Below are 57,671 nucleotides of genomic sequence, written 5' to 3' on the forward strand. Positions count from 1 at the left end.
CCCCCGGCTCCCCCGTAGGAGCCGGCTTGCCGGCGAAACTTGCCGGCGAGCCTTCCACAGGCAAAAAAAAGCCCCGATCAAGCCGTGACAGGATCGAGGCAGGGACTACTTCTGAGGAGCAGCGGTGAGAAGGTGACCAAACCCACACGACGCCAGCTGCTTGCAGTCTGCCCACTCTGCCTTGCTGCGAGTTAGCCGAAAACGACCTGCCCATAGGTATTAAGGCCACTGGTACGCCTTCAAATCTCCTCGGTGTACAGCACCACCGTCACATAGAAATAGCCGATCTTGTCCCACTCCAGCCGCTGGTTATAGGGCGTCTCTTCAGAGCCCATGCCGAACTGATACTGACGGCCGGTGGCTTTGTCTCTATAGGAGATGAACCCCGCCGTTTCCCAGCCACAGCAGACAAACTTCAGCTCGCCCTCCAAGCCCATTTCCTGCTGCAGATACCGCTCGACCTCGTGGGCATCCTTACCTTTGACTCTGTAGCTGGCGGTCAGCGGTGCCCCCTGATGCTTCGGCTCCGACTCACAGCGGAAAAACTCCAGGGACTTCGGGGGATCGGCCATGGCCCGCAGGAAATCGGCGCACTCGGGGGATGCCGAAACCGCGCTGGAAAACATCCAGAACCAACAGGCCAAACACACTCTGAACATCACTTTCATCGACTACAGCTCCATGTTTTCCGCCCCAGCGGCCATCCTGCCAAACATCCACCGCGTGCGCAGTGTGTCCTTGAGCGACAGGACCGCTCATTGCCTACCCTTATGCAAGCCCGAGCCATCACAAGCAAGCCCCGCGAGACTGAATAGCACAGCCTTTTCCAAGCGCGCTGGCAACCGGCTATTTACCATCGAGTTAGCCGAAAACGACCTGTTCATAGGTAAACAGGCCATCGCGACAATCTACCCTTGCCGCCGCCGGGATGGCCTACCAGAATCGACTGACGACCACGCTCCCTGAATAAGGATAAGAGTCATGATGCATGCGGATTTGATTGATCAGGACGACCTGCTGGGACAACTCCGGGCCCTGGGTTTCGAGATGCCCGCAGGCGCCAGTGCCGAGCAGGCCTGTGAATGTGCGGTACGCGGCTTGAGTGATGCGCGGGCCAAGGCGCTCAAGGGCATGGTGGAGCAGATGCTCACCGGCAACGCGACGATTCTTCCGGCAGTGCGCCAGGCTATAGACCGCCAGTTGCTACCGGCCCTGGCCGAGCACCTGCAGCAAAAACGCGCGTGAATTTCCCTGGATCCTGAACGGATTGCTAGAGTGCGCCGATCTCCGGCAAACACAGGCAAGCGCTCATGATCCGCATTCAAACCGGCTTATCCGCCGAACCATCCGGCTGGCTGCAATTGCGCCAGGGCCTGTGGCCCGACTGTCCGCCAGACGAGCACCGGGCCGAAATCCAGCAGATGCTGGCCGAGCCCCAGCGCTACGGCTGCTGGCTGGCCTTTGCCGAGAGCGGTGAGGTCATCGGCCTGGCCGAGGCGGCGTTGCGTCACGACTATGTCAACGGAACCGACAGCTCGCCGGTGGTATTTCTCGAAGGGATCTATGTAGCACCCGAGCACCGGCGCCGGGGCGTTGCCCAGCAACTGATCGAGCAGGTCAGCCAGTGGGGACGACAGTCGGGATGTGTGGAGATCGCGTCAGACACCGGCCTGGATAATCTGCTCAGCCAGAATCTGCACCACGCGCTGGGCTTCGAAGAAACCGAACGCGTGGTGTATTTCAAAAAACGTCTTTGACTACAGACGCACGCTGGCGAAGGTCGACTCGTTGCGCGCCTGGCTCAGGGCCGACAGCGGGCCGGACAACGGCGCCAGGACCATGGCCTGCGGCAGCGGCATCATCGCCACCTGCTGGGTGGTGTTGGAGCCGATACGCTCATCCCGCGGCGGAATGCCGAAGTACTCGCGGTAGCACTTGGAAAAGTGCGGTGTAGAGACGAAACCACAGACCGAAGCCACTTCGATGATCGACATCGGTGTCTGCTTGAGCAGTTGCCGGGCGCGGATCAAGCGCAGTTTGAGGTAGTAGCGCGATGGCGAGCAATGCAGGTACTTCTGGAACAGGCGCTCCAGTTGACGACGCGACACTGCGACATACACCGCCAGTTCGTCGAGATCGATCGGCTCTTCGAGGTTGGCCTCCATCAGCGCAACGATCTCTTGCAGCTTGGGCTGGTTGGTACCGAGCATGTGCTTGAGCGGAACACGCTGGTGATCCTGCTCATTGCGGATGCGCTCGTAGACGAACATTTCCGAGATCGCCGCCGACAGTTCACGGCCGTGATCACGGCTGATCAGGTGCAGCATCATGTCCAGCGGCGCAGTGCCGCCGGAGCTGGTGAAACGGTTGCGATCGAGGGTGAACAGGCGGGTGCTCATGGCCACCCGAGGAAAAGCTTCCTGCATCGACGCCAGGCATTCCCAGTGCACGCTGCAATCGAAACCGTCCAGCAGGCCGGCACAGGCCAGGGCCCAGCTGCCGGTGCACACGGCGCCCAGGCGCCGGGACTGGCGGGCCTGACTCTGCAGCCATGAGACATGTTCACGGGTCACGGTGCGCTGGATGCCGATGCCACCGCAGACGATCACGGTGTCCAGGCTAGGGGCTTTGTGCATGGCGGCGTCGGGGGTGATTTGCAGACCGTCACTGGCCCAGACCTGCCCGCCATCGACGCTGAGGGTAGTCCAGCGATACAGCTCGCGGCCGGACAGTTGGTTGGCCATGCGCAGGGGTTCGACTGCGGAGGCCAGGGAAATCAGCGTGAAATTGTCCAGCAGCAGAAAGCCGATGGATTGAGGCGCACGGTTCTGGGGTTGGGCCCCGGAGTTGAACGACGTCATCGCGATATCTCCTCACACAAAGCGGGTGATGGCCTCAGGCGGAGGCTCTTTTTATGTGCCCTGCTGCTCAACAGAGGCGGGCTTGAGATTCACAGAGCAATTGCCATGCCTAAAGTTGAATGGGCATTCAATAACTCCTGAAAACGACGTCGCGACGTGTCTACATAGCCCTTGTCAATGTGCGGATTAGAAGCGCTCGAGAAACCTGGCCACCGGCGGGGGTTGCAGCTGTGAGCAGTTAGGTAGCACTTGCGCGAGCGCTGTATCGCGCCTTGCATGGCAAGTGTCACTCCAAGCACAGCCGGCCGACGAACGCGAACGCTCGTCGGCCGCCATAACAACTTGTCTATTCACGACGCGCTAAAAGGTGGCGCGCCCTCGATTCGTGAACAATTTGAGCGCGTGCGCCTCTGTCGAAGCCAACTCGTCGGCACCCGGTGCCTATCCCCTGCGCGCACTCAACACTCGACGGCACTCACCGCCAACCCGCCGCGAGAGGTCTCTTTGTACTTGTCGTGCATATCCGCCCCGGTATCACGCATGGTGCGTATGACCCGGTCCAGGGAAATGAAGTGCTGGCCATCACCGCGCAAGGCCATCTGTGCGGCATTGATCGCCTTGACCGCGGCAATCGCGTTGCGCTCGATGCAGGGCACCTGGACCAGCCCGCCCACCGGATCACAGGTCAGGCCGAGGTTATGTTCCAGGCCGATTTCCGCCGCGTTGCACAACTGCGCAGGCGTCGCCCCCAGAATCTCCGCCAACCCGGCCGCCGCCATGGCGCAGGCCGAGCCCACCTCCCCCTGGCAGCCCACTTCGGCGCCGGAGATCGAAGCGTTCTTCTTGCACAAGATGCCGATCGCTGCCGCACCCAGGAAAAAGTCCACCACGTTGGCGTCGGTCACTTCCTCGCTGAACTTCATGAAGTAATGCAGCACCGCCGGAATGATCCCGGCCGCGCCATTGGTGGGGGCAGTTACCATGCGGCCGCCGGCGGCGTTTTCCTCGTTCACCGCCAGGGCGAACAGGTTGACCCACTCCATGGCGCTCAAGGTCGAGCCGATCACATTGGGCTTGTTCAACTCCTGCAGGCTGCGGTGCAGCTTGGCCGCACGCCGCCGCACATTGAGCCCGCCGGGCAGGATGCCTTCGTGCTTGAGCCCCTGTTCGACGCAATCCTGCATGGCCCGCCAGAGCGTCATCAGCGTGTCGCGGATTTCCTCCTCAGGGCGCCAGACCTTCTCGTTGGCCAGCATCAGTTCGGCGACCCGCAGGTTGTGCTCCTGACACAGGCTGAGCAATTGCGCCGCACTGGAAAAGTCGTAAGGCAGTTCGCTGCGATCCAGGTCCGCCACGCCACTGCTGGCCTGGGCCTGGTCGACGACAAAACCGCCGCCCACCGAATAGTAGGTATCGCGGTGCAACTCACCGCCCTCGCCTTCCACTACCAGGGTCATGGCGTTGGGGTGAAAGGGCAGGTTTTCATCCACCAGGCGCATGTCCCGGGACCAGATGAAAGCCACCGGCAGGCGACCGTCCAGCAACAGAGTGTCGGTTTCCCGCAGCCGCTCGATGCGGGTGCCGATCAACGAAGGATCGATCGCGTCCGGCCACTCCCCCATCAACCCCATGATCACCGCGTTGTCGCTGCCGTGGCCGATGCCGGTGGCGGACAGCGAACCGAAGAGTTGCACCTCGACCCGCCGTACCTGTTCCAGCAGGTGTTTTTCCTTCAATGCCTGGACGAACAACGCCGCTGCGCGCATGGGCCCGACGGTGTGGGAACTGGAGGGACCGATGCCGATCTTGAACAAGTCGAAAACACTGATAGCCATTACTGCAAAACCCCTCGTTGAGCACAGTCCAGACGCCAAAAACGCCCGCTGACGGAGCTGCTACGCTCAAGCTGCAATCCGCCGAGAAGGGCGCATCATCAGGCTTTTAACGAGTCCCACGACGTCTGACACCGACCCACTCATGCCCACTAACGCCGCCAGGCGCAACGCTCGAGTTTTGGGCGCTTTTGCGGCTCAGATGCAGGAAAAATTGCAGAAAAACACTGTAAGCGACCTCACCGACACTGGATGCGACCCTCCCTGTACTGGATACGACGCACCCTGTAGGCGACAGATTTTCACTGGTACATGATCAGTCTCGACTCGATTGCAAGGCACGGTGGTAGAGCTGTTCCCGACACACCAACCGCCACACTTATAAGCGCGGTCCAAACGCCGCCAGAAAAACATCCAGGAGTCTCCCCGATGAAAGGTTCCCCGTCGTTGTTGTTGGCCGCCACGCTGAGTCTGCCGCTTCTGGCACAAGCTGCAGAACCGGCGCAATGCAGCACCGTAAACTTCTCCGATGTCGGCTGGACCGACATCACCGTGACCACCGCCACCACCAGCGTCGTGCTCAACGCCCTGGGCTACAAGACCAAGACCACGATGATTTCCGTGCCGGTGACCTACAAGTCCCTGGCCGACGGCAAGAACATGGACATCTTCCTCGGCAACTGGATGCCGACCATGGAAAACGACATCAAGCAGTACCGTGATGCCGGCACCGTGGAAACCGTGCGCGCCAACCTGGAGAACGCCAAGTACACCCTGGCAGTGCCTGAGGCGCTGTACGACAAGGGCCTGAAAGACTTCTCCGACCTGGTCAAGTTCAAGAAGGAACTGGACGGCAAGATCTATGGCATCGAGCCGGGCAACGACGGCAACCGCACCATCCAGACGATGATCGACAAGAACGCCTTCGGCCTCAAGGACGCCGGCTTCAAGGTAGTGGAATCCAGTGAGGCGGGCATGCTTTCGCAAGTCGAACGCGCCCAGCGCCGCGACACCGCGGTGGTGTTCCTGGGCTGGGAACCGCACCCGATGAACACCCGTTTCAAGATGAAGTACCTGACCGGGGGTGACGAGTTCTTCGGCCCCAACTTCGGCCAGGCGACCATCTACACCAACACCCGCAAGGGCTACACCAGCGAATGCAGCAACGTCGGCCAGTTGCTGAAGAACCTGTCGTTCACCCTGAACATGGAAAGCTCCCTGATGGGTAACGTTCTGGACGACAAGATGAAGCCTGACGCGGCCGCCAAGGCCTGGCTGAAGAACAACCCACAGGTGCTCGATACATGGCTCGCTGGCGTGACCACCATTGACGGTAAACCCGGCCTTGCAGCCGTGAAAGCCAAGCTTGAGCAGGCCTCTAATTAATAAGTAGCGCGCTTACGCCGGGTGGGTTCGCCCGCCCGGGCTGTTTTTTCCTTGCATGCGGACGTTCAATACCATGCTGACTGATCAGAAAATCCCCTTGGGCCAGTACATCGCAGCTTTCGTAGAGTGGTTGACGAAGCACGGCGCCTACATCTTCGACGCGATCGCTACCACCCTGGAAACCATGATCCACGGCGTGACGTTCGCGCTGACCTGGTTCAACCCCCTGGCCCTGATCGGCCTGATCGCCCTGCTCGCGCACTTGATCCAGCGCAAATGGGGCCTGACTGTATTTGTCGTGCTGTCGTTCCTGCTGATCCTCAACCTGGGGTACTGGCAGGAAACCATGGAAACCCTGGCCCAGGTCCTGTTCGCCACCCTGGTCTGCGTGGTCATCGGCGTGCCCCTGGGGATCGTCGCCGCCCACAAGCCGCTGTTCTATACGATGATGCGTCCAGTGCTCGACCTGATGCAGACCGTACCCACTTTCGTCTACCTGATCCCGACCCTGACCCTGTTCGGCCTGGGCGTGGTGCCCGGGTTGATTTCCACCGTAGTGTTCGCCATCGCGGCACCGATTCGCCTGACCTACCTGGGCATTCGCGATGTTCCACAAGAGTTGATGGATGCCGGCAAAGCCTTTGGCTGCTCGCGCCGTCAGTTGTTGTCGCGCATTGAACTGCCCCACGCCATGCCGAGCATCGCCGCCGGTATCACCCAGTGCATCATGCTGTCGCTGTCGATGGTGGTGATCGCCGCCCTGGTGGGCGCCGATGGCCTGGGCAAGCCGGTGGTCAACGCACTCAACACTGCCGATATTGCATTGGGTTTTGAAGCCGGCCTGGCGATCGTCCTGCTGGCGATCATGCTCGACCGCATCTGCAAGCAACCTGAAGCCAAAGTAGGAGGTGACGCATGAGCATTATCCGCTTCGACAAGGTCGACGTGATTTTCTCCAAGGACCCGCGCGAGGCGCTCAAGCTGCTGGACCAGGGCATGACCCGCAACGAGATCCTGAAGAAGACCGGGCAGATCGTTGGCGTGGAAAACGCCAGCCTGGATGTCGAGAAGGGCGAGATCTGCGTGCTGATGGGCCTCTCAGGCTCCGGCAAGTCGAGCTTGCTGCGCTGCATCAACGGCCTCAACACCGTGAGCCGCGGCAAGCTGTTCGTCGAGCACGAAGGCAAGCAGATCGACATTGCCTCTTGCAGCCCCGCCGAACTGAAAATGATGCGCACCCAGCGCATCGCCATGGTGTTCCAGAAGTTCGCCCTGATGCCCTGGCTGACGGTGCGGGAAAACATCAGCTTCGGCCTGGAGATGCAGGGCCGGCCGGAAAAGGAACGGCGCAAGCTGGTGGATGAGAAGCTTGAGCTGGTGGGCCTGACCCAGTGGCGCAACAAGAAACCCGACGAGCTTTCCGGCGGCATGCAGCAACGTGTGGGCCTGGCCCGCGCCCTGGCGATGGACGCAGATATCCTGCTGATGGACGAACCCTTCTCGGCCCTCGACCCACTGATCCGCCAAGGCCTGCAGGACGAGTTGCTGGAGCTGCAACGCAAGCTGAGCAAGACCATCGTGTTCGTCAGCCACGACCTGGACGAGGCCCTGAAGCTCGGCAGCCGCATCGCCATCATGAAAGACGGCAGGATCATCCAGTACAGCAAACCGGAAGAGATCGTCCTCAACCCGGCCGACGACTATGTACGCACCTTCGTCGCCCACACCAACCCGTTGAACGTGCTCTGCGGGCGCAGCCTGATGCGCACCCTGGACAACTGCAAGCGGGTCAACGGTTCGGTATGCCTGGACCCGGGCGGCGACTCCTGGCTGGACCTGGCGGAAGGCAACACCATCAAGGGCGCGCGGCGCAATGGCTCGCAGATGGACCTGCAGAACTGGATTCCGGGGCAAGCGGTGGAGGAGCTGGGACGGCGCCCGACCCTGGTGGATTCCAACATCGGCATGCGCGACGCCCTGCAGATCCGCTACCAGACCGGCAACAAACTGGTGCTCCACGACAACCAGAAGGTGGTGGGAATTCTCGGCGACAGCGAGCTCTACCACGCCCTGCTCGGCAAGAACCTGGGTTAAGCAGCAGACACAAAAACGCCGCGAGCAATCGCGGCGTTTTGCTTTAACGACACACCACCTTCTGTAGGAGCTGGCTTGCCAGCGAAGAGGCCCTGAAGCCTTGCAGCACCCTTGAGGGCGCCGTCGCCGGCAAGCCGGCTCCTACATCCGGTGGAGCCGCTCCATCGGGAGCGGCCCGTGACTTCACTCAGCTATAGACACGGCCAAGGAGCTGCCGATGGCTTTCGAACTGATCGAGCACATCTCGGGTGATCTGCTCCTGGGTGAAGCCCATCAGGTCGTATTCCTGGCTGCCGTTGTGCAGGTACACCTCGGCGCGGTAATAGCGCGTACGCTCTTCCTCAGCCTCGGTCGACTCGCTCGGCGTGGCCAGGTAGCCGTCCAGGCTCACTTCGTAGACAAAAGGGTTGCCCTCTTCCATCTCGATCCGCACGCCCATGCAGTGCTTGGACTTGCCGAGCAAGGTCTGCACGTCCAGGCCTTGGGTACGCAGCAGCACTGCAGCTTCTTCCAGGGCCGGAGTGACCTTTTTATCCATGAAGCGCTGGACCACCGACTGCGTCGGTTGCAGATCGAGGGCGGTCAGGCGCTCGCTGAAACCACGACGCCCGCGTTCAGCCAGTTGCGCCTGCTCCTGTTCGATCTGCACGTCCTGGCGCATGGCCTTGTGCAAGCCGAACATAAAGAACACCAGCACCACCGAGAACGGCAGCCCCGCCAGCACCACCATGGTTTGCATGGCTTCGAAGTTGCCGGCAAAGAGCAGACCGATGGTCACCAGGGTGATCACCACCGACCAGAAGATCCGCAGCCAGTGCGGCGCGTCTTCGTCAACGTTGCCGCCCTTGCAGGACAGGTTGGCCATCATCACCGCGCCAGAGTCGGCCGGGGTCAGGAACAGCACGAAGCCGACGAAAATCGACACACCGATCACAATCTTCGACGCTGGGTAATGCTCAAGCAGTTGGTAGATGGCCATGGACGGCTGCTCGAGTGCCGTCTTGCCAAGTTCCACCGCCCCATGGTTCATCACCAGGTCCAGTGCCGAGTTACCGAAGATCGACAGCCAGGCCAACGTGAAGCCCAGGGGAATCAGCAGCACGCCCGCCACCAGTTCGCGCACGGTGCGGCCACGGGAAATACGCGCGATGAACATGCCCACGAATGGTGCCCAGGAAATCCACCAGGCCCAGTAGAACAGGGTCCACAGGCCCAACCAGCGGTCAGACTTGGCGCTGTCGCCTTCGTACACATAAAGGTCGAAGGTCTTCAGCACTACACCGTTGAGGTAGTCGCCGATGTTCTGCACAAAGCCGTTAAGCAGGTGCAAGGTCGGGCCAAACAGCAGCACGAAAATCAGCAGGCCGCTGAACAGCACGATGTTCAGGTTGGACAGGCGGCGAATGCCGTTCTCCACGCCGGAAACCGCAGCGATGGTCGCCACCGTGCTCATGACGATGATCACGATCAGCAGGTTGGTGTTGCTGTGTTCCATGCCGAACAGGTTTTCCAGACCGGAAGACACCTGCATCGAGCCGATGCCCAGGTTGGTCACCAGGCCCAGCAGGGTCACGAACATGCCAAAGCCATCCACCGCGTGACCGGCCGCGCCTTTCACCCAACGCTCGCCCACCAGCGGGTACAGCGCCGAACGCAGGGCCAGTGGCTGGTTATGCCGATAGGCAAAGTAGGCTACCGCCAGGCCGACCAAGGCATAAATCGCCCAGCCGTGCAGACCCCAGTGCAGGAATGTCAGCTGCACCGCCTGACGCGCCGCCAGGTTGCTGCCGGCCACGCCTTCGGGCGGGTTGAAGTAGTGGTCCAGGGGCTCGGACGCGCCGAAGTACAGCAGCGAGATACCGATACCGGAGGAAAACAGCATGCCGGCCCAAGCGCCGTAGCTGAAGTCCGGGGTGTCATCCTTGCTGCCCAGCTTGAGCTTGCCGTAGGAAGAGAATGCCAGGCCCACCACGAACACCAGGTAGGCGGCGATCACCACCATGTAGTACCAGCCGAAGCTGCGGGACAACCAGGCCTGGGCGATACCCAGCAATCTGCCGGCCTCTTGCGGGGCGATGATCAGAATGCTGGTCAACAACAGGATCAGCGCGGTCGAGGTGTAGAACACCCAACCGTTGACCCGCACCTTTTCCGGTGGGGTCTTTATAAGAGAGGCAGAACTCATTGCACAGATGCTCCAGGCAGTGCGAGAGAAGGACACAAGGCAACACGGCACTCGACCAATCGGTTAGTTGGCAGCCGATCGTCGGGTGATATAAAGACACCCCGAAAAAACCCGAAACCGCAAAACTCGCGTGGCGTAGCCGCATCGAAGGTTGGTCGCGAAACTGCAGCTCATCGCCTGGCCCCCAGAGCATCCTGCCCCTTCAACACGTCCGTTCTCTTGCCGGTCCACGCCATGCCACATGTAAGCTTTGGGATTATTTCGGAGGTCGTTTTCCCGCCATCTACGGGTAGGGAAAACTTCCCAGGTAGCGACGATTTGTCGCAGATCTTATTCTTTGTTGATTGAACGTTCAATCAAAACAAAATAGACTGGCCCACAAGTCGACAGGCGTATGACGCCCATCGACAGGCCTAAGGAGAGGTAGCAGATGCCCAAGGTCGGTATGCAACCCATACGCCGCCAGCAATTGATCGAAGCCACGCTGCAAGCGGTCGATCAGGTCGGAATGGGGGACGCCAGCATTGCGCTGATCGCCCGTTTGGCCGGTGTCTCGAACGGCATCATCAGTCACTACTTTCAGGACAAGAACGGCCTGATTGCCGCGACCATGCGGTACCTGATGAATGTCCTGATAGAGAACGTCACCGAGCGCCGTCAGGCGCTGACAGATGACAGCCCGCGGGCACATCTGCAGGTGATCATCGAAGGCAACTTCGACGCCAGCCAGGTCAATGGACCGGCAATGAAAACCTGGCTGGCCTTCTGGGCCACCAGCATGCACCACCCGTCATTGCACAGGTTGCAGCGGATCAACGATCACCGCCTTTATTCCAACCTGTGTTGCCAGTTCCGCCGCGTCTTGGCGCTGGATGAAGCACGCAGCGCAGCCCGCGGTCTGGCAGCCCTGATCGACGGTTTGTGGTTGCGCGGCGCGCTGTCGGGAGACGCTTTCGACACCGAGCAGGCGCAACAGATCGCTTACGAATACATGGATTTCCAACTGGCTAAGCAGGAGCGCTAGAGCACAACTAAAGACGCTCGGCCCCTGACGCCACTGATCAGTGCGCCCCGAACTTCAGGGCGCCTGCAGTGGTCAAGCCAACTACTTAATGCACTTGCGAGGACACTATGGCCCGTTTCGAACTGCAAAAACTCTACATCGATGGCGGCTACACCGACGCCGGCAGCGACGTCACTTTCGATGCCATCAACCCGGCCAATGGTGAAGTTCTCGCACAAGTGCAACGTGCGACCAAGGAAGACGTTGAACGCGCCGTGGTCAGCGCTGAAAAAGGCCAGAAGATCTGGGCCGCGATGACCGCCATGGAGCGTTCGCGCATCCTGCGTCGCGCTGTGGAAATCCTCCGCGAGCGCAACGACGAGCTGGCCGCCCTGGAGACTCTGGACACCGGCAAGTCGTACTCCGAGACGCGCTATGTCGACATCGTTACCGGCGCCGACGTGCTGGAATACTACGCTGGCCTGGTCCCGGCCATCGAAGGCGAGCAGATCCCGCTGCGCACCACTTCCTTCGTCTACACCCGTCGCGAGCCGCTGGGCGTGGTTGCCGGTATCGGCGCGTGGAACTACCCGATCCAGATCGCCCTGTGGAAATCCGCACCGGCCCTGGCCGCTGGCAACGCAATGATCTTCAAACCGAGTGAAGTGACTTCGCTGACCACCCTGAAACTGGCCGAGATCTACACCGAAGCCGGCCTGCCGGACGGCGTGTTCAACGTCCTGACCGGCAGCGGCCGTGAAGTCGGCACCTGGCTGACCGAACACCCGCGCATCGAGAAGATCTCCTTCACCGGCGGCACCGATACCGGCAAGAAAGTCATGGCCAGCGCCTCCAGCTCTTCGCTGAAAGACGTGACCATGGAACTGGGTGGCAAGTCGCCGCTGATCATTTTCGACGACGCCGACCTCGATCGCGCCGCCGACACCGCGATGATGGCCAACTTCTACAGCTCCGGTCAGGTCTGCACCAACGGTACTCGGGTGTTCGTACCGAGCCACCTGAAAGCCGCTTTCGAAGCCAAGATCGCCGAGCGCGTTGCCCGCATCCGCATCGGCAACCCGGAAGACGAAAACACCAACTTCGGCCCATTGGTGAGCTTCGCCCACATGGAAAGCGTGCTGGGCTACATCGCCAAGGGTAAAGAAGAAGGTGCCCGCGTCCTCTGCGGCGGCGAGCGCCTGACCGACGGCGAATTCGCCAAAGGCGCTTTCGTGGCACCAACCGTGTTCACTGACTGCACCGACGAGATGACCATCGTTCGTGAAGAAATCTTCGGCCCGGTGATGGCGATCCTCACCTACGAGACCGAAGAAGAAGTGATCCGTCGCGCCAACGACACCGACTTCGGCCTGGCTGCCGGCCTGGTCACCAAGGACCTGAACCGCGCCCACCGCGTCATCCATCAACTGGAAGCCGGTATCTGCTGGATCAACGCCTGGGGCGAGTCCGACGCCAAGATGCCGGTCGGCGGCTACAAGCAATCGGGCGTGGGCCGTGAGAACGGCATCAGCTCGCTGAACAACTTCACCCGCATCAAGTCGGTGCAAGTTGAACTGGGCGACTACGCCTCGGTGTTCTAAGCAGCTGTAAGCGGCAAGCAAAGGCCAAGGCTTTGCTTGCCGCCCTGCTCCCCCCATTCACGCCAAGCCCGCTTCGCTGCTTCCTGCAGCTTGAAGCTTGAGGCTTGCAGCTCTCCACGGAGGCTCTAATGGCCCAAGAATTCGATTACATCATCATCGGTGCCGGCTCCGCCGGTAACACCCTGGCGACCCGTCTGACTGAAGACGCTGGCGTCACCGTCCTGCTGCTGGAAGCCGGCGGCCCGGACTACCGCTTCGACTTCCGTACCCAGATGCCGGCGGCACTGGCGTACCCGCTGCAAGGCCGTCGCTACAACTGGGCCTATGAAACCGATGCCGAGCCACACATGGACGGCCGCCGTATGGAATGCGGTCGCGGCAAGGGCCTGGGTGGTTCGTCGCTGATCAACGGCATGTGCTACATCCGCGGCAACGCCATGGACTACGACGGCTGGGCCAAGCTGCCTGGCCTGGAAGACTGGACCTACCTGGATTGCCTGCCGTATTTCCGCAAGGCGGAAACCCGCGACATCGGCGCCAACGACTACCACGGTGGCGACGGCCCGGTCAGCGTGACCACGCCTAAAGCTGGCAACAACCCGTTGTTCCACGCCATGGTCGAAGCCGGCGTGCAAGCCGGTTACCCGCGTACCGAAGACCTCAACGGCTACCAGCAGGAAGGCTTCGGTCCGATGGACCGTACCGTCACCCCTAAAGGTCGTCGCGCCAGCACCGCCCGCGGTTACCTGGACGTGGCCAAGCAGCGCTCGACCCTGACCATCGTCACCCACGCGCTGAGCGACAAGATTCTCTTTGAAGGCAAGCGCGCCGTCGGCGTCAGCTACCTGCAAGGCAGCACCGAAGAGCGCGTGGAAGCTCGTGCCCGCAAGGAAGTCCTGGTGTGCAGCGGCGCGATCGCTTCGCCACAACTGCTGCAACGCTCCGGCGTCGGCCCGGCCAAACTCCTGGAAAGCCTCGAAATCCCGGTGGTCCACGACCTGCCGGGCGTCGGCGAGAACCTCCAGGACCACCTGGAGCTGTACCTGCAATACGCCTGCACCCAGCCTGTCTCGCTGTACCCATCGCTGCTGTGGTGGAACCAGCCGGCCATTGGTGCCGAGTGGCTGCTCAAGGGCACCGGCATCGGCGCCAGCAACCAGTTCGAAGCGGGCGGTTTCATCCGTACTCGCGAAGAATTCGAATGGCCGAACATCCAGTACCACTTCCTGCCGGTAGCGATTAACTACAACGGCAGCAACGGAGTGAAAGAGCACGGTTTCCAGGCACACATGGGCTCCATGCGTTCGCCAAGCCGTGGCCGCGTGCAGGCCAAGTCCAAGGACCCACGCCAGCACCCGAGCATCCTCTTCAACTACATGGCCACCGAGCAGGACTGGCAGGAATTCCGCGACGGCATCCGCCTGACCCGTGAAATCATGCAGCAGCCGGCCCTGGACGCCTACCGTGGTCGCGAGATCAGCCCGGGCATCGAGATGCAGACCGATGAACAACTGGACACGTTCATCCGCGAGCACGCCGAGACCGCGTTCCACCCATCCTGCTCGTGCAAGATGGGCACCGACGACATGGCCGTAGTGGATGGCCAGGGTCGCGTGCACGGCATGCAAGGCCTGCGTGTGGTGGATGCCTCGATCATGCCGATCATCACCACCGGCAACCTCAACGCGCCGACGATCATGATGGCCGAGAAAATCGCCGACAAGATCCGTGGCCGTCAGCCGCTGCCTCGCAGCAAGGCCGACTACTACGTAGCGGGCGACGCCCCGGTGCGTGGCAAGCCGATGCGTGAAGTGGGTCCGACCGCGCAGTAAGCGATGTTGGCGCCGACCGCAACGGTCGGCGCCATTTACCCACCTGTATTCTTATTCTGCTGCACTGGCGCCACTGCCTTTTCTCCCGCTCCTCAGCGCATCATCCCGTTTCAGGGATTGCGTCCTTGATCGCAGCCTTCGGCAGCGGCTACAGTTCTGCAACCTGCCCCACCCCCTTTGCATCACGGACTTTATCCCGAGCCCACCGCCGCCTATACCTGTAGGAGCCGGTTTGCTGGCGATAAGGCCCGCGAGCCGCCCGCTTTTCACAAGGAGGTCCTCCATGTTCGACTTTCACCCCCAGCTCAAGCAGCGCTTCGCTGCCTTGCGCACGGGCGCCGAATTCTTTTCCCTGCGCTATGTACGCGAGTCGGACCAGTACCTGTCGGTGCGCAAGAATATCGCCGAACCGCCGAGCCTGGGCCGTGACGAAGGCGCGATGCTGACAGTACGGGTGCGCGGCGTGGAAGCCTACGCGGCCACCAACGACCTGTCGCAAAGCGGCCTGCAAGCGGCCCTGGATCGGGCCGAACAACAGGCCCGGGTGATTGCCGCCCACGCCCTGCTGGACCTGCGCGAACAGCCGGTGTCCAGCCATCGTGCAGACTATCTTTCGCCAAACCTGGACCAGCCCTTCCCGTCCCTCAGCGACTGCTATCAACTGCTGGGCGACGAGTCGGCCTCGGTGCCCAAGGACGAGCGCCTGGTGAACTGGCAGGTAGGCATCGGCGTCACCCAGGTCGAGCAGATCTACCTCAACAGCGCCGGCGCCGAGCTGCGCCAGGCACAACGCTTCGTCTACCCGGGCCTGGACGTCACCGCCTACGACGGCAACGACAGCCAGACCCGCAGCCTGGGCCGGGAGAACTTCGGTCAACAGGGCGCTGGCGACGTGATCAACCGCTGCGGCTTGCTGGGAGCAGCACCACGAGTTGCCGATCAGGCCCTGCAATTGCTCTTGGCACCGAACACCCCGCAAGGCCCCCGGGACCTGCTGTTGACCCCGGACCAGATGATGCTGCAGATCCACGAGTCCATCGGCCACCCCCTGGAGCTGGATCGGATTCTCGGTGACGAGCGCAACTACGCCGGTACCAGCTTCGTCAAACAGGAAGACTTCGGCCACCTGCAATACGGCTCGTCCCTGCTCAACGTGACCTTCGACCCGGAAATCCCCGAGGAGCTGGCCAGCTATGGCCATGACGACGACGGCACGGCCGCGCGCAAGCAGTTCCTGATTCGCGAGGGCCTGTTGGTACGCCCCCTGGGTGGCGCCCTGTCGCAATACCGCAGTGGCCTCGACGGCGTTGCCAACAGCCGCGCCAGCAGCTGGAATCGCGCACCGATCGACCGCATGGCCAACCTCAATATCGAACCCGGCGATCAGCCCCTGGAACAACTGATCGGCCAGATCGAGCACGGCATCCTGATGTCCACCAACCGCTCCTGGTCCATCGACGATGCCCGCAACAAGTTCCAGTTTGGTTGCGAGTGGGGCCAGTTGATCGAGAACGGCGAACTCAAGGGCGTGGTCAAGAACCCCAACTACCGGGGGATTTCCGCACAGTTCTGGCGCAACCTCAGCGCCGTCGGCGATCGCAGCACCTTCCAGGTGCTGGGCACGCCCAACTGTGGCAAGGGCGAACCCAACCAGGTGATCCGCGTCGGCCATGCTTCGCCGGCCTGCGTGTTCAGCAAGATTGACGTATTTGGAGGAGACGCCTGATGACCAGGACAATGAATCAGGCCGAGCAGTTCAAGGTGCTGGTGCAGTGGCTGAAGGACGCGCTCAAGGAGTCGGAGCAGTTCACCCTGAGCTATGCCGCCGAGTCCTCGGAGTTCATCCGCTTCAACCACGCCAAGGTGCGCCAGGCCGGCCAGGTGCAACAGGCCAGCCTGCACTTCAAGCTGATCGAAGACGGTCGCCATGCCGATCTGAGCATCACGTTGAGCAACGACCCCGACGTTGATCGCCAGCGCCTGGCCGAAGGCCTGCAACAACTGCGCGAGACCCTGCCACTGCTGCCGGCGGACCCGTACCTGATGCTCAACCACACCGGCTGGCATTCCCATCACGTGCAGGAACACCCGCTGCCGGGTAGCGAGCAGGTGGTGGAGGAAATCGGCCGCGCCGGTGCCGGCCTGGATCTGGTAGGCATCTACGCTGCCGGCCCCATCAGCCGTGGTTTTGCCAGCTCCGACGGGGCCTTCGGCTGGCATCAGGCCAATAGCTTCAACTTCGACTTCAGCCTGTTCCACGCCAACGGCGAGGCGGTGAAAGCCAGCTACGCCGGACACGCCTGGAACAGCGAGCAATTCGCCCAGCGCTTCGACCAGGCGCGCCAGCAACTGGAGTTCCTCGGACGGCCGCTGCGCACCCTGGCGCCAGGGCAGTATCGCGCCTACCTGGCACCGGCGGCCCTGGAAGAGATCATGGGCATGCTGGCCTGGGGCGGCTTCTCGGCCCAGTCCATCGCCAGCAAGCACAGCCCGCTGCAGAAGCTCTATGCCGGCGATAGCAGCCTCAGCCCGCTGGTGTCCCTGGACGAGCAGGTCAGCGGCTCCCTGAGCCCGGCGTTCTCCGATGAAGGCTACCCGCGCAGCGATCTGGCGCTGATCAGCCAGGGCGCCGCCAATGCCCAGTTGATCAACTCCCGCAGCGCCGTCGAATATGGCCTGACCACCAACGGCGCTGGCAGCGGCGAATACCCCAGCGCGCTGAACATGCTGGCGGGCCAGCTGTCCCAACAGGAGATTCTCAAGCAGTTGGGCACCGGCCTGTACATCAGCAACCTGTGGTACCTGAACTACTCGGACCTGCCGGCGGCGCGCCTGACCGGCATGACCCGCTTCGCCACCTTCTGGGTGGAGAACGGCGAGATCCAGGCACCGGTGAGCACCATGCGCTTCGACGACAGCGTCTACAGCTTGCTGGGTTCACAACTGGAGGCCCTGACCGAACAGCGAGAGCTTCTGCTGTCGGCCAGTACCTACGGCCAGCGCCAGACCGCTTCGATGCATCTGCCCGGAGCACTGGTCAGCCGCCTGACCCTGACCCTGTAGGAACTGCCCGCAAAGCTGTAGGAGCTGGCTTGCCAGCGAACGATGCAACGCCCCGGCCCGAATGCAGCGCGTCCTTCGCCGGCAAGCCGGCTCCTACCTGAACTGACATCGAGGTCCCATGCCCGAACGCCCGCCTCTTGACGCCACCACCGCCCGCTGGGTGCCCTGGGTAGTGGCCATCGCCTTCTTCATGCAATCCCTGGACGGCACCATCCTCAATACGGCGTTGCCGGCCATGGCCAAGGACCTTGCGGAAGATCCGCTGCGCATGCAGGGGGTGATCATCGCCTACATGCTCACCGTAGCCCTGCTGATCCCCGCCTCGGGCTGGATCGCCGACCGCTTCGGCACCAAGAAGATCTTCTTTGGCGCCATCTTGCTGTTCAGCATCGGCTCCTTGCTGTGCGCCCTCTCCAATTCCCTGGGCATGCTCAACGGCGCACGGGTGATCCAGGGCCTGGGCGGGGCCCTGATGCTGCCGGTGGGCCGGCTGGTTGTGCTGCGCGCCTACCCGCGCTCGGAACTGGTGCGGATCATGGGATTCATCACCATCCCCGGGCTGCTGGGTCCGCTGATCGGCCCGACCATGGGCGGCTGGATGGTGCAGTACCTGACCTGGCACTGGATCTTCCTGATCAACCTGCCAGTGGGCGCCGTTGGCTGCTACGCGGTGTGGCGCTTTATTCCCGACCTGCGCGGCAGCGAGCGCACACGCTTCGATAGCCTGGGCTTTTTGCTGTTCGGCGCAGCGATGGTGCTGATCACCATCGCCATGGAAGGCCTGGGCGAGTTGCACCTGCCCCACCTGCGGGTGATGCTGCTGCTGTTCGGCGGGATGGCGTGCCTGGCGGCCTACTGGCTGCGCGCCGGGCATATCGACAACCCGCTGTTCGCGCCGTCGCTGTTCAAGGTGCGAACCTTTGCCGTGGGCATCCTCGGCAACCTGTTCGCCCGTTTGGGCAGCGGCGCCTTGCCGTTCCTGGTGCCCTTGCTGCTGCAGGTGGCCCTGGGTTATTCGCCGTCCCAGGCCGGCATGAGCATGCTGCCCCTGGCCGCCGCGGCGATGCTGGCCAAATCCATTGCCCGGCCGCTGATCGAGCGCCTGGGCTATCGCATTGTGCTCACCGGCAACACCCTGGCCCTGGGCCTGATGCTGGCAAGCATGGGGCTGGTCAGCGAACAGACGCCCTACCCGCTGCTGCTGTGCATGCTGGCGGTGCTGGGGGCGATCAACTCGCTGCAGTTCACGGCGATGAATACCGTGACCCTGATCGACCTCGACGATGCCGCCGCCAGCAGCGGCAACAGCCTGCTGTCGGTGGTAGCGCAGTTGTCCCTGAGCCTGGGGGTGGCCTGTGCCGGTGCGTTGCTCGGCGGCTTTACCGCGGGAGTGGGTAACGACGGGGTGGATACGGTGCTGGGCGCCTTCCAGCTGACCTTCCTCACCGTGGGCATCATGGCGATGCTGGCGGCGGCGATCTTCCTCCAGCTATCACCCACCGACGGCCGCCGAGCGCGCAAGGTCGAGGAACACATCGAACACTGAACCCACACACCTCCCCCGTAGGAGCCGGCTTGCCGGCGAAGAGACCCTTGAGCCCTGTGCAAACCTTGCGGCCGCCTTCGCTGGCAAGCCAGCGCCTATCCAGAACCGCCCCTGTGCGGTTGCTCGTCCAGAATTTGCAGGTTGAGGGAGCGGGACTGATACACTGCGCGACATTTTGTTTTGCAGGCCAGTCCCGTGACCACCATTGCCACCGCTTTTAATACTTTGCCCCTGTCTCCCGCCATGCTGGCTAACCTCGACTCCCTCGGTTATGCCCAGATGACGCCGATCCAGGCGCAGAGCTTGCCGGTGATCCTCAAGGGCATGGACCTGATCGCCCAGGCCAAGACCGGCAGCGGCAAGACCGCCGCCTTCGGCATCGGCCTGCTGAACCCGATCAACCCGCGCTACTTCGGTTGCCAGGCGCTGGTGATCTGCCCGACCCGCGAGCTTGCCGACCAGGTGGCCAAGGAAATCCGTCGCCTGGCCCGCGCCGAAGACAACATCAAGGTCCTGACCCTGTGCGGCGGCGTGTCCTTCGGCCCGCAGATCGCCTCCCTGGAGCACGGCGCGCACATTATCGTCGGCACCCCGGGGCGCCTGTCCCAGCACCTGCGCAAGGGTTCGCTGAAACTCGACGGCCTCAACACGCTGATCCTCGACGAAGCCGACCGCATGCTCGACATGGGTTTCTACGACCCGATCGAGGAAATCATCGCCTACACCCCGGAACGCCGGCAGACCCTGCTGTTCTCCGCCACCTACCCGGTGGGCATCAAGCAGTTGGCGTCGAAGTTCATGCGCGACCCGCAGCAGGTCAAGGCCGAAGCCTTCCATGCTGACAGCCAGATCGAGCAGCGCTTCTACGAGATCTCGCCGGAAGAGCGGATGGACGCCGTGACCAAGGTCCTGGCGCATTTCCGCCCACAATCCTGCGTGGCTTTTTGCTTCACCAAGCAGCAGGTACAGGAAACCGTCGACCACCTGACCGGCAAAGGCATTTCCGCTGTCGGCCTGCACGGCGACCTGGAGCAGCGTGACCGTGACCAGGTCCTGGCGATGTTCGCCAACCGCAGCACCTCGGTGCTGGTGGCTACTGACGTTGCCGCCCGCGGCCTGGACATCGACGCCCTGGACATGGTGATCAACGTCGAGCTGGCACGGGATTCGGAAATCCACATCCACCGCGTCGGCCGTACCGGTCGTGCCGGTGAGAAAGGCATCGCCATCAGCCTGGTCTCGCCGTCCGAGGCCCATCGCGCCCAGGCCATCGAGCAGCTGCAGAAAGCCCCGTTGAACTGGGAACAGATCGACAGCCTGAAAGCCCAGGGCGGCGGTCCGCTGCTGCCAGCCATGAGCACCCTGTGCATTGGCGCCGGACGCAAGGACAAGGTGCGTCCAGGGGACATCCTCGGCGCCCTGACCGGCGAAGCCGGCATTCCCGGCACCCAGGTTGGCAAGATCGCGATCTTCGACTTCCAGGCCTACGTGGCCGTGGACCGCAGCATCGCCAAGCAGGCCCTGCAACGCCTCAACGACGGCAAGATCAAGGGCCGCTCCCTGCGCGTGCGGATTCTCTGATCCTCTGTAGCTGCGGCCGGGCGGCTTTCCGCTCGCCAGCGAACAACCATGCTGCGGTCTGCCAGACAGACCGCGGCGCTCCCTTTGCTGGCAAGCCAGCTCCTGCAGTTTCCTGAGAGGACAACGTTTTGCGCTCTACCGAAGTCGTGATCATTGGCGCTGGCGCCGCAGGCCTGATGTGCGCCCTGACCGCCGCTGGTCGTGGGCGCCAGGTGCTGCTGCTGGACCACGCCAACAAGGCCGGCAAGAAGATCCTCATGTCCGGCGGCGGCCGCTGCAACTTCACCAATATGTACACCGAGCCGAGCAACTTCCTCTCGCAAAACCCACACTTCTGCAAGTCGGCCCTGGCCCGCTATACCCAGTGGGACTTCATTGGCATGGTGGCCAAGCACGGCGTGCCCTACCACGAGAAGAAACTCGGCCAGCTGTTCTGCGATAACAAATCCAGCGACATCCTCGGCATGCTGCTCGACGAATGCGACCAGGTGGGCGTCGAGTTGCGCCTGGACACCTCGATCCAGCAGATCGAGAAACTCGAGTCCGGCTACCTGCTGCAAACCACCCTTGGCCAGGTGCAGTGCCAATCCCTGGTGATCGCCACCGGCGGCCTGTCGATCCCGACCCTGGGCGCCACCGGCTTCGGCTACCAGGTGGCCAGGCAGTTCGGCCATGAACTGCTGCCGACCCGCGCCGGCCTGGTGCCCTTCACCATCACCGACCAGCTCAAAGAGCTGTGCGGCGAGTTGTCGGGAACCTCGGTGGACTGCCTGGTGAGCTGCAACGAGCAGAGTTTCCGCGAGAACATCCTGTTTACCCACCGCGGCCTCAGCGGCCCGGCGATCCTGCAGATTTCCTCCTACTGGCAGCCCGGCGACAGCGTCGAGATCAACCTGCTGCCGGACCACGACGCCCTGGACTGGCTGCAACAGCAGCAAGCCGAGCGCCCCAACAGCGAACTCAAGACCCTGCTGGGTGAGATCTTTACCAAGAAGATGGCCGGGCTCCTGGCCGACCATTGGTTCGTCTCCAAGCCGATGAAGCAGTACACCCCGGCAGAGCTGGCGGACGTGGCAGGCAAACTCGGCAGTTGGCAACTGGTGCCGGCGGGCACTGAGGGTTACCGCACCGCCGAAGTGACCCTGGGCGGCGTCGATACCCGTGAAGTCTCCTCCAAGACCATGGAATCGCTGAAAAGCCCGGGGCTGTACTTCATTGGTGAAGTGCTGGACGTCAGCGGCCACCTGGGCGGTTTCAACTTCCAGTGGGCCTGGGCCTCGGGTTACGCGGCGGCGCAGTACGCCTGAGACCTTTTCTGAGCTGTCGCTGTAGCCACGGCCAAAGGCAGCAATAGGCCCACAGAATCTCCGGTCGCTGCGCGCTTCGGCTCGATCGCAACCGGCGCCAGCGACGACAGGGAAACCTCGGCAGCAGGCTTGGTTTCAGGCCGGCGGGAACGAATTTTGCTCAAGGATGTGACGGCGGCATTGCGCCGTCGTCAATACTGGCTCAATTTAGCTGCATTGCCCCGGAAGGCCTGCCCCACTCCATGTCATCGACCTCTCTTCGCCATTCCCTGCGCCGTCTCTGGGCACTGGATAAATTCAGCTACAGCGTACGGGTGTTCATCGCTCTGACCGGCAGCATGGCGCTGTGCTGGTACCAGGATGAAATGGCCCTGCTGATCCCGCTGTTCCTCGGCATCATCGCCAGCGCCCTGGCGGAAACCGACGACAGCTGGCAAGGCCGGCTGAACTCCCTGGCGGTGACCCTGGTGTGTTTCAGCATCGCCGCGCTGTCGGTGGAACTGCTGTTCCCCTACCCCTGGATCTTCGCCATCGCCCTGGCCCTGGCCAGTTTTGGCCTGACCATGCTCGGAGCCCTGGGCGAACGCTACGGCGCCATCGCCTCGGCGACCCTGATTCTTTCGGTCTACACCATGATCGGCGTCGACCAGCGCGGCGGCGCGGTGATCGACTTCTGGCATGAACCGCTGCTGCTGGTAGCCGGCGCCGCCTGGTACGGCCTGCTGTCGGTGCTGTGGCAGGCGCTGTTCTCCAACCAGCCGGTGCAACAGAGCCTGGCCCGGCTGTTCCGCGAACTGGGCTACTACCTCAAGCTCAAGTCGTCGCTGTTCGAACCGATCCGCCAGTTGGATGTGGAAGCCCGACGCCTGGAACTGGCCCAGCAAAATGGCAAGGTGGTGGCGGCTCTCAACGCGGCCAAGGAAATAATCCTGCACCGGGTCGGCAACGGGCGACCGGGGTCGAAGGTCAGCCGCTACCTGAAGCTGTACTTCCTCGCTCAGGACATCCACGAACGCGCCAGTTCGTCCCACTACCCGTACAACGCCCTGGCCGATGCCTTCTTCCACAGCGACGTGCTGTTCCGCTGCCAGCGCCTGCTGCGCCAGCAGGGCAAGGCCTGCCGCGCCCTGGCAGAATCCATCCAGCTGCGCCAACCATTCGTCTATGACGCCAGCTTCGCCGAAGCCCTGAGCGACCTGCATGCCTCCCTGGAACACCTGCGCATCCAGAGCAACCCGGCCTGGCGCGGACTGCTGCGCTCGCTGCGCGCCCTGGCCGCCAACCTCGGCACCCTCGACCGGCTGCTCAGCGACGCCAGCAACCCCGACGCCCTGGCCGACGCCACCGACAGCAGCCTGCTGGACCGCTCGCCACGCAACCTCAAGGATGTCTGGACGCGCCTGCGCACCCAGCTGACGCCGACCTCGTTGCTGTTCCGTCACGCACTGCGCCTGCCCCTGGCACTGAGCATCGGCTACGGCATGGTGCACTTGATCCACCCGTCCCAGGGCTATTGGATCATCCTCACCACGCTGTTCGTCTGCCAGCCCAACTACGGTGCTACCCGGCGCAAACTGGGACAGCGGATCATCGGCACCGCCATTGGCCTGACCATCGCCTGGGCGCTGTTCGACCTGTTCCCCAGCCCGCTGGTGCAGTCGCTGTTCGCCATTGCCGCCGGGGTGGTGTTCTTTACCAACCGCACCACCCGCTACACCCTGGCCACCGCCGCCATCACCCTGATGGTGCTGTTCTGCTTCAACCAGGTGGGCGATGGTTACGGACTGTTCCTGCCACGGCTGTTCGATACCTTGCTGGGCAGCCTGATCGCCGGGCTCGCGGTGTTCCTGTTCCTGCCGGATTGGCAAGGCCGGCGCCTGAACAAGGTGCTGGCCAACACCCTGACCTGCAACAGCATCTACCTGCGCCAGATCATGCAGCAGTACGCCGCCGGCAAGAGCGACGACCTGGCCTACCGCCTGGCCCGGCGCAACGCCCACAACGCCGATGCCGCACTGTCCACCACCCTGGCCAACATGCTCATGGAGCCGGGGCACTTCCGTAAGGAGGCAGACGTGGGCTTCCGCTTCCTGGTGCTGTCCCACACCCTGCTCAGCTATCTTTCGGGACTCGGCGCACACCGGGAAACCCAACTGCCGAGCGAGGTCCGCGAGCAACTGATCGAGGGGGCCGGGGGCAGCCTGGCGGCGAGTATCGACGAGATCGCCCAGGGCCTGGCCAACAAGACCCCGATTGCGATCCAGAGCGATGCCGAGGAGGCGCTGGCCAATGAACTGGAGCAGATGCCCGACGAGATCGACGAAGGCCAGCGCCTGGTGCAAACCCAATTGGGGCTGATCTGCCGCCAGCTGGGCCCGCTACGGACCCTGGCGGCGCATTTGATCAAGGACACCAGCAGCGCTGAATAACCGTAGGAGCCGGCTTGCCGGCGAAAGGGGCCGCGGGAGCTGCGTGAAATCCGGGGGCCTCTTCGCTGGCAAGCCAGCTCCTACACAAGCCAGCGCCTGCACCAGCCTACTGCCCGGTTACATGCCGTGCTCGCGCAACAGGCGGTCGTAGCTGCCATCCGCTTTCATCGCGGCAATTTCCTGATCGAACCTGGCAACGATCTGCGCATGCTCGGGATTCTTCAGGCTCACCAGGATATGCAGGCTGTTTTCGCTCAGGGGCTTGGGCAGGAACTCCACCGCGTTGCGTACCCGCGGTGACTCCCGGGCCAGGTAGTAACGGGCAACGTATTCATCTTCCAGGGTCAGCTTGACCCGGTCCGCCGCCAGCATGCGCACGGCCATGGCGAAGTTGTGCACCGGAACCTTCTGCAGGTCCGGGTCATTGTCGAACTCCGGGGAATAGGCATAGCCACGCACCACCGCCACCGGATAAGCGTGCAGTTGCTTGAGATTGTTGTATTCCAGCGGGGCGTCCTTGCGCTTGATGAAGCGCACCCGGTTGAGCATGTACTCCGAAGAGAATTGCCCCAACTGAGTGCGCTCCTCGTTGTACCAGGCATTGACCAGCACGTCGTAGCGCCCCTCGCCAATACCCAACAGGGCCCGAGCCCAGGGCACCTGTTCAAACTCGCTGGAGTAGCCGGCGCGGGCCAGGGCAGTACTGACAATATCGGTGGCCACGCCGCCGTTGACCAAGGTCGCGTCAGTAAAGGGAGGCCAGGTGTCAGCGACCAGTCGCAGCTTCTGTGCAGAAGCGCTCTGGTCCAGCAACAGCAATCCGATCAAAGCCAAAGCTCGATGCAATCGCAGCATGCTAAAAGATCCTTAGCGGGCACGGAGCCCGGCGCGTACCAGCTCACACTTAAGGGACCCTACCGACACTTGGCAGGTCGACCCCAGGCCCTAACATTAGCTCATCGAAAGCGATGTACAGGAGTTGAAAGCAGATTACACAAAGAAGACAAAAACCAGTGACAACAAATAGTGGCATTTTGACCTAACTCACAGAAACAGCCTCTGGGTGATACCTGACAAGACATCCCGCGGCGATGTGCTTACTATCTCGTGCAGCACTTTTCACAGGATATGAACATGGCCATCGAATGGGTCTGCAAACATCACACCGATCTGGGTAAAGAACAGCTGTACGCCATTCTGCAACTGCGCACCGAAGTGTTCGTGGTAGAGCAAAAATGCGCCTATCAGGAAGTTGACGGCCGCGACCTTGAAGGCGACACCTGCCACCTGATGGCCTGGGACGGTGACCGTTTGCTAGCCTATCTGCGCCTGCTGGACCCGATCTCCCAAGGCGGCGACGTAGTGATCGGCCGTGTGGTGACCGCCGAGCAGGCTCGCGGCCAGGGCCTGGGCCACGCCTTGATGGAGCAAGCACTGAAGCAGGCACAACGGCACTGGCCCGAGACTCCGATCTATCTCTCGGCCCAGTCACATCTTCAGGCTTACTACGCAGGCTACGGGTTCATTGTGGCGAGCGAGGAGTACCTGGAAGACGATATCCCGCATATCGGCATGCGCCGCCCCTGAGCCTCAGGGGTACCCCAGCACCGCCTTGATCTGCCGTAGATTGGGCTCGATCCAGCCTTTGTCGATCGCCCCCCAACTGTGGATCCGATAGCGCCCGGCATGATTACGGGCGCCATCCTGCTGCTCGAACTCACAGAGAATATCCAGCTCCGCCAGCGCGGTGATGGTGTCCTGGGCGGTGCGCCGGGGCATGCCGGTCACTTCGCTCAACGCCGGTACGCTACTGGCCAGGCCACTGTCGATCAGGTACGCCACATACAGGCGGCGGTAGAAACTGCTCTTGGTCTTGCTTACATCCATCGCCCACTCCTTGTCGCTAAGGGTTAATCCGACGCCACTGCCTTGGTTTGCAGATCGCGCCAGGTCAGGTAGACCCGCAGGTCGAATTCCAGCTGGTGATAGCCCGGCAGCATATGCTCGCAGAGCTTGTAGAACGCCTTGTTGTGATCGGATTCCTTGAAGTGCGCCAGCTCGTGCACCACGATCATCCGCAGAAATTCCGGAGCCGCTTCCTTGAACAGCGAGGCGATGCGAATCTCCTTCTTGGCCTTGAGCTTGCCGCCCTGCACCCGGGACACGGTAGTGTGCAGGCCGAGGGCGCGATGGGTCAGGTCCAGGCGGTTATCGAACAGCACCTTGTCGATCGCCGGTGCATTGCGCAGGTACTCCTGCTTCAATTCCAGCGCGTAGCTGTACAGCGCCTTGTCACTCTGCACCGGGTGTTTCTGCGGATAGCGCTGGTTCAGGTAGTCGCCCAGACGCTCTTCAACGATCAGTTGGCGCACTTGCTCTTGCAAGGCAACGGGGTAGGCCTGGAGGTATTTGAGTGCAGTCATGAGAGGGCAACGCAAGGTGCAAAGGTCAGCAGTGTAGCGAATTCAGGCCTGCAACGCGCTCCAGTCAAAAGGCTGGGCAAACTGACTGGCGGTGCTGGCGGTCAGTGGGCGCGCCACTAGGAAACCTTGCACGTACTCACAGCCGTTGGCTTTGAGCCATGCGTACTGTTCAAGGGTTTCTACACCCTCGGCAATCACCAGCAAACCGAATTGCCGGCACAGATCAATCACGCTGCGGGCGATCGCGGCATCCCGCGGCGAGGTGAGCAAGCGCGCGATCAGATGACGGTCGAGCTTGAGGGTGTCCAATTGCAAGTCACGCAGGTAAGCCAGGCAACAACTGCCCGAGCCGAAGTCGTCCAGAGCCACTCGCACTCCCAACTGATGCAGCAGCTGCAACTGTTTGCGGGTGTCATCCAGGTTCTGGGTCAGTGCCGCTTCCGTGACCTCGACCTCCAACTGGCGAGGTTGCAGGCCATGGCACAGCAGGACCTGGCGTAGTTCGCTGGCCAGGTTGGGCATGCCGAACTGGGTGGCGCTGAGACTGACCCCCAGCACCAATTCCGGACTGAACACCTGCTCCCAATCCTTGCGCTGGGCGGCGCCCTGTTGATAGATCCAACTGCCCAGGCGACTGATCAGCCGCGCTTCCTCCAACAAGGGCAAGAACAGCCCCGGCGGTACATCGCCGACACTCGGGTGACGCCAACGCAACAACGCCTCGAACCCTCGCAAGCGCCCATCGGCAATCGCCACCTGGGGCTGATAGACCAGGGTGAACTCCTTGCGCTCCACCGCACTGCGCACGCTTTCTTCGAGCATCAACCGGGAACGCGCGCGGCCGTTCATTTCGTGGTCGTAATAACGATACTGCTGGCGACCGGCGCGCTTGGCCTCGTACATGGCAATGTCCGCCGCCCGCAGCAAGCCATCCAGGTTGGAGCCGCAGTCGGGGTAGATGGCGATGCCGATACTGGCCCCCAGCACCACCTCCAGGCCATCGATCTGCTGGCTGATGGACAGGCGTTCGATCAGCTTCTCGGCGATTTTCGCCGCCTGTTCGGGGAGTCTCAGTTCCAGTAAGGCGGTGAACTCGTCACCGCCCATGCGCCCGAGAATGTCGAATGAATGCAGGCACTCCTTCAACTGTTCGGACACCCAGCGCAGTATCCGGTCGCCGGCATCGTGCCCCAGGGAATCGTTGACGCGCTTGAAGCCATCAAGATCCAGGTACAAGAGGACCAGGGTCTTGCCCGAGCGATCACTGCGCAACAGGATGTTTTCCACCGTCTGGTAGAAGCCGCGCCGATTGAGCAACCCGGTCAGCGGATCGGTCACCGCCTGGTATTCCAGTTGCTGATGCAGATGATGCACCTCGGACATGTCCAACAGGGTCACCACCATCGCCTTCTGCTCGCTGGGCAAGGGCGCGCAGGACAATGCCACGCTGAGCTGCTGGCCGGGAACGGTGCGTAACAGCGCGTCATGCAAGCGATAGGTTTGTCCCTGGCGATAGCAGGCGAACAACTCGGATTGATGCCAGTCGGGAACATGGGGCTTTTGCAGATAGTTGAGGAAGAGCGAACCTTCCAACTCTTTCACCTGGGCACTGAGCAAGCGTGAAACCGCCGGATTGGCGAAGCGTACCCGCCCGTCCTCGTCCACCACCAGGATGCCTTCGGCGGCGTTGTCCAACACCGAGGCATTGAACGCCCGGGCCACTTCCAGGTCATGACTGAGGTGCTGCAGCGCCCGGCGATTGCGCTGGTGTTCCAGCAGCGCCTGAACCTTGGGCTTGAGGATCTGCGGGTCGAAAGGCTTGAACAGGTAATCCACCGCGCCGTTGGCGTAGCCCTTGATCACCGCGTCCTGGGACTGTTCGTTGGCCGTCAGAAAAATAATCGGCGTCAGACGGGTGCGCTGGCTGCCACGCATCAGCCTGGCCACTTCAAAGCCGTCCATGCCGGGCATCTGCACATCCAGTAAGACCAGATCCACCTCATGCTCGAGCAGCAGGCCCAGGGCCTCAATGCCTGAGGCAGCCGTCATCACCTGCCAATCCTGACGCTGCAACAGCGCGCGCATGCTTAGGAGATTTTCAGGATAGTCATCGACGATCAAAAGAGTGGAGTGGCCTTCAGTTGCCCCCGGTTGCACGCATTCCATGCTGCTTCTCTTGTCTGTAATGAGATCGAACTTTTGAGAAAAACCTGACAAATACTGAGGTTTCACTCTAGACCCGGATATACGAAAGCAGAAGCTGTCAGCACACCATCACTCCATCAATGGCCACGACTCCCGACTAACGGTCACACTTTGGCCGCGCAAAAACCGGGACAGATGGCAATTTGATACTTTGCCGGCGTCATATTTCCGCCACACGGACCTCGCCAGACACCTGCACTGCGCTATAAAGACGCCCGAAGAAGCGCAGACTAAAGCCTTCGGCTTGCTGCAACTGACATGCTCTTGGGGAAACATCGACCATGATCGACCTGGCAACCTGGAACCTCAGCGTTCCTGTCGGCAGCCCGCCGACAACCATCGACACCCCGACACTGGTCAAAGGCTTCAAGGACCAGTACTTCCACTCCAACACCGGCACGTTGTTTTTCTGGTCTCCGGTTACCGGCTCGAGAACCGAGAACGCCATCTACCCGCGCACCGAACTGCGCGAGACCTATGCCAACGGCACCCTGCGCAACTGGACCTATCCCGAAGCGGACAATCTGCTGTCTGCGACCCTGGCGGTGAACCAGGTGCCTTCGTCGGGCAAGATCGTCATCGGTCAGATCCACGCCTACAACAGCACCAAGCCCCTGGTGAAAGTGGAGTACCAGTACAAGACCAGCAACAGCCGCGGCAACATCGTCGCCAAGGTACGCATGCGCCCGGATGACGATGAGGGCCGGGTGATCACCATTGCCAAGAACGTGCCCATGGGCCGAAAGTTTTCCTACCTGATCCACCTGAGCCCAGGTGGTGCCCTAGGGGTCAGTGCAGCGGGATATCAATGGGATGGCCAACTGAGCGCCAGCTGGCGCGACAAGCCGCTGTATTTCAAGGCCGGGGTTTATGTACAGGACAACAGCGGCTACACCAGCGAGGGCGGCAAGGTAACCTTCTCCAAGCTGGATATCGACCACAACAAAATCTAAACCCCCTCCCCGTGCAGGAGCCGGCTTGCCGGCGAAGGCGTCCTTGAACGCAGCGCAATCCCAAAGGGCCTCTTCGCTGGCAAGCCAGCTCCTACAGTAATCACCTGGATACCCCGTAGGAGCCGGCTTGCCGGCGAAGGCGTCCTTGAACACAGCGCAGTCCCAAAGGGCCTCTTCGCTGGCAAGCCAGCTCCTACAATAATCACCTGGATCCCCCGTAGGAGCCGGCTTGCCGGCGAAGGCGCCCTTGAACGCAGCGCAGGCCCAAAGGGCCTCTTCGCTGGCAAGCCAGCTCCTACAATAATCACCTGGATCCCCTGTGGGAGCCGGCTTGCCGGCGAAGGCGCTCTTGAACGCAGCGCAGTCCCAAAGGGCCTCTTCGCTGGCAAGCCGGCGGCTACGGAGGCGGGAATTCCGGGCACAAAAAAGCCCGCATCACTGCGGGCTTTTCGGAGGACGCTAAGGCTTAGTTGACCTTGGCGTTCAGCTCACCCTTGAGGTAGCGCTGGAACATCGCTTCCAGGGAGATCGGTTTGATCTTCGAGGCGTTGCCCGCAGTGCCGAAAGCTTCGTAACGGGCGATGCACACGTCGCGCATGGCGGTCACGGTAGCACCGAAGAACTTACGCGGGTCGAACTCGCTCGGGTTGGTGGCCATCAGGCGACGCATGGCACCCGTGGACGCCAGGCGCAGGTCGGTGTCGATGTTGACCTTGCGTACGCCGTACTTGATGCCTTCGACGATTTCCTCAACCGGTACGCCGTAGGTTTCTTTGATGTCGCCGCCGTACTGGTTGATGATCGCCAGCCACTCTTGCGGAACCGAAGACGAACCGTGCATCACCAGGTGCGTGTTGGGGATGCGCTTGTGGATCTCTTTGATCCGGTCGATCGCCAGCACGTCGCCGGTAGGGGGCTTGGTGAACTTGTAGGCGCCGTGGCTGGTGCCGATGGCAATGGCCAGGGCATCGACCTGGGTTTTCTTGACGAAGTCAGCCGCTTCTTCAGGATCAGTCAGCATCTGGCTGTGATCCAGCACGCCTTCGGCGCCGATGCCGTCTTCTTCACCGGCCATGCCGGTTTCCAGGGAACCCAGGCAGCCCAGTTCGCCTTCAACCGAAACGCCACAGGCGTGAGCCATGGCCACGGTCTGCTGGGTCACGCGCACGTTGTACTCGTAGTCGGTCGGAGTCTTGCCGTCTTCGCCCAGGGAGCCGTCCATCATCACCGAGGAGAAGCCCAACTGGATGGAGCGCTGGCAGACGTCAGGGCTGGTGCCGTGGTCCTGGTGCATGCACACCGGGATATGCGGGAACTCTTCGATGGCAGCCAGGATCAGGTGGCGCAGGAACGGCGCACCGGCGTACTTGCGCGCACCGGCGGAAGCCTGAACGATCACCGGGGAGTCGGTCTTGTCAGCGGCTTCCATGATGGCGCGCATCTGCTCAAGGTTGTTGACGTTGAAGGCTGGAACGCCGTAGCCGAACTCGGCTGCGTGGTCCAGCATCTGGCGCATGCTGATGAGTGCCATTGTGTGTCTCTCTCCCGGTCGAGGGTCGTTAATCGTGCAAGCCTGCCGTAGCGGCGACTGCTATTCAAGTGATTGCAGATCGGGGGTCAGCCCGCTCTGTTCTATGCGTTAAAACCAAATCTCTACAGCCCTGTAGGAGCCGGCTCGCCGGCGAAAAGGCCCTTGAGCCTTGCTCAGGTCTCGACGCCGCCTTCGCTGGCAAGCCAGCTCCTACATGGCCTTGCAGCCACGGCCGATCAGGTCATTGGTGGCGACCCAGTAGACCAGGCCTTCCTCACCCTTGACGTGAAACGCCAGCATGTCATCGCTGTACAGCGAGCCCGAACCGCTGGGCTCAAGCTTCAGGCGGCGCACCTGGTCGTCGCCCCCAAGGCGCACGTCGACAGCCTTGCGGCTGTCGTCGGTGTAGCGCCAGAGCACCTGGGCCTGGCTGTCGCAGGTCCAGGTCGTCCAGTTGTCAGTGGTCGGCGACTTGAGCAGGTTCAGGTTGGCGCAACCTGCAAGCAAGCCCAGCATCGCCACGGCGATCAAACCTTTCATCAATGTTCCTCGGCTGGCGCTCCACAGAGCGCCGCACGTCGCGTTATCCAGTCTGACCCGTCAAGGACAACCCTGTTCCTTGGCCTTTGACGGTGTCTCGTACTTCTCCAGGCCTTCAGGCCCCAGGCGCTTGTTGATCACCGGCGCCGTCTCGGCTTGCCAGTCGGCCTGATAACAGCCTTTCTCCGGCTCTCCGGCCTCGCTCCCCGACTGTGCTTGCGGGGTGCTTGAGCACCCTGCAAGCAAGGCCGCGGCAATCAACAGTGGCAACGTCTTGACCATCAGAACACTCCTTTGCCTGGCCAGAGAGGACCTCAGGCTTTAGCCCGGGCTTCCAGGACTTCAACCGCCGGCAGCACCTTGCCCTCGACAAACTCGAGGAAGGCGCCACCACCGGTAGAAATGTAGGAGATCTGCTGGGCAACGCCATATTTGTCGATGGCGGCCAGGGTGTCGCCACCACCGGCAATCGAGAATGCCGCGCTGTCGGCAATGGCTTGGGCCAACACCTTGGTGCCATGACCGAACTGGTCGAACTCGAACACGCCCACCGGACCGTTCCAGAGGATGGTCTTGGAGGACTTCAGCAACTCGGCGAATTGCGCGGCGGTTTGCGGACCGATGTCGAGAATCATATCGTCATCGGCTACGTCGGCGATCAGCTTGACGGTAGCTGCAGCGCTTTCGGCGAACTCCTTGGCCACCACCACGTCCACCGGCAACGGCACGCTGACCTTGGCAGCGATGGCGCGGGCGGTATCCAGCAGGTCCGGCTCGTACAACGACTTGCCCACCGGATGACCAGCAGCGGCGAGGAAGGTGTTGGCGATACCGCCGCCGACGATCAACTGGCTGCAGATCTGGCTCAGGCTGTTGAGCACATCAAGCTTGGTCGAGACCTTGGAACCGGCAACGATCGCCGCCATCGGCTTGGCCGGGTTGCCCAGGGCCTTGCCCAGCGCGTCCAGCTCAGCCGCCAGCAAAGGGCCTGCTGCGGCCACTTTGGCGAACTTGGCAACGCCGTGAGTCGAGCCTTCGGCACGGTGTGCGGTACCAAAAGCATCCATCACGAAGACATCGCACAAAGCAGCGTATTGCTGGGCCAGTTCATCGGCGTTGCTTTTCTCGCCCTTGTTGAAGCGCACGTTCTCGAACAGCACGATGTCGCCGGCCTTGACCTCGATGCCGCCCAGGTAGTCGGCTACCAGCGGTACCTCGCGGCCCAAGGCACGGCTCAGGTAGTCAGCCACCGGCTTGAGGCTGTTCTCAGCGGAGAACTCGCCTTCGGTCGGACGGCCCAGGTGCGAGCAAACCATCACGGCCGCACCTTTTTCCAGGGCCAGCTTGATGGTCGGCAGCGAAGCCAGGATTCGCGCATCGCTGGTGACAACACCGTCCTTGACTGGGACGTTGAGGTCTTCACGGATCAGCACGCGCTTACCTTGCAGATCGAGGTCGGTCATCTTCAACACGGTCATGGGTCGCAATTCCTGGGTTACTGGTCTTTAGAAGCAGATAGTTTAGAGACAGAACGTGGAGCAGCTGTTTGCAGATAGTGCCCTGCAACATCCAGCATTCGGTTGGCAAAGCCCCATTCGTTGTCGAACCACGCCAGGATGTTCACCAGCCGGGGGCCGGAAACACGAGTCTGGCTGGCATCGACGATCGCCGAATGGGGATCGTGATTAAAATCACAGCTGGCGTGAGGCAGCTCGGTATACGCCAACAGGCCCTTGAGCGGGCCACTGGTAGCCGCCTCGCGCAGGATCCGGTTGACCTCGCTGGCGTCGGTGTCACTCACGGTCTGCATGGTGATATCCAGGCAGGACACGTTGACCGTCGGCACCCGCACAGCTTTGGCCTGAATTCGGCCGGCAAGTTCCGGCAACAAGCGCTCGATACCCCGCGCCAGTCCGGTGGACACCGGGATCACCGACTGAAACGCTGAGCGGGTGCGGCGCAGGTCTTCGTGGTGATAAGCATCGATCACCGGCTGATCGTTCATTGCCGAGTGAATGGTGGTCACCGAGACGTATTCCAGGCCAATGGCCTGATTCAGCAAACGCAACAGCGGCACGCCGCAGTTGGTGGTGCAGGAAGCGCTGGACACCAGCAGCTCGTCACCGCTCAGGCAATCCTGGTTCACCCCGTAGACGATGGTGGCGTCGACATCCGCCTCGCTGGCCATCGGTTGGGAAAACAGCACTCGCGGCGCGCCGGCATCGAGGAAGCGCTGGCCGTCTTCCCGGGTGTGGTAGGCACCGGAACATTCCAGCACCAGATCGACGCCCAGGGACGCCCAATCGATGCCTTCGGGGGTGGCACTGCGCAACACTTTCACGCAATTGCCATTGATATGCAGACAGTCGCCATCGACCTTCACCTCGCCCGGGAACCGGCCGTGGGTGGAGTCGAAGCGTGTCAGGTATTCCACGCTGGCCATGTCGGCCAGATCGTTGATCGCGACGATTTCGAACCCGGCCGCAGCCCCCCGCTCGAACAGAGCACGCAAGACGCAACGACCAATCCGGCCGTAGCCGTTGAGTGCAACTTTATAGGGACGCGGTTGAGGCATGGGGTTCTCAATGACCGGTGATGAAACCGTCAGCTTCGTGCTGCCTGCGCCATCGTCATCGCGAGCAAGCTCGCTCCCACAAGGACGGTATACATCCCTGTAGGAGCGAGCTTGCTCGCGATTGCGTCAGCGCTGACAACCCGGCTTCCGGGTTTAGTCTTCCAGCAGCTCTTCGGCCTGACCCAGGATATTCTCCAGGGTGAAACCGAACTCTTCGAACAAGGCCGGCGCAGGCGCCGACTCGCCGTAGGTGGTCATGCCGATCACCCGGCCTTCCAGACCGACGTACTTGTACCAGAAGTCAGCGTGAGCAGCTTCGATGGCGATCCGCGCACTGACCTGCAACGGCAGTACCGATTGCTTGTAGCCCGCATCCTGGGCGTCGAACACGCTGGTGCACGGCATGGAAACCACACGCACCTTGCGGCCCTGCTCGGTCAGCTTGTCGAACGCCTGAACCGCCAGGCCCACTTCCGAACCGGTAGCGATCAGGATCAGTTCAGGCTCGCCTGCGCAGTCTTTCAACACGTAGCCACCACGGCTGATATCGGCGATCTGCCCGGCATCACGGGTTTGGTGCTGCAGGTTCTGGCGGGAGAAGATCAGTGCCGAAGGACCGTCCTTACGCTCCAGGGCGTACTTCCAGGACACGGCCGACTCAACGGCATCGGCTGGACGCCAGGTGTCGAGATTCGGGGTGGTGCGCAGGCTGGTCAGTTGCTCGATCGGCTGGTGGGTCGGGCCGTCTTCACCCAGACCGATGGAGTCGTGGGTGTAGACATGAATCACCCGCTGCTTCATCAGGGCCGACATGCGTACCGCGTTGCGGGCGTATTCCATGAACATCAGGAAGGTCGCGCCGTAAGGTACCAGGCCACCGTGCAGGGCCACGCCGTTCATGATGGCGGTCATGCCGAACTCGCGCACGCCGTAGTACATGTAGTTGCCGCTGGCGTCTTCAGCGCTGACGCCCTTGCAGCCTTTCCACAGGGTCAGGTTGGAACCGGCCAGGTCGGCCGAGCCACCGAGGAACTCTGGCAACAGCGGGCCGAAAGCGTTCAGGGTGTTCTGGCTGGCTTTACGGCTGGCGATGGTTTCGCCCTTGGCCGCTACTTCAGCGATGTAGGCGTTGGCCTTCTCGGCGAAGTCCGCCGGCAGGTCACCGCTCAGGCGACGCACCAGTTCATTGGCTTCGCTTGGGAATGCCGCGGAGTAGGCAGCAAAACGCTGATCCCATTCGGCTTCCACGGCGCGACCGGCTTCCTTGGCGTCCCACTCGGCGTAGATGTCGGCAGGAATTTCGAACGGGCCATGGTTCCACTTCAGCGCGGCGCGGGTCAGGGCGATTTCCTCGGCGCCCAGTGGCGCGCCGTGGCAGTCTTCCTTGCCCTGCTTGTTCGGCGAACCGAAACCGATGGTGGTCTTGCAGCAGATCAGGGTCGGCAGCGGGCTCTTGCGCGCGGTGTCGATGGCGGTCTTGATCTCTTCCGGATCGTGGCCGTCGACGTTGCGGATCACCTGCCAGTTGTAGGCTTCGAAACGCTTCGGCGTGTCGTCGGTGAACCAGCCTTCGACTTCACCGTCGATGGAGATGCCGTTGTCATCGTAGAAGGCGATCAGCTTGCCCAGGCCCAAAGTACCGGCCAGGGATGCCACTTCGTGGGAAATGCCTTCCATCATGCAGCCATCACCCAGGAATACGTAGGTGTGGTGATCGACGATGTTGTGGCCTGGGCGGTTGAACTGGGCTGCCAGGACTTTTTCCGCCAGGGCGAAGCCCACGGCATTGGCCAGACCCTGACCCAACGGGCCAGTGGTGGTTTCCACGCCTGGGGTGTAGCCCAATTCAGGGTGGCCCGGGGTGCGGCTGTGCAGTTGGCGGAAGCTTTTCAGGTCATCGATCGACAGGTCGTAGCCGGTCAGGTGCAGCAGCGAGTAGATCAACATCGAGCCGTGGCCGTTGGACAGCACGAAGCGGTCACGGTCGGCGAAGGATGGATTGCTCGGGTTGTGCTTCAGGTAGTCACGCCAAAGTACTTCGGCGATATCCGCCATACCCATAGGGGCACCTGGATGGCCGCTGTTGGCTTTTTGCACGGCATCCATGCTGAGGGCACGAATGGCGTTGGCACGCTCACGACGGCTGGGCATCGCTGATCTCCTGGGGATTGAATAAAACGAAACGGAAAAAAGGCCTGCATTTTCCCTCAGGCGTCTGGCGGGGGCAATGACAGATAGTCACTCAGGCATGTTTTTCCCATGGATAGATGCAGAATCGGCTGATGAAACTGCGCCACCGTTCGTTAAGAGAAGAAACCAAGGCTCTGGCACAGGAACCTCGCGACTCAATATCAAAACTTTTTGATATTGGTCTTGCAGGCTGTTCCCGCCATCACTAGACTGCTGCCCCTATGAATCTCCCCGCGCCCTCCATTCACCATGATGATTGCGACGACCTGGCTGCCTTGTGCAAAGCCGGTGGCGATCCCTTGCGGCTGAATGTATTGCGTGCGCTATCCAACGATTCGTTCGGCGTGCTGGAGCTGGCGCAGATCTTCGCCATCGGTCAGTCAGGCATGAGCCATCACCTGAAGGTCCTGTCTCAGGCCGGCCTGGTGGCGACCCGCCGTGAAGGCAATGCGATCTTCTATCGCCGCTCCCTGCCCCACACCGAGCTTCTGGGCGGCAAACTGCACGCAGCGTTGCTGGACGAGGTCGACCAATTGCCTCTGCCAACAGAGGTGCAGTCGCGAATCAGCCTGGTTCATCGGCAACGGGCCGCGGCCAGCCAGGACTTCTTTTCTCGGGTAGCGGAGAAATTCCGTGCCCAGCAGGACCTGATTGCAGGACTGCCCCAGTACCGCGAGAGCGTGCTCGCGCTGCTGGACAAACTGAGTTTCAACCCAATGGCCACGGCCATTGAAGTCGGTCCCGGCGACGGTGGATTCCTCCCCGACCTGGCCCGACGCTTTGCCCGGGTGACCGCCCTGGATAACAGCCCGGCGATGCTTGAACTGGCGCGCCAGCTGTGTGAACGCGAAACACTGGCTAACGTCAGCCTACAACTGGCCGATGCATTGAATGGCGTGCAACTCCAAGCCGATTGCGTGGTACTGAACATGGTCTTGCACCATTTCGCCGCACCGGCCGAGGCCCTCAAACAGATGGCCGACTTGCTACAACCAGGCGGCAGCCTGTTAGTGACAGACTTGTGCAGCCACGACCAGAGCTGGGCCAAAGAGGCTTGCGGCGATCTCTGGCTAGGGTTCGAACAAGATGATTTGGCCCATTGGGCCACCGCTGCGGGACTGACTCCCGGGGAAAGCCTTTATATAGGTTTACGTAATGGTTTCCAGATCCAGGTTCGCCACTTTCAGCGACCGGCTGGCAACACTCACCATCGGTAAATTTTAGGAAACCGTCGAGATGAGCGAATACTCCCTTTTCACCTCCGAGTCCGTGTCTGAAGGGCATCCGGATAAAATCGCTGACCAGATTTCCGATGCGGTGCTGGACGCCATCATTGCTCAGGACAAACACGCCCGTGTGGCAGTGGAAACCCTGGTCAAGACCGGTGTTGCCATCGTCGCCGGCGAAGTCACCACCAGCGCCTGGGTCGACCTGGAGCAGATCGTTCGCGACGTCATCTGCGAAATCGGCTACACCAGCTCCGAAGTCGGCTTCGACGGCGCGACCTGTGGCGTGATGAACATCATCGGCAAGCAGTCCCCTGACATCAACCAGGGTGTCGACCGTGCCAAGCCTGAAGACCAGGGCGCCGGTGACCAGGGCCTGATGTTCGGCTACGCCAGCAACGAAACCCAGGAGCTGATGCCAGCCCCGATCGCCTTCTCCCACCAGTTGGTGCACCGCCAGGCTGAAGCCCGTAAATCGGGCCTGCTGCCTTGGCTGCGTCCGGATGCCAAGTCCCAGGTCACTTGCCGCTATGAAAACGGCATTGTGGTCGGGATCGACGCTGTGGTGCTGTCGACCCAGCACAACCCGGAAGTGTCCTACAACGACCTGCGCGAAGGCGTGATGGAACTGATCGTCAAACACGTGCTGCCAGCCGAGCTGCTGCACAAGGACACCCAGTTCCACATCAACCCGACCGGCCAGTTCATCATCGGTGGCCCAGTGGGTGACTGCGGCCTGACCGGTCGCAAGATCATCGTCGACAGCTACGGCGGCATGGCCCGTCACGGCGGCGGCGCGTTCTCCGGCAAGGATCCATCGAAGGTCGACCGTTCGGCCGCCTACGCTGGCCGTTACGTAGCCAAGAACATCGTCGCTGCAGGCCTGGCCCAACGTTGCGAGATCCAGGTGTCCTACGCCATCGGCGTCGCACAACCGACCTCGATCTCGTTGAACACCTTCGGCACTGGCAAGATCAGCGACGACAAGATCATCAAGCTGGTCCGCGAGCACTTCGACCTGCGTCCTTACGCGATCACCACCATGCTCGACCTGCTGCACCCGATGTACCAGGAAACCGCGTCCTACGGCCATTTCGGCCGTGCCCCGCAGACCAAGACCGTGGGCGAAGACACCTTCACCACCTTCACTTGGGAAAAAACCGACCGCGCCGACGCCTTGCGCGCTGCCGCCGGCCTGTAAGCTTCACCTGGCAACATCCAAAGCCCCGCCCGGCATGCCCGGCGGGGCTTTTTTGTAGCCTGAGGTTTCGTCCCCAATCCGCCAAACAGCCATCCTGCCAGGAGCCGGCTGACCGCCGAAGGCGCTTTCAACCTCAGCGAAACACCCCGCAAATACCTGCCAGCGATGCCTTTCCCAGCACCACCTAACCTTCAAGGCATGCCAACCCAGAGCAAGGATGCTCCCCATGCTGCCAAGACTGTGCCTGCTGCTGACTCTCACTCCCCTGGCTGTCCAGGCCCAGTGCCCGGATTGGACTGCCCCGCAAGCCACCAGGGAAATCACCACGCTGCAGCAACAACTCAAACACTGGGACGACAGCTATCACCGTCTCGGTCAGTCACTGGTGGCCGACGAGTTGTATGACCAATCACGCCAGCGCCTGGATACCTTGCGCCACTGCTTCCCTCAGGCCTCCTTGCCCGTGGAGCAGCCCCTGGCCAGCTCCCGCGGCAGCATCCCTCACCCCATCGCCCACACCGGCGTGGCAAAGCTCCCCGACGCCAACGCCGTACAGGTCTGGCTCACGGGACGTGAGGATGTCTGGGTGCAACCCAAGATCGACGGCGTGGCCGTGACCCTGATCTACCGTAAAGGCCGCTTCCAGCAGGCACTGAGCCGGGGTGACGGCCAGCGCGGCCATGACTGGAGCAGTACCGCTCGACAGATTGCGGCCATTCCCCAGCAGTTGCCGCGCCCTATCGATCTAGTGCTCCAGGGAGAGCTCTATCAACGCCTGGACCTGCATGTGCAAGCGCGTACTGGCAGCCTCAATGCCCGCAGTCGGGTAGCAGGATGGATGGCGCGAAAGCAACTGGCACCCAGGGAAGCGGCGCAGATCGGCCTGTTTGTCTGGGATTGGCCACAAGGTCCCAGCACCCTGAATGAACGGCTGATGCAACTCGCCAGCCTTGGATTCCCCGAAGGCCTGGAATACAGCCGCGCCATCACCCACTTCAGCGACATCCATCTTTGGCGGGAGCATTGGTACCGCTCGCCTCTGCCCTTTGCCAGCGATGGCATCATCCTCCGGCAAAGCCGGCGCCCTGCCGCCGAACGCTGGCAAGCCCAGACTCCACAGTGGATCGCCGCCTGGAAGTATCCCCATGTACAGGCCCTGGCCAGCGTGCGCAAAGTGCAGTTCAGGATCGGTCGCACCGGACGCATCACCCCCCTGCTCGAAATCGACCCCGTGACCCTCGACGACCGGCAGATCCGCCGCGTTAGCGTCGGCTCGTTGCAACGCTGGCGAAGCCTGAACATTGTCCCCGGCGATCAGGTGGCGATCAGCCTCGCCGGACTGACCATCCCACGCCTCGACGGCGTAGTACTCAGGAGCCAACAACGCCCGCCCGTCCAGGCTCCGGCACAGGAGTCCTTTCACCCCATGAGTTGCTGGCAACCGTCACCCGGCTGCGAGAGCCAATTCCTGGCGCGACTGACCTGGCTCAGCAGCAAGCAAGGCCTGAACCTGCAGAATGTCGGCAGGCAAACTTGGGTCACGCTGGTTGAAACAGGCCGTATCAAAGGCCTTTTGGATTGGCTGACCCTCGATCAAGCAGAGCTTGCTAACATTGCCGGCTTTGGTGAGCGCAGCAGTGGTCGTTTGCTCAAGAACCTGCACAGCGCCAGGCAGCAACCCTTCGAACGCTGGCTGAAGGCGCTAGGCCTGCCACCCAGCGGCTCCGCCGACCTGAGCGGTCCGTGGCAGGCCCTGGCGCTGAAAGACCGCCAGGACTGGCAGAACGAAACAGGAATTGGTGCGGAACGTGCTGCACAACTGACGGCATTTTTTCGTGATCCACAGGTGCTGGCCCTACGCGCTACCTTGAGTGACGCCGGCATCGAAGGTTTTTAGTCCTTCATCTTGGGCGGGAGCGTTGAACCACCCAGGCAGGAATGGGCTCCAAGAGCCCAGCTCCAATACAATCGTCATATTTTTTGCTGGTTATTTTTTGATCTTTTTCACCAGGAGTCTTAAATGAAAATTTTTCCATCGCTCGCCACCTTGACCCTCTGCAGCCTGATGAGCGCGCCACTGCTGGCCACCGAGCAAGCCTCGCAGTTGACCGGTTGTGCCGCCAAACGCCAAGCCATCATGACCCAGATCGAACAGGCCAAGGCCCACGGCAACAGCGATCAGCAAGCCGGCCTGGAACGTGCCCTGAGTGAAGTCACGGCCCACTGCACCGACGCTTCGCTGAAGAAAGAGCGGGAAAACAAGGTGCTGGAAGCCAAGCATGAAGTCAGCCGCCGTCAGGCCGACCTGGAAAAAGCCATGAAGAAAGGCGACTCGGAGAAGATCAACAAACGCAAAGAGAAGCTCGCCGAGTCCCGCAAGGAACTGCAACAAGCCCTGGACGAACTGGACAAGTAAGTAGCGAGGGGCCGGCTCTCTGGCGACAGCCGCCCTTTTCAGCAAAGCCGCCGATCAGTGATTACGGAACTCTTTGTGGCAAGCACTGCAGACATCTTCAACCTTCTGCACGGCCGGCCCGAGGTTGCTGGCCTTGTAAGGCTGGACCTGACTGATAGTCACCAACTCACCGGTGGCGGCCTCAAGATTACGCACCAGCTCCTGGAAACGCGCCTGTTTACGCCAGACATCATCCGTGGCACTGGTGTGATCCTCTTCCTTGACCTCGGGAAAATGCTTCCAGGGTTCATGGGACAGGCTGTCGAGCCGCACCGCGCCCTCGGCAAAACGCGCACCGTCGAAAGGAATCCGCCCACGGAGCATGCCCCCCAGGTCCTCGCCGGTCTTGAGCATCTGTTTGAAGATTGCCTTGCGCTGGCCCAAAGGGGAATTGGGGTCGACACCGCCACAGGCGGAAAGCGTCAGGCAGGCCAGCAATACAACAGAGAGTCTTTTTAGCGTCATGGTGGTTTCTGGTCAGGTCACGGGAAACGGCGGCCAGTATCCTCGCCTCCCCGGCAAACACCAATAGCCCTATTAATAATACGGGTTGTCCGCAGTGCGAACCTGCGGGCAATCACCCAAGGAAACACAGCATGAATGCAAGCTTCATCCACTGGCGCTGCCACCTGCTCTGGGCCCTCCCGGCCCTGGCACTACTGGCCGGTTGCAACGGCGGCGACAGTGGCAAGCCAGCACCAACCCACGCCCTGGCTACATACAACAGCGCGCCATGGGACTCTCTGCCCAGCGTTGCCGACAACGACCTGTTGGCCGGCTTCGGCTCCTGGCGCAGCGCCTGTACCCGCCTGAAGGCCGACCCCGTCTGGGGCGCCACCTGTGCCGCAGCGGCCAACGTGCCGCAAACCCCCGAAGCCATCCGTGGATTTCTCAAGGAGCACTTGGAGGTCTATGGCCTGCGCTCGGGCAGCGGCAGTGGTACCGGCCTGATCACCGGCTACTACGAGCCGGTGTATCCCGGCAGCCTGACCCCAACCCAAGTTGCCAATGTGCCCGTGTACGGCGTGCCCGACGACATGATCATCGTCGCCCTGGACAGCCTCTATCCGGAGCTCAAGGGCAAACGCCTGCGGGGTCGACTCGAAGGCCGGGTGCTCAAACCCTATGACGATGCAGCAACCATCGAGAGCAAAGGGGTCAAGGCGCCGGTGATTGCCTGGCTGACAGACCCGATGGACTTGCAGTTCTTGCAGATCCAGGGCTCGGGAAGGATTCAACTGGATGATGGACGCCAACTGCGAATCGGCTATGCCGACCAGAACGGCCACCCTTATCGGCCTATCGGGCGCTGGTTGGTGGACCAGGGCGAACTGAAGAAAGAAGACGTAACCATGGGCACTATCGCGGCCTGGGCCAAGGCCCACCCGACGCGGATCCCAGAGCTGTTGGGCAGCAACCCGAGCTATGTCTTCTTCAACCGTAACCCGGACAGCAACGAAGGCCCCCGAGGCTCGCTGAACGTACCCCTGACCTCTGGCTACAGCGTGGCAGTGGACCGCAAGGTGATCCCCCTGGGTAGCCTGCTATGGCTGTCCACGACCCGCCCCGACGGCAGCAGCCTGGTACGCCCGGTGGCGGCCCAGGACACAGGCGGTGCCATTACCGGAGAGGTGCGCGCCGACCTGTTTTGGGGCACTGGCGACGCCGCCGGCCAACTGGCCGGCGACATGAAGCAGTCAGGTCAGATCTGGATGCTCTGGCCCAAGGGCGCGGCACTGCCTAAAGTCCCGGAAGTCGCCGACACCCCGTAAACCCCAGAGCGCGGAAGCCGGCTCGCTGGCTTCTGCAACTACCAGTATCAGACCGAAACGAAGAAGAAGCTGGCGATCAGAGCCATCCCCACGAACCACACCAGGGAACGCAGGATCGCCCAATCCGCCAGGTAGCAGATGATGTACAGCAGGCGACTGGTGATGAACAACACCGCCAGTACGTTGATAGTCACCAGTTCGGCGTTGCCGGCCACATGGGCGATGATCACCGCCGCGGCAAACGCCGGGGTCACTTCGAAACCGTTGAGCTGTGCGGAGTGCGCACGCTTGGCGAACCCTTCCAGAGTCTCGAGGAATGCCCGTGGATCATGGTTCTGCCGGGGGCCGTACTGGCCAGCGCCGAACTTGGCGATACCGGTACACAGATACGGCAGGCAGATAGCAATCAACACACACCAGAAAGCGACAGTCATAGCGCGAATCCTTTTTTAGAGTTTTTAGGGAGTGTTCAGAACTTCATCACCAACATGCCGATCAGTACCAACCCACAGGCTAAGAGCCGTGACCGGCCGAAAGGTTCTTTCAAGTAGCGCATGCCGAACAGCACCACCAGGATCACACTGACCTCGCGCAACGCCGCCGCCTCGGCAATCGAACCCAACTGCATGGCCCAAAGCACCAGAGCGTAGCTGAACAACACGCAGAAGCCGACGCTCAGGCCGAGACGCCATTGCTCGCGCCAGAACAGCGCAAAGGGCCGCCGTTGCCACACCACCGCCACCAAGGGGAAAGGCCACGCACTGAGCAAAGTGACCCAGGTCAGGTAGTCCAGCGGGTGTGACCAGCGACGCAACGCTTGACCGTCGATAAAGGTGTAGCAACCGATGCACAGGCCGATCAGTGCCACCACCGGCAACATGCTCCAGGGCAGGCGCGTACCGCCGCCGCCCTGCCAGAGCAGGCAGAGCATGCCGAAGGGAATCAGTAAGATGCCGAAGATCTGCTGGCTACTCAGCACCTCGCCGGCAAAGATCAGGGTCAGGGCCAGCACGACCAGGGGTGACAGTCCGCGCATCAGTGGATAGACCAGGCCCAGGTCCCCCACTCGATATGCCTGGATCAGCAGATAGCGATACAAGAGTTCAAAGGCAGCCGAGGCGATGATCCACGGCCAGATTTCCAGCGGCGGCCACTGCAGGAAAAACAGCATGATTGCCACGAACAGCAACGCCACGCTGTCCATGCACGCCACCACCAAAAGGCGCTCACCACTGAACTTGATCAGGGTATTCCAGGCTGCATGCAGCAGCGCCGCCACCAAAACCAGACTTGTCGCCAGCACCTCACACTCCCTGCTGTCCTGAAGAGAATCGGATCGCCTGCCCCTCGGCGCTGTCAGCGCTGATGCAGTGCGCGGCAATGCCACTGCCACCGATAGAGGCCGGGAATCCTCGCATGCCACTGTCCTTGCTTGCACTGACTGTTACTGCCCTTGGCATCGTCAGCACTGAATTCGTCACCATGGACCTGCTGGCTGACACCGCTCACAGCCAGGCGGACGTACTCCGTGCATGTTCGCGGTAATTTTCTTCATTGACCTGCAACGTCGTGCCGCCCCTGTGGTCAATGAGTGCACAGAACCGGTATCCGCAATCAAATCGCCACCATCGAGCGGCCAGATCTGAATGTTCTGTGCCCCGCCCCGTCGCCGATACATCAAACCCTTGGCCTGAAAGCGTTCAGGCTGCTTTCCCTGTGATCATCCAAAGGAGTTCGGATGCTTGAACTTGTCGCTGCCTTTATCTGCCTGACAACCCTGCTTACCTACGTCAATTTCCGTTTTATCGGCCTGCCGCCGACCATCGGCGTGATGGTCACTGCCCTGTTGTTTTCCTTGCTGCTGCAAGGCTTGAGTTACCTGGGCTACCCCGGTCTTGAAGAACATATCGAAGAGCTGATCGGCAAGATCGACTTCGGCGATCTGCTGATGAACTGGATGCTGTCGTTCCTGCTATTCGCCGGCGCCCTGCACGTCAACCTCAACGACCTGCGCAGCTATCGCTGGCCCATCGGCCTGCTGGCCACCGTCGGCGTACTGATCGCCACCTTCGCCATCGGCAGTCTGGCCTACTGGATCTTCGGCCTGTTTGGCTGGCACGTGAGCTTCCTCTACTGCCTGCTGTTCGGCGCACTGATTTCGCCCACCGACCCGATTGCGGTGCTGGGCGTGCTAAGGACCGCCAACGCCTCCAAGCCGCTGAAGACCACCATCGTCGGCGAGTCGCTCTTCAACGACGGCACTGCGGTCGTGGTGTTCACGGTACTGCTGGGGATCGCACAACTGGGTGAAACCCCGACCGTGACTGCCACCGCATGGCTGTTTGTGCATGAGGCTATTGGCGGCGCGCTGTTTGGTGGGCTGATCGGTTATCTGGTGTACCTGATGATCAAGAGCATCGAGCAGTACCAGATCGAAGTGATGCTGACCCTGGCCCTAGTGATCGGCGGCTCGGCAATGGCCAGTGAGATTCACGTATCGGCGCCAATCGCCATGGTGGTGGCCGGATTGATCATCGGCAACCTGGGACGCAACCTGGCAATGAACGACATGACTCGCCGCTATCTGGATGGTTTCTGGGAACTGCTGGACGACATGCTCAACGCCTTGCTGTTCGCCTTGATTGGCATGGAACTGTTGCTGCTGCCGTTCAACTGGCTGCACCTGGCGGCCGCCAGTCTGCTGGCGGTAGCCATCGTGCTCTCGCGCCTGCTCACCGTGGCCCCGGCAATCCTCCTGCTGCGACGCTGGCGCAGCGTACCCCGGGGCACCATCCGCGTGCTGACCTGGGGTGGCCTGCGGGGCGGCGTCTCGGTGGCGCTGGCCCTGGCCCTGCCCCTGGGGCCGGAGCGTGACCTGGTACTGAGCATTACCTACATCGTGGTGCTGTCGTCGATCCTGCTGCAGGGATTGAGCATTGGTAAACTGGTGCGCCACGTCACTAGCGAGACCCCTGCCAGCAAGACCGAGGCTCATTGATCATTTATTGATCTGTTGTGGACCGAGCGCCAATGCTCGGTCCACAACCTTGTTCGGCGTACCGCCGCGCAAGGCGGCCGGTTGTGTGCGACCCCATGCGGTCCTTGCGCAGAGAGGCCCGGGCTTGCCGTGTTCTTTCGCACCCACAAGCCCCTTGAACCAGGCAGCTCTTCAGCTACGACACGCGGGATTCAGGGCTGCTGCTTGATGCGCGAAGCATCAGGCGTCGGCAGCGTCGTCCTTGAACTGGTCCTTGACGTACTTGATCTCGGTACGGCCGTGTGGAGCAGGCAGACCGTCTTCACCCAGGTTGACGAAGACCATCTTCTCCACGGTAAGGATGGGCTTGCGGGTGATCTTGTTGCGCACTTCGCAAGTCAGGGTAATGGAGGTACGACCGAATTCTGTGGCGGTGATGCCCAGCTCGATGATGTCGCCCTGGCGCGATGCACTGACGAAGTTGATTTCCGAGATGTACTTGGTGACCACTCGCTGGTTACCCAACTGGACAATGGCGTAGATCGCCGCTTCTTCGTCGATCCAGCGCAACAGGCTGCCACCGAACAGCGTGCCGTTGGGGTTAAGGTCTTCGGGTTTTACCCATTTGCGGGTGTGAAAATTCATATGCACTCCTGACCGTCCTGCCAATTGATGCCCGGCATAATGGCAGACCGGGCGGCCATGCTCTATGCAACCTCGACTATGGTCGCGATTAACGATCTTCATCCAGGCAACAGAAACACTTTTGGAAGTCTGGCTCAGGCGGCTATAATCGCCACCGTTTCAAAACGGTCATCTGCACTTGATACCGTTTTCCCGCCACCTGTCCGAGGGGCGCTGCAGCAGGCATGACCTGTCAGGCTCGGATGGGGCGTTGTTGGTACAGGGTTCCCTGTACCCACACTAAACGCACAACGGCGCCCATTCGCACACTACGAATGGAGGCTCTTCATGAGCGCTGTAAACACGCCTGCAGATTTTACCGACTACAAAGTCGCCGACATGTCCCTGGCTGCCTGGGGCCGTCGCGAAACCATCATCGCCGAATCGGAAATGCCGGCCCTGATGGGTCTGCGCCGCAAGTACGCCGGTGAGCAGCCGCTCAAGGGCGCGAAAATCCTCGGCTGCATCCACATGACCATTCAGACCGCCGTGCTGATCGAGACCCTGGTTGCCCTGGGTGCCGAAGTACGTTGGTCGTCCTGCAACATTTTCTCGACTCAGGACCAGGCCGCTGCCTCCATCGCTGCCGCCGGTATCCCGGTCTTCGCCTGGAAAGGCGAGACCGAGCAAGAGTACGAGTGGTGCCTGGAGCAAACCATCCTCAAGAATGGCGCACCTTGGGACGCCAACATGATTCTCGACGATGGCGGCGACCTGACCCAGTTGCTGCACGATAAATACCCGGCAGTCCTCGAGCGCGTCCACGGCGTGACCGAAGAAACCACCACCGGCGTACACCGTCTGCTGGACATGCTGGCCAAGGGCGAGCTGAAGATCCCGGCCATCAACGTCAATGACTCGGTGACCAAGAGCAAGAACGACAACAAGTACGGCTGCCGTCACAGCCTGAACGATGCCATCAAGCGCGGTACCGACCACCTGCTGTCCGGCAAGCAAGCGCTGGTCATCGGCTACGGTGACGTGGGCAAGGGTTCGGCTCAGTCCCTGCGTCAAGAAGGCATGATCGTCAAGGTTTCCGAAGTCGACCCGATCTGCGCCATGCAAGCCTGCATGGACGGCTTTGAACTGGTTTCGCCATTCATCGACGGTATCAACAACGGCACCGAAGCCAGCATCGACAAAGCCCTGCTGGGCAAGATCGACCTGATCGTGACCACCACCGGCAACGTCAATGTTTGCGACGCAAACATGCTCAAAGCCCTGAAGAAGCGCGCTGTTGTCTGCAACATCGGCCACTTCGACAACGAAATCGACACCGCTTTCATGCGCAAGCACTGGGCATGGGAAGAAGTGAAGCCACAGGTGCACAAGATCCACCGCACCGGCCACGGCGATTTCGACCCACAGAACGATGACTACCTGATCCTGCTGGCCGAAGGCCGCCTGGTGAACCTGGGCAACGCCACTGGTCACCCAAGCCGCATCATGGACGGTTCGTTCGCCAACCAGGTTCTGGCGCAGATCTTCCTGTTCGGCCAGAAGTACGCCGACCTGTCACCAGCCCAGAAAGCCGAGCGCCTGACCGTTGAAGTACTGCCGAAGAAACTCGACGAAGAAGTGGCCCTGGAAATGGTTCGCGGCTTCGGTGGCGTGGTCACTCAACTGACCAAGCACCAGGCTGACTACATCGGCGTGACCGTCGAAGGCCCGTTCAAGCCAGACGCCTACCGGTACTAAGAGCAGCTGCAAGCTTTGAGCGTCAAGCGGCAAGCATGGGCCACAAGCCCGGCTTGCCGCTTGAAGCTTTCAGCTTCGTCCCTATTTGCTTAACAGTTTCAGGCAGCCCGCTCCAGGCTCAGGAGATGAGCGCACCTCCGCTTCTCTTGGCGCTTGCAGCTTGCAGCTTGTAGCTGGAGGTTCCCTCCATGTCCCAAGACCGTCGTTACAGCTTCGAGTTCTTCCCTACCAAGACCGATGCTGGGCATGAAAAACTGCTCGCCACTGCCCACCAGTTGGCCAGCTACAACCCCGATTTCTTCTCCTGCACCTACGGTGCCGGCGGCTCGACCCGTGATCGCACGGTCAACACCGTGCTGCAACTGGAGAGCGAAGTAAAAGTCCCTGCGGCGCCACACCTGTCCTGCGTCGGTGACAGCAAGGACGATCTGCGCGGCCTGCTGCAGCAATACCAGGCCGCCGGCATCAAGCGCATCGTCGCCCTGCGCGGCGACCTGCCTTCGGGTATGGGTGCGGCCAGTGGCGAGTTGCGCTACGCCAATGACTTGGTGAGCTTCATTCGTGAAGAAACCGGTAGTCACTTCCATATCGAAGTCGCCGCCTATCCGGAAATGCACCCGCAAGCGCGAAATTTCGAAGACGACCTGAGTAATTTTGTACGCAAGGCCAATGCCGGTGCCGACAGTGCAATCACCCAGTACTTCTTCAACGCCGACAGCTACTTCTACTTCGTCGAACGTGTACGGAAGATGGGCGTAAGCATTCCTATCGTGCCGGGCATCATGCCGATCACCAACTACAGCAAGCTGGCGCGCTTCTCCGACGCCTGTGGCGCCGAGATTCCGCGCTGGATCCGCAAGCAGCTGGAAGCCTATGGCGACGACAGCGCGAGCATCCAGGCCTTCGGTGAACAGGTAATCAGTGACATGTGCGAACGTCTGCTGCAGGGCGGCGCACCCGGGTTGCACTTCTATACCCTGAACCAGGCCGATCCGAGCCTGGCGATCTGGAACAACCTGAAGCTGCCGCGCTAACCCGCAAAGCCTCATGGGCCCTGGTGAAAACCGGGGCCTTTTTGTTTGCATCAGGCTCGAACTAGAGCGGTTGCAACTGCCCCTAGCATTTGCATGATCTCTCGTCGTAATCTCCAGCAATGTCCGTCATCGTCCAGTTGCTGACAGCCCTTCTCTGCACTTGCCTGAGCCTCGCGGCCCAAGGCGAGAAGCTGCGCATTGTCACCGAGCCCTGGGCACCTTACGTCTATGAAGATAACGACAAGGCCCTGGGGCTGGACTACGAAACCACAGCCATTGTCTTCCAGCGCCTGGGCATCGAGGTGGAATGGCAGTTCCTGCCGTGGAAACGCTGCCTGGCCATGCTGGAAACCGGACAGGCCGACGGGGCCCTGGACATCTTCCATAGCGCCGAGCGCGACAGCACCCTGCTCTACCCCAGCGAACCGCTCTCCGACGTCGAGTTCGTGATGTTCTACGCCAACCAGCGCCCGCACCCGTTCAAACAACTGAATGAGCTCAAGGGGCTGACCATCGGCACCTCACCCGGCTATCTGTACAGCGACGACTTCAGCGGCTCGACCCTGTTCAACCGCGAGCCTGCCCCCACTCACGAAGCCAACTTCGGCAAACTGCTGCTGGGGCGGATCGACCTGCTGATCACTGACAAGCGGGTCGGCCAGCACCTTTTGGACGCCTTGGGGCTGCGTGGACAGATCAGCCAGAACCCCACCGTTATCAGCCATCAAAGCCAATACCTGGCGGTGCGCCGCAATGCCGGCATGGACCTGTTGGTGCAGCGCTTTGGCGCCGAGCTCAAGCGCTTCAAGCGCGAACCGGCCTACGCTGCATTGAGCGCCAAGTACGGTGCGGAACCTGCTCCGCCCCCTATCAGGCCGGCATCCACCCAAGAGTTAGAAAAAACCGTTGAGCAGCAGGAAAGCAGCGCACACTGAATGCTCTGTTATACTGCCGCCTCCCGCCAGGCTCACGCCCGGACGCTGGACCCTGTTCAAGGCCTCTCCACCCCGCTACGGCGCAGCCATCCGGCCCGCGCGAGCCACCGGTGAATGACCCTTCAGGCCAGCAGGACCGGACGGGATTGCGTCCTCTTAAACGCCATTCACGCCCGGCAAGATTATCCCTTTGGGCCAAGCCCTCACTAAAACAGGATTACTCATGTCCTTTGCTTCCCTCGGTCTCTCCGAGGCTTTAGTCGGCGCCATCGAAGCCGCCGGCTATACCCAGCCTACTCCGGTGCAACAGCGGGCCATTCCCGCCGTGTTGCAAGGTCGCGATCTGATGGTCGCGGCACAGACAGGTACTGGTAAAACCGGCGGTTTCGCCCTTCCGATCCTGGAACGGCTGTTTCCCAACGGTCACCCGGACAAATCCCAGCGTCACGGCCCGCGCCAACCCCGCGTACTGGTCCTGACCCCGACTCGCGAACTGGCCGCGCAAGTGCATGACAGCTTCAAGCTGTACGCACGCGACCTGAAGTTCGTCAGCGCCTGCATCTTCGGCGGTGTCGGCATGAACCCTCAAGTCCAGGCCATGGCCCGCGGCGTCGACGTGCTGGTGGCGTGCCCCGGCCGTCTGCTGGACCTGGCCGGCCAGGGCAGCGTCGATCTGTCTCACGTGGAAATCCTGGTGCTCGACGAAGCCGACCGCATGCTCGACATGGGCTTTGTCCATGACGTGAAAAAGGTCCTCGCCCGCCTGCCGGCCAAGCGCCAGAACCTGCTGTTCTCCGCGACCTTCTCCAAGGACATCACGGACCTTGCCGGCAAGCTGCTGCACAACCCCGAGCGCATCGAAGTCACCCCGCCGAACACCACGGTGGAGCGTATCGAGCAGCGGGTGTTCCGCCTGCCGGCCAGCCACAAGCGCGCCCTGCTGGCGCACCTGATCACCGCCGGCGCCTGGGAACAGGTCCTGGTGTTCACCCGCACCAAGCACGGCGCCAACCGCTTGGCCGAGTACCTGGACAAGCATGGCCTGAGCGCCGTGGCGATCCACGGCAACAAGAGCCAGAACGCCCGCACCAAGGCCCTGGCTGACTTCAAGGCTGGCGAAGTACGCATTCTGGTCGCCACCGATATCGCCGCTCGCGGCCTGGATATCGACCAATTGCCTCACGTGGTCAATTTCGAACTGCCCAACGTCGACGAAGACTACGTGCACCGTATCGGCCGTACTGGCCGCGCCGGTCGTTCGGGCGAAGCCATCTCCCTGGTAGCTCCGGACGAAGAGAAGCTGCTGAAAAGCATCGAACGCATGACCAAGCAGAAAATCGCCGATGGCGACCTGATGGGCTTCGATGCCAGCACCGTGGAAGCCGAGAAGCCGGAAGTACGTGAGCGCCCGGATGTGCGTAACCCGCGCAATCCTCGTGGCCCGCGTGGCGATGGCCCGAACGGCGGTGGCGGCGGTCGCAAGGACAAAGGCAAGGACAAGGGCGGCAAAGACAAGCCGGCCCGTGGCGAGCGTCCAGCCCGCGAGCAAAAACCTCGCGAAGGTACTCCTGCCCGCGAACAGCGCCAGCCGACTCCACGTGCCGACCGGGCGCCGGACGAGTTCCTCGATGACGACGTGGACAACTTCGGTAACCGCGCTGACTACGTCAGCCCGTACCCGAACAAGAACAGCCAGGGCCGCGGGCGCCGTCCAGGGGCTCCAGCCCAGGGCGCAGGCGCAGGCACCAGCAATCCGCCACGCGGCGGTGCTGGTACGGGCGGTGGCCAGGGGCGCTCCGGCAACCCACGCAACAGCAACGGCAGCACCACAGGTACCGCACCGGCCAAGCGTAGTGGCGGCCGCAGCGGAGCTCCCCGTGACAGCCAAGGCCGTCGTGACGAGCCACGCAATCGTCGCCCGAACAGTGACGATCAGCAGCGCCAGGAACCCGCGGTGCAGAATACTCGGGGCTCCCAACCGAAGATCGTGCACAAGGAATCCAAGGCCGATCGCTTCCCCACGCCTGAGCAACTGGACCAGTTGCCAAGCCGTCCACGGGGCGAGAAGCCAGCGTTGCTGACCCGCAATCGCTGAGTCCTTGCGCTGAAATGAAAAACGCCCCTGGTCGCAAGACCCGGGGCGTTTTTTGTTGGGGCCGGCTTACCAGCGAAGAGTCGTGGAAGATCACCACCTTCGCCAGCCAGCTGGCTCCTGCAGCCACCATGCAAAACGCCGACACGAGGTCGGCGTTTTGTTGCTGCCAGCGAAATTTACTTCGCTTTCACACCTTCAAAGCTGATGTACATCTCAACGTTGTTGGACGCTGGGCCCAGGTCCATCATCTTGCCGAAATCCTGACGATTGAAGCTGGTGGTGCCTTCGAAGCCGGCACGGTAGCCGCCCCATGGATCCTTGCCTTCACCCAGGAAAGTAGCCTTGACCACGACCGGCTTGGTCACGCCGTGCAGGGTCAGATCGCCCGCCACATCGGCAGTCAGCTTGCCGTCAGCGTTCTTGCCGGTAGGCTTGACGCTGGTGGAAACGAACTTGGCGTCGGCAAACTTGCCAGCGTCGAGGAAGTCCTTGCTGGTGATGTGCTTGTCACGTTCGGCGTGGTTGGTGAACACGCTGGCGGTACGCACATTGACTTCGATCTTGGCATCTTCAGGCTTGGCCGCATCGAAGCTGAACTTGCCGTCCAGGTCCTTGAAGGTACCGGTGATGAAGCTGTAGCCCAGGTGGCTGATCTTGAAGTCAACGAAGGCGTGCTGGCCTTCCTTGTCGATCACGTAGTCCGCTGCCATCACTTGACCGGCCGCCAATACAGCAGATCCGATTGCCAGCGCGGCGAGAGTCTTTTTCAACATGCTTTCTATTCCTTTTGTCTCAAGGTTGAACATCAGGCTTTGCGCCCCAGCATACGGGTGAGGGTCGCATCACGATCGATAAAATGGTGCTTCAGCGCGGCCAGGCCATGAACGCCGGCAAAGATCACCAGAGCCCAGGCCAGGTACAGATGCACCACACCTGCTACATCCGCCTGGTCCGGCAGTCCGGAAACCAGGGCAGGAACTTCAAACAAGCCAAACACCGGGATACCCACGCCGTCTGCGGTGGAAATCAGGTAGCCGGCAATCATCGCCGCAAACAGGCCAAGGTACAGGAACGCGTGTCCCAACTTGGCCCCCAGGCGGGTCAGAGGCCCATGATTGGCCGGTGCCGGTGGTGTTGGGCTGACAAAACGCCACAACACCCGCAGCAGCATGATCGCAAACAGCGTCAGGCCAATGCTCTTGTGCAGGTCCGGCGCATCTTTGCGCCAGGTGCTGTAGTAGTCGAGACCGACCATCCACAGGCCCAGAGCGAACAGTCCGAAGACCGCCAAGGCCACACCCCAGTGCAGAACAATGCTTACCCAGCCATAGCGCGAAGAAGAATTACGTAACTGCATCAGTTGCATCCTGTAAGAAACGCTGATCAAGACTAGCGATTTACCTATCGAATTAAAGCGGAATTTTTTGCTTTGAAATATCGAGAAATACGATCAATAGTCTGGACCGAGCGAGTTAAGAAAAGATTAAGGCCCTCTTTACCCATGGCCGACCGCTGCCTTGCACAGTGCCCTGGGGCACTTCGACTGCGTCTTTGCACAGAGCGTGCTGCACCTTTGACGCCACCTCGCACAATAGGTTGTCCCGCGGCCATGCATTGCATAGGCTTGCCCGATTGTTCGCCCGCGCCTTTAGCGAGCTGCCTCCAGGAGACTGTACATGGGCCTGAATAACCAGTGGATGCAACGCGACCTCGCGGTATTGTGGCATCCCTGCACCCAGATGAAAGACCACGAACAACTGCCTTTGATCCCGATCAAACGTGGTGAAGGTGTCTGGCTGGAAGACTTCGAAGGCAAACGTTACCTGGACGCGATCAGCTCCTGGTGGGTCAATGTGTTCGGCCACGCCAACCCGCGCATCAACCAGCGCATCAAGGACCAGGTAGACCAGCTGGAGCATGTGATTCTCGCCGGCTTCAGCCACCAGCCGGTGATCGAGTTGTCGGAGCGCCTGGTAAAGATCACCCCAGAAGGCCTGACCCGCTGCTTCTACGCCGACAACGGTTCGTCGTGTATCGAAGTGGCGATGAAGATGAGCTTCCACTACTGGATCAACCGCGACCAGCCAAACAAGAAGCGCTTTGTCACCCTGAGCAACAGCTACCACGGCGAGACCATCGCCGCCATGTCGGTGGGCGACGTGCCGCTGTTCACCGAGACCTACAAGGCCCTGCTGCTGGACACCCTCAAGGTACCGAGCCCGGACTGCTACCTGCGCCCCGAAGGCATGAGCTGGGAAGAACACTCGCGGAACATGTTCGCAGCCATGGAGCAGACCCTGGCCGAACACCACGAGACGGTGGCGGCGGTCATCGTCGAGCCGCTGATCCAGGGCGCCGGCGGCATGCGCATGTACCACCCGGTGTACCTCAAGCTGTTGCGCGAAGCCTGCGACCGCTATGGCGTGCACCTGATCCATGACGAGATTGCTGTGGGCTTTGGCCGTACCGGGACCATGTTCGCCTGCGAGCAGGCCGGTATCCGTCCGGACTTCCTGTGCCTGTCCAAGGCCCTGACCGGCGGCTACCTGCCCCTGGCCGCGTGCATGACCACCGATGATGTCTACAGCGCCTTCTACGACGACTATCCGACCCTGCGGGCCTTTCTCCACTCCCACAGCTACACCGGCAACCCGCTGGCCTGTGCGGCGGCCCTGGCGACCCTGGACATCTTCGAGCAGGACAACGTCATTGAGAACAACCGCGCCCTGTCCCAGCGCATGGCCAGCGCCACTGCGCACCTGGTGGATCATCCCCATGTCTCGGAAGTGCGCCAGACCGGCATGGTCCTGGCCATCGAGATGGTCCAGGACAAGGCCAGCAAGACCGCCTATCCGTGGCAGCAACGCCGTGGCCTGAAAGTCTTCCAGCATGCCCTGGAACGCGGCGCCCTGTTGCGCCCCCTGGGCAGCGTGGTGTATTTCCTGCCGCCCTACGTCATCACCCCGGAGCAGATCGACTTCCTTGCTGAAGTCGCCAGCGAAGGCATCGACATCGCCACCCGTGACCAGGTCAGTGTCGCCGTGCCCAAGGACTTCCACCCGGGGTTTCGCGATCCGGGTTAAGCCCCTCACCCAGCTCCTGCCTCCACGCCAGGAGCTGGCTTGCCAGCGAAGGGCCCTGCCCGGCACAGCGCGTTATGGTTTATCGCCGGCAAGCCGGCTCCTACAACACAGAGAACCCAGATGAGATTGTCCCGTTTCTTTATCGACGCCCCCTTGAGCCTCGGCGAACACGAACTGCCGGAAACCCAGGCCCACTACATCGGCCGCGTGCTGCGCATGGCCGAAGGTGATGGCCTGCAGGTATTCGACGGTTCGGGCCTGGAGTTTCGCGGCACGCTGGTGGAAGTAGGCAAGAAGCGGGTGCGGGTACGACTGGACGAAAGCTTCGCCGGCCAGGCGCCATCGCCGCTGCAGATTCACCTGGGCCAGGGCCTGTCCCGGGGCGAACGCATGGACTGGGCGATCCAGAAAGCCACGGAGCTTGGGGTCAGCGAAATCACCCCAATCTTCAGCGAGCGCTGTGAAGTGCGCCTCAAGGACGAGCGCGCCGACAAACGCCTGCTGCACTGGCGCCAGGTGGCCATCAGCGCCTGCGAACAATGCGGTCGCTCACAGGTGCCGGTGATTCACCCACCCGCGTTGCTGGCGGATTGGATCAACCAGAGCCAGGCCGACCTCAAGCTGGTCCTGCATCCGGTGGCCCAGCCCCTGGAAAGTCATGCCAAGCCTGCCAGCCTGGCGTTCCTCATTGGCCCTGAAGGCGGCCTGAGCGACGCCGAAGTGGAACAGTCCCACAGTGCCGGTTTCCTCCCGGCGCGCCTGGGGCCGCGGGTGCTGCGTACCGAAACCGCCCCGGTGGTGGCCCTGGCCGTGGCCCAGCAGCTCTGGGGTGACTTCTAACCCCTTTCATCCCCGCGTAGGAGCTGGCTTGCCAGCGAACAGGCGCAAGACAGGCGCCTGCCTCAAAAGCCCCTTCGCCGGCAAGCCGGCTCCTACAAGCGGAGGCGCGACAGCCGGTCATTGCACCGGGTCGCTGGTGGGCTGGGCGATGATCGCTTTCAACTCGCTGGTCATCGGGAACTCCAGGTTCAGGCCCTTGGGTGGAATCGGCTGTTCGAACCAGCGCTGATAGATGCCGTTGATTTCTCCAGAGCGATACAGGTCCGCCAGGGTCGCATTGACCAGGGCCAGGAATTGCGGGTCATCCTTGCGCACCATGCAGCTGTAGATCTCCCGCGACTGCTCCTCTCCCACCACTACCCAGTTATGCGGGTCGCGGGCCTTGGCCCGCTCACCGTAGAGCAGCGCGTCATCCATGTAGAAGGCCGCCGCACGCCCCGACTGCAGCATCTGGAAAGCCTCGCCGTGATCCTTGGCGCTGATCACGAACATGTCGATCTTGTGCTCGACGTTATAGTTCTTGAGAAAGCGCTC

General features: G+C 61.6%; 50 protein-coding genes and 1 riboswitch (1 of these 51 running past the window's edge). Of the genes, 29 read left to right on the forward strand and 21 right to left on the reverse strand.

Annotated features, from left to right (window positions below; all coding sequences use genetic code 11):
- Positions 1-239: 239 nt before the first annotated feature.
- Positions 240-668 carry a DUF4952 domain-containing protein gene (locus tag GV818_RS02215; protein WP_161758545.1) on the reverse strand — a complete coding sequence of 143 codons (429 nt, stop codon included), beginning with the start codon at positions 666-668 and terminating at the stop codon, positions 240-242.
- Positions 669-981: 313 nt separating this feature from the next.
- Between GV818_RS02215 and GV818_RS02220 the strand changes: the two genes are divergently transcribed.
- Together GV818_RS02220 and aac(6') are read left to right on the forward strand one after the other, a co-directional pair.
- On the forward strand, positions 982-1,245 hold the full coding sequence (locus GV818_RS02220; protein ID WP_161758546.1) for a hypothetical protein: 264 nt from the start codon (positions 982-984) through the stop codon (positions 1,243-1,245).
- 65 nt (positions 1,246-1,310) lie between these two features.
- On the forward strand, positions 1,311-1,757 hold the full coding sequence (gene aac(6'), locus GV818_RS02225; protein ID WP_161758547.1) for an aminoglycoside 6'-N-acetyltransferase: 447 nt from the start codon (positions 1,311-1,313) through the stop codon (positions 1,755-1,757).
- Here aac(6') and GV818_RS02230 read toward each other — a convergent pair whose 3' ends face one another.
- A complete protein-coding gene (locus GV818_RS02230; protein ID WP_011063935.1) occupies positions 1,758-2,861 on the reverse strand; it encodes a GlxA family transcriptional regulator in 1,104 nt (367 codons plus the stop codon).
- A 458-nt stretch (positions 2,862-3,319) separates the two neighbouring features.
- Entirely contained in the window at positions 3,320-4,696 is a 1,377-nt protein-coding gene (locus GV818_RS02235; RefSeq protein ID WP_161758548.1) for an L-serine ammonia-lyase, read from the reverse strand.
- A 426-nt stretch (positions 4,697-5,122) separates the two neighbouring features.
- On the opposite strand from GV818_RS02235, the gene GV818_RS02240 reads away from it, so the two are divergent.
- From GV818_RS02240 to choV, 3 genes are all read left to right on the forward strand, one after another.
- A complete protein-coding gene (locus GV818_RS02240) occupies positions 5,123-6,079 on the forward strand; it encodes a choline ABC transporter substrate-binding protein (protein ID WP_161758549.1) in 957 nt (318 codons plus the stop codon).
- A gap of 73 nt (positions 6,080-6,152) precedes the next feature.
- The gene (gene choW / locus GV818_RS02245; protein WP_161758550.1) at positions 6,153-6,998 is read left to right on the forward strand and encodes a choline ABC transporter permease subunit; all 846 of its coding nucleotides are present in this window, start codon (positions 6,153-6,155) and stop codon (positions 6,996-6,998) included.
- Positions 6,995-8,173 carry a choline ABC transporter ATP-binding protein gene (gene choV / locus GV818_RS02250; protein ID WP_161758551.1) on the forward strand — a complete coding sequence of 393 codons (1,179 nt, stop codon included), beginning with the start codon at positions 6,995-6,997 and terminating at the stop codon, positions 8,171-8,173. Before choW ends, choV begins: the two co-directional genes overlap by 4 nt.
- Before the next feature lie 187 nt (positions 8,174-8,360).
- On the opposite strand, the gene GV818_RS02255 is transcribed toward choV, so the two are convergent.
- Positions 8,361-10,301, reverse strand: a complete 1,941-nt coding sequence (locus tag GV818_RS02255) for a BCCT family transporter (RefSeq protein ID WP_368668933.1) — start codon at positions 10,299-10,301, stop codon at positions 8,361-8,363.
- A gap of 487 nt (positions 10,302-10,788) precedes the next feature.
- Here GV818_RS02255 and betI point away from each other — a divergent pair, with 487 nt between their 5' ends.
- From betI to yccS, 9 genes are all read left to right on the forward strand, one after another.
- Positions 10,789-11,382: a transcriptional regulator BetI gene (gene betI / locus GV818_RS02260; RefSeq protein WP_161758553.1), complete on the forward strand. Its 594-nt coding sequence runs from the start codon at positions 10,789-10,791 to the stop codon at positions 11,380-11,382.
- A gap of 107 nt (positions 11,383-11,489) precedes the next feature.
- Entirely contained in the window at positions 11,490-12,962 is a 1,473-nt protein-coding gene (betB, locus tag GV818_RS02265) for a betaine-aldehyde dehydrogenase (protein WP_161758554.1), read from the forward strand.
- Between the two features lie 128 nt (positions 12,963-13,090).
- On the forward strand, positions 13,091-14,794 hold the full coding sequence (gene betA, locus GV818_RS02270; protein WP_161758555.1) for a choline dehydrogenase: 1,704 nt from the start codon (positions 13,091-13,093) through the stop codon (positions 14,792-14,794).
- Between the two features lie 283 nt (positions 14,795-15,077).
- Positions 15,078-16,520 (forward strand): TldD/PmbA family protein, encoded by a 1,443-nt coding sequence (locus GV818_RS02275; protein ID WP_161758556.1) that lies wholly within the window; start codon positions 15,078-15,080, stop codon positions 16,518-16,520.
- The gene (locus tag GV818_RS02280) at positions 16,520-17,857 is read left to right on the forward strand and encodes a TldD/PmbA family protein (protein ID WP_161758557.1); all 1,338 of its coding nucleotides are present in this window, start codon (positions 16,520-16,522) and stop codon (positions 17,855-17,857) included. The genes GV818_RS02275 and GV818_RS02280 overlap by 1 nt, the downstream gene beginning before the upstream one ends.
- A gap of 118 nt (positions 17,858-17,975) precedes the next feature.
- Entirely contained in the window at positions 17,976-19,403 is a 1,428-nt protein-coding gene (mdtD, locus tag GV818_RS02285) for a multidrug transporter subunit MdtD (protein WP_161758558.1), read from the forward strand.
- A 243-nt stretch (positions 19,404-19,646) separates the two neighbouring features.
- Positions 19,647-20,984 (forward strand): ATP-dependent RNA helicase DbpA, encoded by a 1,338-nt coding sequence (gene dbpA, locus GV818_RS02290; RefSeq protein WP_256667581.1) that lies wholly within the window; start codon positions 19,647-19,649, stop codon positions 20,982-20,984.
- A gap of 128 nt (positions 20,985-21,112) precedes the next feature.
- Complete coding sequence (locus GV818_RS02295; protein WP_161775737.1) at positions 21,113-22,291, forward strand: NAD(P)/FAD-dependent oxidoreductase; 1,179 nt, start codon at positions 21,113-21,115, stop codon at positions 22,289-22,291.
- A gap of 242 nt (positions 22,292-22,533) precedes the next feature.
- Entirely contained in the window at positions 22,534-24,720 is a 2,187-nt protein-coding gene (gene yccS, locus GV818_RS02300; RefSeq protein WP_161775738.1) for a YccS family putative transporter, read from the forward strand.
- 117 nt (positions 24,721-24,837) lie between these two features.
- Here yccS and GV818_RS02305 read toward each other — a convergent pair whose 3' ends face one another.
- Positions 24,838-25,575 (reverse strand): substrate-binding periplasmic protein, encoded by a 738-nt coding sequence (locus GV818_RS02305; protein ID WP_161758562.1) that lies wholly within the window; start codon positions 25,573-25,575, stop codon positions 24,838-24,840.
- A gap of 279 nt (positions 25,576-25,854) precedes the next feature.
- Here GV818_RS02305 and GV818_RS02310 point away from each other — a divergent pair, with 279 nt between their 5' ends.
- Positions 25,855-26,307: a GNAT family N-acetyltransferase gene (locus tag GV818_RS02310; RefSeq protein WP_161758563.1), complete on the forward strand. Its 453-nt coding sequence runs from the start codon at positions 25,855-25,857 to the stop codon at positions 26,305-26,307.
- Positions 26,308-26,310: 3 nt separating this feature from the next.
- Here GV818_RS02310 and GV818_RS02315 read toward each other — a convergent pair whose 3' ends face one another.
- The 3 genes from GV818_RS02315 to GV818_RS02325 are packed head-to-tail and all read right to left on the reverse strand — an operon-like array spanning position 26,311 to position 29,309.
- Entirely contained in the window at positions 26,311-26,607 is a 297-nt protein-coding gene (locus tag GV818_RS02315; RefSeq protein WP_161758564.1) for a winged helix-turn-helix domain-containing protein, read from the reverse strand.
- 23 nt (positions 26,608-26,630) lie between these two features.
- Positions 26,631-27,143 carry a M48 metallopeptidase family protein gene (locus GV818_RS02320; protein WP_161758565.1) on the reverse strand — a complete coding sequence of 171 codons (513 nt, stop codon included), beginning with the start codon at positions 27,141-27,143 and terminating at the stop codon, positions 26,631-26,633.
- 42 nt (positions 27,144-27,185) lie between these two features.
- Entirely contained in the window at positions 27,186-29,309 is a 2,124-nt protein-coding gene (locus tag GV818_RS02325) for a putative bifunctional diguanylate cyclase/phosphodiesterase (protein ID WP_161775739.1), read from the reverse strand.
- A 320-nt stretch (positions 29,310-29,629) separates the two neighbouring features.
- Between GV818_RS02325 and GV818_RS02330 the strand changes: the two genes are divergently transcribed.
- Positions 29,630-30,301 (forward strand): polysaccharide lyase family 7 protein, encoded by a 672-nt coding sequence (locus GV818_RS02330; RefSeq protein WP_161758567.1) that lies wholly within the window; start codon positions 29,630-29,632, stop codon positions 30,299-30,301.
- A gap of 466 nt (positions 30,302-30,767) precedes the next feature.
- On the opposite strand, the gene fba is transcribed toward GV818_RS02330, so the two are convergent.
- From fba to tkt, 6 genes are all read right to left on the reverse strand, one after another.
- Entirely contained in the window at positions 30,768-31,832 is a 1,065-nt protein-coding gene (gene fba / locus GV818_RS02335; protein ID WP_003229012.1) for a class II fructose-bisphosphate aldolase, read from the reverse strand.
- A gap of 210 nt (positions 31,833-32,042) precedes the next feature.
- A complete protein-coding gene (locus tag GV818_RS02340; RefSeq protein WP_011063956.1) occupies positions 32,043-32,372 on the reverse strand; it encodes an MliC family protein in 330 nt (109 codons plus the stop codon).
- A 60-nt stretch (positions 32,373-32,432) separates the two neighbouring features.
- Positions 32,433-32,654, reverse strand: coding sequence for a hypothetical protein (locus GV818_RS02345; protein ID WP_161758569.1), 222 nt, complete (start codon positions 32,652-32,654; stop codon positions 32,433-32,435).
- Positions 32,655-32,686: 32 nt separating this feature from the next.
- The gene (locus GV818_RS02350; RefSeq protein ID WP_161758570.1) at positions 32,687-33,850 is read right to left on the reverse strand and encodes a phosphoglycerate kinase; all 1,164 of its coding nucleotides are present in this window, start codon (positions 33,848-33,850) and stop codon (positions 32,687-32,689) included.
- A 17-nt stretch (positions 33,851-33,867) separates the two neighbouring features.
- Positions 33,868-34,947 (reverse strand): erythrose-4-phosphate dehydrogenase, encoded by a 1,080-nt coding sequence (gene epd, locus GV818_RS02355; protein WP_161758571.1) that lies wholly within the window; start codon positions 34,945-34,947, stop codon positions 33,868-33,870.
- Positions 34,948-35,100: 153 nt separating this feature from the next.
- Complete coding sequence (tkt, locus tag GV818_RS02360; protein WP_161775740.1) at positions 35,101-37,098, reverse strand: transketolase; 1,998 nt, start codon at positions 37,096-37,098, stop codon at positions 35,101-35,103.
- 260 nt (positions 37,099-37,358) lie between these two features.
- On the opposite strand from tkt, the gene GV818_RS02365 reads away from it, so the two are divergent.
- The 4 genes from GV818_RS02365 to GV818_RS02380 all read left to right on the forward strand — a co-directional run bounded on the left by GV818_RS02365 (position 37,359) and on the right by GV818_RS02380 (position 41,980).
- Positions 37,359-38,354 (forward strand): ArsR/SmtB family transcription factor, encoded by a 996-nt coding sequence (locus tag GV818_RS02365; protein ID WP_161775741.1) that lies wholly within the window; start codon positions 37,359-37,361, stop codon positions 38,352-38,354.
- 19 nt (positions 38,355-38,373) lie between these two features.
- Entirely contained in the window at positions 38,374-39,564 is a 1,191-nt protein-coding gene (metK, locus tag GV818_RS02370; protein ID WP_161758574.1) for a methionine adenosyltransferase, read from the forward strand.
- A gap of 226 nt (positions 39,565-39,790) precedes the next feature.
- Positions 39,791-41,461: an NAD-dependent DNA ligase LigB gene (gene ligB, locus GV818_RS02375; RefSeq protein ID WP_161775742.1), complete on the forward strand. Its 1,671-nt coding sequence runs from the start codon at positions 39,791-39,793 to the stop codon at positions 41,459-41,461.
- A 123-nt stretch (positions 41,462-41,584) separates the two neighbouring features.
- Positions 41,585-41,980, forward strand: a complete 396-nt coding sequence (locus tag GV818_RS02380) for a DUF1090 domain-containing protein (protein WP_161775743.1) — start codon at positions 41,585-41,587, stop codon at positions 41,978-41,980.
- A gap of 54 nt (positions 41,981-42,034) precedes the next feature.
- On the opposite strand, the gene GV818_RS02385 is transcribed toward GV818_RS02380, so the two are convergent.
- Positions 42,035-42,484 (reverse strand): c-type cytochrome, encoded by a 450-nt coding sequence (locus tag GV818_RS02385; RefSeq protein ID WP_161775744.1) that lies wholly within the window; start codon positions 42,482-42,484, stop codon positions 42,035-42,037.
- Positions 42,485-42,615: 131 nt separating this feature from the next.
- Between GV818_RS02385 and mltA the strand changes: the two genes are divergently transcribed.
- On the forward strand, positions 42,616-43,791 hold the full coding sequence (mltA, locus tag GV818_RS02390) for a murein transglycosylase A (RefSeq protein ID WP_161775745.1): 1,176 nt from the start codon (positions 42,616-42,618) through the stop codon (positions 43,789-43,791).
- A 47-nt stretch (positions 43,792-43,838) separates the two neighbouring features.
- On the opposite strand, the gene GV818_RS02395 is transcribed toward mltA, so the two are convergent.
- Together GV818_RS02395 and GV818_RS02400 are read right to left on the reverse strand one after the other, a co-directional pair.
- Entirely contained in the window at positions 43,839-44,225 is a 387-nt protein-coding gene (locus GV818_RS02395) for an MAPEG family protein (RefSeq protein ID WP_161758579.1), read from the reverse strand.
- A gap of 35 nt (positions 44,226-44,260) precedes the next feature.
- A complete protein-coding gene (locus GV818_RS02400) occupies positions 44,261-45,094 on the reverse strand; it encodes an EamA family transporter (RefSeq protein ID WP_161775746.1) in 834 nt (277 codons plus the stop codon).
- Between the two features lie 113 nt (positions 45,095-45,207).
- Here GV818_RS02400 and GV818_RS34335 point away from each other — a divergent pair, with 113 nt between their 5' ends.
- Both GV818_RS34335 and GV818_RS02405 read left to right on the forward strand, forming a co-directional pair.
- Positions 45,208-45,336 carry a hypothetical protein gene (locus GV818_RS34335; RefSeq protein ID WP_256679401.1) on the forward strand — a complete coding sequence of 43 codons (129 nt, stop codon included), beginning with the start codon at positions 45,208-45,210 and terminating at the stop codon, positions 45,334-45,336.
- Positions 45,337-45,529: 193 nt separating this feature from the next.
- Complete coding sequence (locus tag GV818_RS02405) at positions 45,530-46,789, forward strand: cation:proton antiporter (RefSeq protein ID WP_161758581.1); 1,260 nt, start codon at positions 45,530-45,532, stop codon at positions 46,787-46,789.
- Between the two features lie 219 nt (positions 46,790-47,008).
- Here GV818_RS02405 and GV818_RS02410 read toward each other — a convergent pair whose 3' ends face one another.
- Positions 47,009-47,413: an acyl-CoA thioesterase gene (locus tag GV818_RS02410; RefSeq protein WP_161758582.1), complete on the reverse strand. Its 405-nt coding sequence runs from the start codon at positions 47,411-47,413 to the stop codon at positions 47,009-47,011.
- 199 nt (positions 47,414-47,612) lie between these two features.
- A riboswitch (S-adenosyl-L-homocysteine riboswitch) is annotated at positions 47,613-47,719 on the forward strand.
- Between the two features lie 21 nt (positions 47,720-47,740).
- Here GV818_RS02410 and GV818_RS02415 point away from each other — a divergent pair.
- The 4 genes from GV818_RS02415 to GV818_RS02430 all read left to right on the forward strand — a co-directional run bounded on the left by GV818_RS02415 (position 47,741) and on the right by GV818_RS02430 (position 53,214).
- Complete coding sequence (locus GV818_RS02415) at positions 47,741-49,150, forward strand: adenosylhomocysteinase (RefSeq protein ID WP_161758583.1); 1,410 nt, start codon at positions 47,741-47,743, stop codon at positions 49,148-49,150.
- Positions 49,151-49,338: 188 nt separating this feature from the next.
- Positions 49,339-50,184, forward strand: a complete 846-nt coding sequence (metF, locus tag GV818_RS02420) for a methylenetetrahydrofolate reductase [NAD(P)H] (RefSeq protein WP_161758584.1) — start codon at positions 49,339-49,341, stop codon at positions 50,182-50,184.
- Between the two features lie 119 nt (positions 50,185-50,303).
- A complete protein-coding gene (locus GV818_RS02425; protein ID WP_161758585.1) occupies positions 50,304-51,119 on the forward strand; it encodes a substrate-binding periplasmic protein in 816 nt (271 codons plus the stop codon).
- A 223-nt stretch (positions 51,120-51,342) separates the two neighbouring features.
- Complete coding sequence (locus GV818_RS02430; protein ID WP_161758586.1) at positions 51,343-53,214, forward strand: DEAD/DEAH box helicase; 1,872 nt, start codon at positions 51,343-51,345, stop codon at positions 53,212-53,214.
- A gap of 176 nt (positions 53,215-53,390) precedes the next feature.
- Here the strand turns inward: GV818_RS02430 and GV818_RS02435 are convergent, their stop codons facing one another.
- Together GV818_RS02435 and GV818_RS02440 are read right to left on the reverse strand one after the other, a co-directional pair.
- Entirely contained in the window at positions 53,391-53,987 is a 597-nt protein-coding gene (locus tag GV818_RS02435; RefSeq protein WP_161758587.1) for a YceI family protein, read from the reverse strand.
- A 32-nt stretch (positions 53,988-54,019) separates the two neighbouring features.
- The gene (locus tag GV818_RS02440) at positions 54,020-54,571 is read right to left on the reverse strand and encodes a cytochrome b (protein ID WP_161758588.1); all 552 of its coding nucleotides are present in this window, start codon (positions 54,569-54,571) and stop codon (positions 54,020-54,022) included.
- Between the two features lie 319 nt (positions 54,572-54,890).
- Here GV818_RS02440 and GV818_RS02445 point away from each other — a divergent pair, with 319 nt between their 5' ends.
- Together GV818_RS02445 and GV818_RS02450 are read left to right on the forward strand one after the other, a co-directional pair.
- Positions 54,891-56,297 (forward strand): adenosylmethionine--8-amino-7-oxononanoate transaminase, encoded by a 1,407-nt coding sequence (locus tag GV818_RS02445; protein WP_161775747.1) that lies wholly within the window; start codon positions 54,891-54,893, stop codon positions 56,295-56,297.
- Positions 56,298-56,417: 120 nt separating this feature from the next.
- The gene (locus tag GV818_RS02450) at positions 56,418-57,137 is read left to right on the forward strand and encodes a 16S rRNA (uracil(1498)-N(3))-methyltransferase (protein ID WP_161758590.1); all 720 of its coding nucleotides are present in this window, start codon (positions 56,418-56,420) and stop codon (positions 57,135-57,137) included.
- 117 nt (positions 57,138-57,254) lie between these two features.
- Here the strand turns inward: GV818_RS02450 and GV818_RS02455 are convergent, their stop codons facing one another.
- A protein-coding gene (locus GV818_RS02455; protein ID WP_161758591.1) for a transporter substrate-binding domain-containing protein crosses the window boundary here: on the reverse strand, positions 57,255-57,671 show its end. 486 nt of this gene lie beyond the right edge of the window; the window shows 417 of its 903 coding nt (coding positions 487-903); its start codon lies beyond the right edge, outside the window; its stop codon occupies positions 57,255-57,257.

It is taken from the genome of Pseudomonas sp. Fl4BN1, from assembly GCF_009908285.1.
In the GTDB taxonomy this organism is placed as follows: Bacteria; Pseudomonadota; Gammaproteobacteria; order Pseudomonadales; family Pseudomonadaceae; genus Aquipseudomonas.

Excerpts from the sequence above, each read along its gene's own strand:
- ligB (WP_161775742.1), top strand. The coding sequence starts at position 39,791 with ATGCTGCCAAGACTGTGCCTGCTGCTGACTCTCACTCCCCTGGCTGTC.
- GV818_RS02215 (WP_161758545.1), bottom strand. The coding sequence starts at position 668 with ATGAAAGTGATGTTCAGAGTGTGTTTGGCCTGTTGGTTCTGGATGTTT.
- dbpA (WP_256667581.1), top strand. The coding sequence starts at position 19,647 with ATGCTGGCTAACCTCGACTCCCTCGGTTATGCCCAGATGACGCCGATC.
- GV818_RS02345 (WP_161758569.1), bottom strand. The coding sequence starts at position 32,654 with ATGGTCAAGACGTTGCCACTGTTGATTGCCGCGGCCTTGCTTGCAGGG.
- GV818_RS02430 (WP_161758586.1), top strand. The coding sequence starts at position 51,343 with ATGTCCTTTGCTTCCCTCGGTCTCTCCGAGGCTTTAGTCGGCGCCATC.
- GV818_RS02450 (WP_161758590.1), top strand. The coding sequence starts at position 56,418 with ATGAGATTGTCCCGTTTCTTTATCGACGCCCCCTTGAGCCTCGGCGAA.
- GV818_RS02405 (WP_161758581.1), top strand. The coding sequence starts at position 45,530 with ATGCTTGAACTTGTCGCTGCCTTTATCTGCCTGACAACCCTGCTTACC.
- mdtD (WP_161758558.1), top strand. The coding sequence starts at position 17,976 with ATGCCCGAACGCCCGCCTCTTGACGCCACCACCGCCCGCTGGGTGCCC.
- GV818_RS02310 (WP_161758563.1), top strand. The coding sequence starts at position 25,855 with ATGGCCATCGAATGGGTCTGCAAACATCACACCGATCTGGGTAAAGAA.
- mltA (WP_161775745.1), top strand. The coding sequence starts at position 42,616 with ATGAATGCAAGCTTCATCCACTGGCGCTGCCACCTGCTCTGGGCCCTC.
- GV818_RS02235 (WP_161758548.1), bottom strand. The coding sequence starts at position 4,696 with ATGGCTATCAGTGTTTTCGACTTGTTCAAGATCGGCATCGGTCCCTCC.
- choW (WP_161758550.1), top strand. The coding sequence starts at position 6,153 with ATGCTGACTGATCAGAAAATCCCCTTGGGCCAGTACATCGCAGCTTTC.
- GV818_RS02220 (WP_161758546.1), top strand. The coding sequence starts at position 982 with ATGATGCATGCGGATTTGATTGATCAGGACGACCTGCTGGGACAACTC.
- yccS (WP_161775738.1), top strand. The coding sequence starts at position 22,534 with ATGTCATCGACCTCTCTTCGCCATTCCCTGCGCCGTCTCTGGGCACTG.
- GV818_RS34335 (WP_256679401.1), top strand. The coding sequence starts at position 45,208 with ATGCCACTGTCCTTGCTTGCACTGACTGTTACTGCCCTTGGCATCGTC.
- GV818_RS02440 (WP_161758588.1), bottom strand. The coding sequence starts at position 54,571 with ATGCAGTTACGTAATTCTTCTTCGCGCTATGGCTGGGTAAGCATTGTT.
- GV818_RS02240 (WP_161758549.1), top strand. The coding sequence starts at position 5,123 with ATGAAAGGTTCCCCGTCGTTGTTGTTGGCCGCCACGCTGAGTCTGCCG.
- GV818_RS02350 (WP_161758570.1), bottom strand. The coding sequence starts at position 33,850 with ATGACCGTGTTGAAGATGACCGACCTCGATCTGCAAGGTAAGCGCGTG.
- GV818_RS02395 (WP_161758579.1), bottom strand. The coding sequence starts at position 44,225 with ATGACTGTCGCTTTCTGGTGTGTGTTGATTGCTATCTGCCTGCCGTAT.
- betA (WP_161758555.1), top strand. The coding sequence starts at position 13,091 with ATGGCCCAAGAATTCGATTACATCATCATCGGTGCCGGCTCCGCCGGT.
- GV818_RS02340 (WP_011063956.1), bottom strand. The coding sequence starts at position 32,372 with ATGAAAGGTTTGATCGCCGTGGCGATGCTGGGCTTGCTTGCAGGTTGC.
- GV818_RS02330 (WP_161758567.1), top strand. The coding sequence starts at position 29,630 with ATGATCGACCTGGCAACCTGGAACCTCAGCGTTCCTGTCGGCAGCCCG.
- tkt (WP_161775740.1), bottom strand. The coding sequence starts at position 37,098 with ATGCCCAGCCGTCGTGAGCGTGCCAACGCCATTCGTGCCCTCAGCATG.
- GV818_RS02445 (WP_161775747.1), top strand. The coding sequence starts at position 54,891 with ATGGGCCTGAATAACCAGTGGATGCAACGCGACCTCGCGGTATTGTGG.
- betB (WP_161758554.1), top strand. The coding sequence starts at position 11,490 with ATGGCCCGTTTCGAACTGCAAAAACTCTACATCGATGGCGGCTACACC.
- GV818_RS02305 (WP_161758562.1), bottom strand. The coding sequence starts at position 25,575 with ATGCTGCGATTGCATCGAGCTTTGGCTTTGATCGGATTGCTGTTGCTG.
- betI (WP_161758553.1), top strand. The coding sequence starts at position 10,789 with ATGCCCAAGGTCGGTATGCAACCCATACGCCGCCAGCAATTGATCGAA.
- metF (WP_161758584.1), top strand. The coding sequence starts at position 49,339 with ATGTCCCAAGACCGTCGTTACAGCTTCGAGTTCTTCCCTACCAAGACC.
- GV818_RS02415 (WP_161758583.1), top strand. The coding sequence starts at position 47,741 with ATGAGCGCTGTAAACACGCCTGCAGATTTTACCGACTACAAAGTCGCC.
- GV818_RS02315 (WP_161758564.1), bottom strand. The coding sequence starts at position 26,607 with ATGGATGTAAGCAAGACCAAGAGCAGTTTCTACCGCCGCCTGTATGTG.
- GV818_RS02365 (WP_161775741.1), top strand. The coding sequence starts at position 37,359 with ATGAATCTCCCCGCGCCCTCCATTCACCATGATGATTGCGACGACCTG.
- GV818_RS02410 (WP_161758582.1), bottom strand. The coding sequence starts at position 47,413 with ATGAATTTTCACACCCGCAAATGGGTAAAACCCGAAGACCTTAACCCC.
- metK (WP_161758574.1), top strand. The coding sequence starts at position 38,374 with ATGAGCGAATACTCCCTTTTCACCTCCGAGTCCGTGTCTGAAGGGCAT.
- GV818_RS02320 (WP_161758565.1), bottom strand. The coding sequence starts at position 27,143 with ATGACTGCACTCAAATACCTCCAGGCCTACCCCGTTGCCTTGCAAGAG.
- fba (WP_003229012.1), bottom strand. The coding sequence starts at position 31,832 with ATGGCACTCATCAGCATGCGCCAGATGCTGGACCACGCAGCCGAGTTC.
- choV (WP_161758551.1), top strand. The coding sequence starts at position 6,995 with ATGAGCATTATCCGCTTCGACAAGGTCGACGTGATTTTCTCCAAGGAC.
- GV818_RS02280 (WP_161758557.1), top strand. The coding sequence starts at position 16,520 with ATGACCAGGACAATGAATCAGGCCGAGCAGTTCAAGGTGCTGGTGCAG.
- GV818_RS02425 (WP_161758585.1), top strand. The coding sequence starts at position 50,304 with ATGTCCGTCATCGTCCAGTTGCTGACAGCCCTTCTCTGCACTTGCCTG.
- GV818_RS02325 (WP_161775739.1), bottom strand. The coding sequence starts at position 29,309 with ATGGAATGCGTGCAACCGGGGGCAACTGAAGGCCACTCCACTCTTTTG.
- GV818_RS02275 (WP_161758556.1), top strand. The coding sequence starts at position 15,078 with ATGTTCGACTTTCACCCCCAGCTCAAGCAGCGCTTCGCTGCCTTGCGC.
- GV818_RS02385 (WP_161775744.1), bottom strand. The coding sequence starts at position 42,484 with ATGACGCTAAAAAGACTCTCTGTTGTATTGCTGGCCTGCCTGACGCTT.
- GV818_RS02435 (WP_161758587.1), bottom strand. The coding sequence starts at position 53,987 with ATGTTGAAAAAGACTCTCGCCGCGCTGGCAATCGGATCTGCTGTATTG.
- GV818_RS02230 (WP_011063935.1), bottom strand. The coding sequence starts at position 2,861 with ATGACGTCGTTCAACTCCGGGGCCCAACCCCAGAACCGTGCGCCTCAA.
- GV818_RS02380 (WP_161775743.1), top strand. The coding sequence starts at position 41,585 with ATGAAAATTTTTCCATCGCTCGCCACCTTGACCCTCTGCAGCCTGATG.
- epd (WP_161758571.1), bottom strand. The coding sequence starts at position 34,947 with ATGCCTCAACCGCGTCCCTATAAAGTTGCACTCAACGGCTACGGCCGG.